Here is a 55,554-nt window from a genome sequence, read left to right as displayed (position 1 = left end):
CCCGCACCGACGATCCGCAGATCGCGTTCCGCGTCCGCCGCGGAGATCCGCTCCGCCGGGTCCTTGCGCAGCAGCCCCTCGATGACCGGCGCCAGCGCACCGGCCCGCCGCGGCGGCGGCAGCTCCTCGTCGACCACGGCGCGCAGCGTGGAGAGCGGGGTGTCCTGGCGGAACGGCGAGTAGCCCTCGACGGCCGCGTACAGCAGCACACCCAGCGACCACAGGTCCGACTCCGGACCAGGCGTGCGCCCCAACGCCCGTTCGGGAGCCAGGAATTCGGGGGAGCCGATCACCTCGCCCGTGATGGTGAGCGCGGAACTGCCCTCGACCGTCGCGATACCGAAGTCCGTCAGGACCACCCGGCCGTCGTTGGCCAGCAGCACGTTCCCCGGCTTCACGTCGCGGTGCAGGACCCCCGCCTCGTGCGCGGCCCGCAGCGCGCCCAGGATGTCGGCGCCGATGTGGGCGGCGCGCTGCGGGGACATCGGACCCTCCGCGTCGAGCACGTCCGCGAGCGAGAGCCCGCGCACCAGCTCCATCACGATCCAGGGACGGCCGTCCTGGGTCGCCACGTCGTAGACGGTGACGACGCCGCGGTTCGAGATCCGCGCCGCGGCCCAGGCCTCGCGCTCCAGGCGCGCGTACATCCGCTCCACGTCCCGCTGCGGCAGCCCCGCCGGAGCGCGGACCTCCTTGACGGCGACCTCGCGGTGCAGCACCTCGTCGCGCGCCCGCCACACCGTGCCCATACCGCCCTCCCCGAGCGGTCCGAGCAGCCGGTAGCGGCCGGCGATCAGAGGCTGAGCCCCCGCGGAACCTCCTGTGGCGCCCGGCACTTCACTCATGGGCGAACCCCCCATCCGCAGCCGAGCCAATCCGTACCAAACTAGCTCAACCAAGCGCAGTTGCCGCCCCCTTGAGCGCCAATCCGCATCCGAGCGCGAAGACCACGAAGGCGCTCGTGAACGGGGCGGCGCGTACGGCGACGGCTGTGAGACGCCAGGTGCGGGGGTGACGGTTCCGCCCGGATTCGACCCGTTCGATGATTCGTACGCGTATACGTCCGCGCGGGAGCGGGCGCAGGCCCGTGCGAGCGCACAGATGCGCTCGGCGCCGGATGCGCGTCCGACGGGTGAGCGATTTCCGGGCGGGCACTCGATCACCGTGGACGCCCGGCCCCGGCTCGGGGAAGAGATCGTTACGGTCACCGGACACCCCACGCCGCTCAGTGGCGAAGATCACCAAGTGCGGTCGGCGGGAGTGGGGACCCCAGGCCACCCGGCCTGCTCGTGGGCGCGGAACCCCTGGTCGCGAAGGGCTTCCAGCTCCGGCCGCCGCCCTCGCGGCGACCGCCGAACCCGACGGCGGATCACCCGCACCCGCCGACCGTCCGCTCGTTCAACTCGCCCTGGAATCGGACATATTCGGGGAGTAGTCGTCAACCCCCTTATCGGGCAGGTGAATCATGCGACCGGGATACACGAGTGTCATGGCGGGGCGATAGGGTTAACCTGCCCGGGCCGGGTGCCCTCGTACGGGTGGGGAGTGACATGGAACAGATAACAGTGCGCAGCAGGGCGCGAGTCCCTGCCATCACGTGCGGGAGCAGCGCGACCAGCTCGCGCCTCGACCGCCATCTCGCGGTGCTCGGCGGTCCCGCCGTGCCCCAGCGCGAGGTGGCCGAGGCGACCTCGCTGATGCGCGAGCTCACGTCGCGTGAGGTGCCGCGCGAGCGGACGACCCGGGGCGCCCGCGTGCGCCGCGTCTCGCTGTTCGCGCCGCTGCGCAGGCTCACCCGCTCGCTCTTCGGCGGCCACTGAGCCGGCGAGCGGTCCGCCACGGGCCCGTAGGCCCGTGACCCCGGCCCGCGCTCAGGCGACCACACCGTCCCGGCGCAGCACTGCGATCTCGGCGTCCGACTTCCCCACGGCACGCAGCAGCGCCTCGGTGTGCTCCCCGAGCGCGGGCACATCCCCGCACACGGGCTCCGTCCCCGGCAGTGTGATGGGCGGCAGCAGCGCCCCCAACGGCCCCACCGGGGAGCCCACTTCACGCCAGCGGCCCCGCGCCGCCAGCTGCGGATGCGCCGCGACCTCCGCCACATCCCGCAGCCGCGCACAGGCGATCCCCGCCGCGTCCAGCCGCTCCAGCGCCTCGTCGGCCGTCATCTTCCCCAGCGCCCCGGCCACCAGGGCGTCCGTGTCCGCGCGCCGTGCGGTCCGCGCCGCGTTCGTCGCGTACGCCGGATCCGTGCCCAACTCCGGGCGCAGCAGCACCAGTTCGGCCAGCCGTCGCCACTCCCGATCGTTCTGCACCGACAAGAGCACCCGCGCGCCGTCCGCCGTCGGATAGGCGTCGTACGGCGCGATGACGGCGTGGGCGAGCCCGGTGCGCGCCGGGGGAGTGCCCCCGTGCATCGTGTGGTGCAGCGGGTGGCCCATCCACTCCACGAGCGCTTCGAGCATCGAGATCTCCACCGGGCCGCCGCGGCCCGTCGTCGCCCGGCGCAGCAGCGCGGCCAGCACCCCGGAGAACGCGTACATCGCGGCGGCGATGTCGGCCGCCGGGATCCCCGACTTGACCGGCTGCTCCGGCGTCCCGGTCACCGACACCAGACCGGCCTCGCACTGCACGAGCATGTCGTACGCGCGCCGGTCCGCGTACGGGCCGCCGGCGCCGTAACCCGAGATGTCCACCGCGACCAGGCGGGGATGGGCCGCGCACAACGTTGCCGCGTCCAGGCCGAGGCGGGCCGCGGCACCCTGCGCGAGGTTCTGCACGAACACGTCGGACTCGGCGATGAGCTGCCGTACGACCTCGAGTCCGCGCGGGTCCTTGAGGTCCACCGCCAGGGATTCCTTGCCGCGGTTGGCCCAGACGAAGTGCGAGGCCAGACCGCGCGCCGCGGTGTCGTAACCGCGCGCGAAGTCGCCGCCGTCCGGGCGCTCCACCTTGATGACGCGCGCGCCCAGGTCGGCGAGCTGCCGGGTGGCGAAGGGCGCCGCGACGGCCTGCTCGACGGCGACGACCGTAATGCCTTCGAGGGGGAGGGGCGCGGCGGCCGGGGCGGATGGAGAGGTGGAGGTGACGGTGGGTTCGGGGCGAAAGGCGGATTCGGGGCGGGAGGCGGATTCGGGGAGGTGAGCCATGACCATGGGCCGATCCTCGACCCCGCGTCCGCTCCTTGTCACCCCGTGATCCGTTCCGGACCTCCGCCTTGGCCGCGCGGTGCCCCGCCATAGGGTTGGCCCGTGTCCGAGACCGCTGCCGCCACGCTGCTCCCCGTCGACGTCACCCTCGGGGCCGTCCTCGCCGTCCTGCTCGTCGTGGCCGTCGCGGTCGCCGCGTACGCCCGGCTCTCGGCGGACGGCGGCCGGGGCAGGGCACGCGAGATCGCGGTGGCCGGAGTGCGCGCCACGGCCCAACTCGCCGCCGTCTCGCTCCTGATCGGCTGGGTGGTGGAGGCCGTCCCGCTGCTGCTGTGCTTCCTGCTCCTGATGTACGCGGTGGCGGTACGCACCGCGGGGCGCCGTATCACCGCCAACGCCACCTGGTGGTGGGCCGCCGCACCCATCGCGGCCGGTGTCCTCCCCGTCGTCCTGGCGCTGCTGCTCACCGGACTCGTGCCGCTCCGTGGCATCACGCTGATCCCGGTCACGGGCATCCTCATCGGCGGCGCGCTCACCGCCACGGTGCTCGGCGGCCGGCGCGCGCTCGACGAACTCCACACCCGGCGCGGCGAGGTGGAGGCCGGTCTGGCGCTCGGTCTGTCCGACGCGGAGGCCCGCCTGGAGATCGCCCGCCCGGCCGCGTCGGACGCGCTGCTGCCCGGCCTCGACCAGACGCGTACGGTCGGCCTCGTGACGCTGCCGGGCGCGTTCGTCGGCATGCTGCTCGGCGGCGCCTCCCCGGTGCAGGCCGGGGCGGTGCAGCTGTTCGTCCTGGTGGCGCTGCTCGCCGTGCAGGCGGTGGCGGTCGCGGTGGTCCTGGAGCTGGTGGCGCGGGGGCGGATCCACCGCGACGGCATCGAGGAAGGGGCCGCTCGGGCGGGGTGACGCGGGAGGGCTCGGGCGGGGTGACGCGGAGGCCCGTTACGAGCGTGACCGCCCACCGGCCGGCGCCTGCCGCGAACCGCCGGCCGGCCGGCCTCAGAGCAGGGCGAACTGGCCGCCGGGGCCTTCCTCGTGGTGGTCGAGGACGGAGGCGGGGCGGCGCGCCGCGTCGGGCACCGGCAGCACGCCCGCCTTGCGCAGCGCCTTGGCGCCGATCGGGTCGGCCTCGGCGGAGGCGGTCAACTCGTCCTGACGCGGCCTGAGTTCGGCGAGCAGGGCGAGCACGGTGATGAGTTCGAGCAGCTCGGAGGTGCGCTCCTGGGGCCAGGCGCGCGGGCCGAGCGCGGCGAGCGTGCCGGGCTCGGCGGTCTGCGTGCGCCGCGCGAACCACGACTCGAGCACCCGCACCCCGCTGACATGGAAGTCCCACGCCTCCGGCGGCACGGGCGCGATCCGGCCCTCGCCGAGGTGCAGGGTCTCCTCGTCGCGGTCGTAGAGCAGTTCGGCCGGGCGGGGCGGCAGCGCGGCGCGGACGTACGGGCGCCGCCCGCCCGGGAGTTTGGGGCGCTCCCCGGTCCGCAGATGCAGCCAGAGCAGCCGATGTCCGAGCTCCACGCCGTGGGCCCAGATGTCCGGGTCGGCGGGCAGCGGGACGCGCACGCCCTCGGCGCCGACGCGGCCGCTCGCAAGGGACCAGGTCAGCAGGTGCTCGGGCAGCACCTCACGCCCGTAGTGCCTTCCCAGGAACTCGGTCAGCCCGGGCGCGAGGTTGGGCTCGCTGCCGCCGGGCCTGCGGTACAGCGGCAGGATGCGGCCGGGGCGTCCCGCGGGCGAACGGCCTTCGGGGATCAGGGAGGTGGCGAGCAGAGCGGGACCGCTGCCTTCGGGGACGTACCCCAGCTCGACGAGGAACAGCTGCTCGGGCCCGGCCACGCGCCACACCTCGGGGCGCGCGCTGTCGATCAGCCGGTGATCGGCGATCAGCCACTGCTCGTCGAAGGGGCCGTGCAGCACCTTGACGAGCTCGGGGCAGGGTCCGGAGTCGTGGGCGAGCGGTGCGGTACGGGTCCGCTGCCCGGGGAGCTGGGCGACGCTGGTGCGCAGGGTGCGCGACCGTGTACTCCGGAACAGCGCCTCACGCCCGGCACCCTCGGCCCGCATCAACGCGTCCCAACGCACCTTCAGCGACGCCGCCTCGGGCGCGACCGGCCACTCCCGCCCGATCCGCAACGGCGCAACCCCCCACGGCATGAGCTCCCGAACTAGCGGCGCTTCATCTTGCGTCACGCCCAGCATCGTACCCATGGGGGGAGAACGGGGGTTCGGGGTCGGCGGCGGCTCGACCTGGGTGGGGGCTTGGGTTCGGGTCGGGGCACCGATGCACGCAAGAACTCAATGCGCATCAAGCGTCACCGTGAACGAGAATCTGTCCCCCCGGTACAGGATCCGGGCCACGTCCAGCGCGGAGCCGGACTCGTCGAAGGTCACCCCCGTGTAGTGCAGGATCGGGCTGAGCAGCGGTACCTCCAGAAGGCGGGCCGTTTCCGGGTCCGCGAGGCGGGCCTCCACCGTGTCCGTGATGCGGCTGATCCGGATGCCCACCCCGTCCCGCAGCACCTTCGTCATCGGCCAGCGCACCAGATCGTCCGGATCGATCCGCTCGGCCAGGTCGGGCCGGACGAAATTGCGTGCGTGGTTCGTCGGCTCGCCCGTCGTCTCGTCGCTGCGCAGCCGGTGATACGTGGCCACCTCGGTGAAGTCCGGGAAGAACGCGGCCAGTTCGGCATCCACCGGCGCCTTGCCGTGGTCGAGCAGCCGGGTCGCCATCCCCGACTGCTGCGCCACGATCGCGTCCACCGAACCGAGCAGCCTGACCGGCGCACTGCGCTGCGCGCTCGGCTCGATGAACGTGCCGCGCCGCCGGTGCCGGCTGATCAGCCCCTCGTCCTCCAGCTCCTTGAGCGCCTGCCGCATCGTCAGGACGCTCACGCCGTAGTGCAGCGCGAGCTGTTCCTCGGTGGGCAGCCGCAGCGGTGCCTCGGGGGAGCGGCCCAGTATCGAGGCGCGCAGGGACTGCGAGACCTGATACCAGAGCGGCAGCTTGCGGTTCAGGACGATCGAGTCCGGTGCGAAAGCGGTCACTGGCTACTCCGATCCGATCCGGTCGCGGCTGGGTCATTGCCGGGCACGAGGCGGCGCCGGCACGGGACTTACGCCCTGAAGTGCCGTTCGAGACCCTGCCACACATCGTCGTAGGACGTCTGCAGATGGTCCGCGTCCCGCGCCTGCTCCGTCAGCGTCACCGGCCACCGCGTCTCGAACATGAACGCGAGCCCGTCGTCGATCTTCTGCGGCTTCAGCTCCGCGGCCGAGGCCTTCTCGAAGGTCTCCCGGTCGGGCCCGTGCGCGGACATCATGTTGTGCAGCGAGCCGCCGCCCGGCACGAAACCCCCTGGGCCCGCAGTCTTCGCGTCGTACGCGCCCTCGATCAGGCCCATGTACTCGCTCATCACGTTCCGGTGGAAGTACGGCGGCCGGAAGGTGTCCTCACCGACCAGCCAGCGCGGGGCGAAGACGACGAAGTCGACGCCCGCGAGCCCGGGGGTGTCGGTGGGCGAGGTCAGCACGGTGAAGATCGACGGGTCCGGGTGGTCGTAGGAGATCGTGCCGATCACGTTGAAACGGCGCAGGTCGTACACGTACGGGACATGGTTGCCGTGCCAGGCGACCACATCGAGCGGCGAGTGGTCGTACGTGGCCCTCCAGAGGTTGCCGCAGTACTTGTTGAGCACCTCGACCGGGCCCTCGACGTCCTCGTACGCGGCGGTCGGCGCCTGGAAGTCCCGTGCGTTGGCAAGCCCGTTGGCGCCGATCGGGCCGAGGTCGGGCAGCTGGAACGGCGCCCCGTAGTTCTCGCAGACGTACCCCCGTACCGCATCGGCGAGCGGCTCCACACGGAAGCGCACCCCGCGCGGGATCAGCGCCACATGACCGGGCTCGGCGTGCAGCAGGCCGAATTCGGTGCGGATCAGGAGCCCGCCCTGCTCGGGGACGATCAGCAGCTCGCCGTCCGCGCTGCTGAACACCCGCCGCTCCATGGGGGAGTTGGCGTGGTACAGATGCACCGCCATGCCGGTGCGCTGCGCCGCGTCGCCGTTGCCGCCGAGGGTCCACAGACCCGCGACGAAGTCCGTGCCCGGGGCCGGGGCCGGCAGCGGGTTCCAGCGCAGCCGGTTGGGGTCGGGGACGGTCTCGGTGAAGGGCGCGGTGCGGATCCCGCCGTTGTCCGTGCGCGTGAAGGCGGGGTGCGCGGCCGAGGGGTGGATGCGGTAGAGCCACGAGCGGCGGTTGTGCGCCCGCGGCTCGGTGAACGCGCTGCCGCTGAGCTGCTCCGCGTAGAGACCGAGCGGTGCGCGCTGCGGGGAGTTGCGGCCGACCGGCAGCGCACCCGGCACCGCCTCCGAGCTGTGCTCGTTGCCGAAGCCGGTGAGATACGTGAGCTCCTGGGCCGTCTTCCTCGCCTGCTCGATGCCGTTCATGGTGGCGCTCCCGGTGCCTGAAGGAATCCTATGGTCCACCGTAGGATTCCGGGCCGGGGTGCGTCAACGGGGCGGGCGGGCCGGGCGTGGGGATCTGCCGCGGAGGGCGGGACGGGCGCGGGGATCTGCCGCGGAGGGCGGCCGCGACGGGGATCGGCGGCCGGCGGAGAAAGTGCTGCCGCAGGGGGTCCGGAAAGATGAACAATCCTCTACTCTCTCGCGCATGTCATGGACCCGAAGGCTTCTCGCCGTCCTTGTCGCGCTGTGCGCGGCGTTCGCCGCGGCGCTCACCGCAGCCCCCGTCGCCGCGGCGCACGAGGAGCGCCCGGTGACGTTCCCGGACGGTTCGGGCAGCGTGCCCACGTACCGCGACGGGCCGCCCGACCTGCTGGTGTGCAAGGACGACCGCGCGGACTTCGAGCGCCGGATATCCGGCTTCCCGGCCGACCTGCGCGAGAAGAACCTCGATCTCTTCGCGCAGTGCCAGAAGGACGGGTTCCGGCACCTTCAGGAGGCGGTGGACGCCGTCGACGAGCCCGGCATGAACATCGCAATCCTGCCCGGCCTCTACGAGGAGGAGCCCTCGCAGCCGAAGCCCACCGGGGCCTGCGCCAACCTCAAGGCCAAGGACTCGCAGCTGGGCTACCAGATCCTGTCGTTCGCGCAGCAGAAGCAGTGCCCGCACAACCAGAACCTGGTCGCGATCCTCGGCAAGAAGGACCTGCAGATCGAGGGCACGGGCGCCTCGCGGCTCGACGTGGTGATCGACGCGAAGTACGGGAAGCTCAACGCGATCCGCGCCGACGAGAGCGACGGGATCTACTTCCGCAACTTCACCGCCCAGCGGACCACCTTCAACTCCCTCTACGTGCTCGCCGGCGACGGCTTCGTCATCGACAACGTCCTGACCCGCTGGAACGACGAGTACGGCTTCCTCACCTTCGCCAGCGACCACGGCCTCTACAAGAACTGCGAGTCGTACGGCAACGGCGACTCCGGCATCTACCCGGGCAGCGCCTCGAACATCAACGACGGCCGCGGCTACGACGTCCCGCGCTATTCCATCGAGATCACCGGCTGCCGCAGCCACCACAACATGGTCGGCTACAGCGGCACCGCGGGCGACTCGGTCTGGGTGCACGACAACGAGTTCGACCACAACATGGGCGGCGCCTCCATGGACTCCGCCTTCCCCGGCCACCCCGGACTGCCGCAGAACCACGCCAAGTTCGAGCGCAACGACATCCACGACAACAACGCGGACTACTACAAGTACATCGCCGACGGCACCTGCGCGAAGGACCCCGTCGACCGCGGCTACGAGGACGGGGTGGTCTGCCCGCAGATCTCCATGCCGCCCGGCACCGGCATCATCACCGCCGGCGGCAACTGGAACCTGTACGAGAACAACTGGGTCTACGGGCACGACCGTGCCGCCTTCTTCCTGAGCGCCGTCCCCGCGTTCATCCGCGGTGAGTCGGCCTGGTCGAAGCAGGCGGACACCTCGCACCACAACCGGTACGCGGGCAACAAGCTCGGCATCGACAAGCAGGGCAAGTCCCGGCCGAACGCCACCGACGTGTGGTGGGACGGGCAGGGCGAGGGCAACTGCTGGCAGGGCTCGGCCGGCGCGTCCACACCGCGCGCCCTGCCGGAGTGCGGCTCCGAGCGCGGCGATCTGTCGGGCGGCTCGGACCGGCTCGCGGGCGAACCCACCAAACTGGCCGCGCTGTTGGTGTGCGCCGACTACGACGCGCGGGCCGCGCGCCTGCCGGCCGGCTGCGACTGGTACGGCGCCACGGGCATCGAGCGCATCGAGGTGCAGGTCGCCCTCGGCATCGCGGTGGTCCTCGCCCTGGTGGGCGGGGTGCTGTGGTGGCGCCGGCTGCGCACGCACCGGTGGGCGACGGCGGCCTGCGCGGCGGGGCTCGTCGGGCTCGTCCTGGACGTGGCCGGCGCGACGAAGGGTCTCCAGTCCGGGTATCTGCCCGCCGTCGCCCTGGTGTTCATCGGCGCGTGGTGGGTCGGCGCGGGTGTGGTGCTGCGGCGCGAACGGCCGTGGTTCGGCTGGGTCACCGTGGCCCTCGGTGTGCTCACGCTGCTCGACGCCTTCGACAAGGCGGTGGTCATGCTGCCCTGGATCCCGCTCGGCCCGGCCTGGATCCGCGGGCTGCTCGGTGTCGTATGGGTGATCTGGGCCGTGGTGGTGGCGGCGAAGCGCGCGGGCGAGGCGCCCGCCGAGGAGCCGGCGGAAGAGGAGCAGCCGCCGCCCGCCGTGAACGAGGCGGAGGTGCCGGCGTGAGGAGGCCCGGGGGAGCGGCGCGTGAGGGCGAGCGGACCGAGCGGCGGGCCGTCCGGTCCGCCAAGCCTGCCCGGTCCGCCCGGTCCGCCCGGCGGGTGGTGCGCGCAGTCGCCGTGGCGCTGCTGCTCACCGGCGTGACCGCGGGCTGCACCGACCGCCCGACCACCCACCACAAGCCGGGCACCAGCCACAAGGAGGCGAGCGGCAGCACGGGCCGGCTGCTCGACACGAAGGACGAGGACGGCAACCGGTACCGGGAGGTCGCGGCCGAGGGCGCCCCGTCCGTCGAGGAGTTCGCCGCGCGTCCGGGCGACGACGGCTGGGAACTCGCCCTGACCGTACGCAACTTCCGCTTCACCCCGGACAGCGTGGGCGGCGCCGCGCTGCCCGGGCGCGGCTACGCACGCCTCTACGTGGACGGAAAGCCTGCCGGCCGGGTCTACGGGAAGCATCACCACATCCCCGAGATCTTCGTCCCGGACCGCAGCCACCGCCTGACCGTCCGCCTCTACGCGGACGACCACACGGTGTGGGCGGTCGGCGGCGCCCCCGTGGAACAGACGATCACGGTGAGCCACCCGGACGGACAGAGCACCCCGCCGGACGACGCCCCGGACGTCTCCCCGGACAAGCCCAGCAAGCCCGCCGAGCCCGCCGTCGACCGCACGCTGAAGATCACCATCGACGGCAAGCAGGTCGACCCCGCACCCGGACGCATCGAGGTGAAGAAGGGCGACCGCATCCGCCTGACGGTGACGAGCGACCGCGCCGACACGCTCCACGTACACGGCTACGACAAGGAAGCCGACCTCGCTGCGGGCCGCCCGGCCTCCCTGACCTTCACCGCCGACCGCACCGGCCTCTTCGAGGTCGAGACCCACGGCTCAGGCCTGCTCCTGACCCAACTCGTGGTCCGGTGAGGGGACTTGATCCCGTACGCAGCCCCCGCACCCGGGCACGCAGCCGTCACCCCGGGGCACGCGTCCCCTGCCCTGGGGCACGCATCCCCTGCCCCGTGGCACGCAGCCCCCACCCCAGGCACCCCCGACGGCCCGCTGTCACTCGCCCACGGCATCGGCTCCCAGCACGACCTCCCCCTCTCTCCCTTCTACGCGTACGCGGGCGCCTTCGCCGCCCTGTTCGTCTCCTTCCTCGCGCTCGGGCTGCTCTGGTCCACCTCACGCTTCCGCGGCGACCGCTCCGGTCTCGCGCTGCCCCGCGGGATCCAGCGCCTCGCCGACGCCCGCGCCACCCGCCTGGTCCTGCGCGGACTCGGCCTGGCCGCCGCCCTGTTCGTCCTCGCCCACCTCCTGTTCGGCCCCGACGACCCGGAGCGCAACCCGGCCCCCGGCGCGGTCCACGTCCTGTTCTGGGTCGGACTCGTCCCCGCCTCCCTCCTGTTGGGCCCCGTCTGGCGCCTGCTCAACCCGCTGCGCACCCTGCACGCGGCCGGCTGCCGCCTGCTCGGGCGCGACCCCGCCACAGCGAGGCACGCGCTGCCGCCCCGGCTCGGACTGTGGCCCGCCGCCGCGGGCCTGTTCGCCTACACCTGGCTCGAACTCGCCGCCACCGACCCGGCCTCCCGCACCGCGCTGCTCGCCTTCCTGCTCACGTACGCCCTCGTCCACCTCGCCGCCGCGGCTTGGTTCGGCGCGCGCTGGTTCACCCAGGGCGACGCCTTCGAGGCGTACTCCACCCTGTTCGCCCGCCTCTCACCGCTGGGCCGCCGCCGCGACGGACGCCTCGTGCTCCGCAACCCCTTCCACGGCCTCGACGCCACCCCGCCCGCCCCGGGTCTCGTCGCCACCGTCTGCGTCATGCTCGGCTCCACCGCCTACGACGGCTACTCGGACGCACCCTCCTGGATCACCACCCTTCAGACCTCCTCCCTGGGCCGCACCACCACGGCCACGCTCGGACTGCTCGGCGCCATCGCTCTGGTCGCCGTCCTCTACTCCCTGTGCGCGGCCGCCACCCGCGCCTTCGCCCGCCGCCCCGGACCCGCCCGCCCGACCGGCACCCCGACCCCCGGCCACCCCTCGCCCCCGCACCCGCGGGCGGCCTTCGCGCACTCGCTGGTCCCGATCGCCCTCGGCTACCTCATCGCCCACTACTTCACGCTCTTCGTGACGGAAGGACCACGCACCGTCATCCTGGCATCCGGCACTGACAATCCCGTCGCGCCCGCACCTCTCCTCGGCCCGGGCGGCCTCGCCGCCCTCCAGGTCATCGCGATCGTCACCGGTCACGTCCTCGGTGTCGTCGCCGCCCACGACCGGGCCGTACGCCTGCTGCCCCCGGCCAGGGCGGTCGCGGGCCAACTGCCCCTGTTCGCGCTGATGATCGCGTACACCCTGGGCGGCCTCGGCCTGCTGCTCGCATGAGCTCGCCGCAGGCCGCGCACGCACGGTGCACACCGGGCCGACCGTCCAGGCTCCGTACAGAAAAGGCCGCCCCTGCATCATGGACCCCGTGACCACGACGCCCTCCCTCAGTGACCAGTCGGCCGGCGCGCTGCGCCGCGTACCCGTGCAGGAGCGCAGTGCCGAACGGCTCGGCCGGATACTCGACGCGTGTGCCGCGCTGCTCGACGAGGTCGGCTACGACGGACTGACGACCCGCGCCGTGGCGGACCGCGCGGGCGTGCCGATCGGCTCGGTGTACCGCTTCTTCGGTAACAAGCGTGCGCTGGCCGACGCCCTCGCCCTGCGCAACCTGGACCTCTACGTGGAGCGCACCGCCGCCCGCATGGCCACGCTCCGGGCGCCCGACTGGCGCGCCGCCGTGAACGCCGCGCTGGACGAGTACCTGGCGATGAAGCGCACCGTGCCCGGCTTCGCCCTGGTCGACTTCGGGGTCCCCTCGGGCGGCGCGGACGCCAACCACCAGGTCGCGGACCGCCTCGGCGGCGTCCTCGCCGGACACCTCGGCAAGCCCCTGGACGACCGGGTGCGCCGCGCCCTGCTCGTGTCCGTGGAGGCCACCGACGCACTGCTCCAACTCGCCTTCCGCACCGACCCGTCGGGGGACCCCGACCTCATCGCGGAGACCCGCAAGCTGCTGCACGCGTACCTCGCGCCGACGTTCGACTGAGCGCCCACGCACCCTGACCGCCCACGCGCACTGCGCACCCACCCGCACCGCGCATCGCGCACACGCACTCGCCCCGCCCCCGCCCCGCCCCGGCCAACCCTCCGACCTCCGACCCCTCCCCGTCATGCATACCGGTCGGTATGCTCCCGGTGTACGCGCCACCGCATGCGACTGCCCGTACGACCCCTCGACCCCTTCATGCGCCACCCACCGCGACGCCCGGGAGGGCCCGTGTCCGTCCAGCGCGAAGCCCGCACCGCCCTGCGCATCTGCCCGCTCTGCGAGGCCACTTGCGGCCTGACCCTCACCGTCGAAGGCACCCGCGTCACCGGGGTGCGCGGTGACCGGGACGATGTGTTCAGCAAGGGGTTCATCTGCCCCAAGGGCGCCTCCTTCGGCGAGCTCGACGCCGACCCCGACCGGCTGCGCACCCCGCTCGTCCGCAAGGACGGACGGCTCCAAGAGGCAAGCTGGGACGAGGCGTTCGAGGTCGTCGCGCAGCGGCTGCGCCCGCTGATCGAGGCCCACGGATCCGACGCGCTCGGCGTCATGCTGGGCAACCCCAACGTGCACACCATGGCCGGCGGCCTCTATCCGCCCGTGCTGCTGACCACGCTCAAGATCCGCAAGCTGTTCACGGCCAGCACGCTCGACCAGATGCCCAAGCACGTCTCCAGCGGCCTGCTCTTCGGTGACGCCTTCGCCATCCCGGTGCCCGACCTCGACCGCACCGACCACCTGCTCCTGATCGGCGCCAACCCCCTGGAGTCCAACGGCAGTCTGTGCACGGCCGCCGACTTCCCCGGCAAGCTCAAGGAGCTCAAGAAGCGCGGCGGCACCCTGACCGTGGTCGACCCGCGCCGCACCCGTACCGCCCGGATGGCCACCCGGCACCTCGCGCCCCGCCCCGGCAGCGACGGGCTGCTGCTCGCGGCCCTCGCCACCACGCTCTTCGAGGAGGGCCTGGTCGAGCTGGGCGAGCTCGGAGCGTACGTGGACGGGGTCGCCCAAGTCGGCGCAGCGCTGCGGCGGTTCACCCCGGAGGCCGTCACCGAGGCGTGCGACCTGCCGGCCGAGGAGATCCGTGCCGTCGCCCGGGAACTGGCGGGAGCACAGAGCGCCGCCGTCTACGGCCGGATCGGCGCGAGCACCGTGGAGTTCGGCACGGTCACCAGCTGGCTCGTCGATGTGCTCAACATCCTGACCGGCAACCTCGACCGCCCCGGCGGCGCGCTCTTCCCCCTCTCCGCCACGGACAAGGCACCCCGTCCCGCCGCCCCCGGCAAGGGCTTCGCGCTCGGCCGCTGGAGGAGCCGGGTCTCCGGATACCCGGAGGCCAAGGGGGAGTTGCCGGCCGCCGCACTCGCCGAGGAGATCGACACCCCGGGCGAGGACCGCATCCGGGCCGTGCTCACCATCGCCGCCAACCCCGTCCTGTCCGCCCCGGACGGCAACCGCCTCGACCAGGCGCTCGAGAGCCTGGACTTCATGGTCAGCGTGGACCCGTATCTCAACGAGACCTCGCGCCATGCCGACGTGGTGCTGCCCCCGCCGCCGCCCGCCCAGAGCGGCCACTTCGACTTCGCCTTCAACGCGCTCGCCGTCCGCAACCAGGTCCGCTACACCCGCGCCGCCGTCCCCCTGGAGGACGGCCTGATGCAGGAGAGCGAGATCCTCTCGCGCCTCATCCTGGCCGCCACCGGGATGCACGGACTGCCGGCCGAGACCGTGGACCACATGGTCATCGAACGCTCCCTCGGCAAGGCCGTGGCCGACCCGCAGTCGCAGGTGCACGGCCGCGACCCGAAGGAACTCGCCGGACGGCTCACCGGCGACAGCACCGTCGAGCAGCGCCTCGACCTGATGCTCCGCCTCGGCCCGTACGGCGACGGCTTCGGCGCCCACCCCGAGGGCCTCACCCTCGCCAAGCTCCTCGCCCACCCGCACGGCATCGATCTCGGCCCGCTCCAGCCGCGCATCCCGCAGCTCCTGAAGACCCGCAGCGGCAAGGTCGAGCTGCTGCCCGAGCCGATCGCGGGGCAGCTCCCCGCGCTCGCGGCCACCCTCGACCGCCCGCACGACAGCCTGGTCCTCATCGGCCGCCGCCATCTGCGCTCCAACAACAGCTGGATGCACAACGTCCCCGCGCTCCAGGGCGGCTCCAACCGCTGCACCCTCCAGATCCACCCCGAGGACGCCCGGCGCCTGGGCCTGGCCGACGGCGCGCTCGCCCGCGTGAAGGGCGACGGCGGCGAGATCGAGACCCCCGTGGAGATCACCGACACCGTCCGCAGGGGAGTGGTGAGCCTCCCGCACGGCTGGGGACACGACCGCCCCGGCACCCGTATGTCCGTCGCACACGAAACCCCGGGCGCCAACTACAACCAGCTCCTCGACGGCACCCGCCTCGACGCGCTCTCGGGAACGGCCGTGCAGAACGGGGTGCCGGTGCAGGTCGCACCCGCCGCAGCCGCCCCACTCGTGCGCACAACCCTGTGACCTGGAGTTTTGCGCTTATTGCTCACGCGTCAACATCTTGTTAACGCGAGTTCGCGGCACCTAACGTCATCCGGACCGCCGACAGTGACGGCACCCGGACCGCCGGCAGAGACGGCAGTTCCCACCGCCTCCTGGCGGCCGTCGCACCGCCTCCGGTGGAAGTTCAAGGGCGAACGTTAGGTGTCCATATGCTGACCATCCTCGGCTTCGCCATGATCGCGACCTTCCTGGTCCTGATCATGATGAAGAAGATGTCGCCGATCGCGGCGCTGGTCCTGATCCCCGCGCTGTTCTGCGTCTTCGTCGGAAAGGGAGCCCATCTCGGGGACTACGTCCTCGAAGGCGTCACCAGCCTCGCCCCCACCGCGGCGATGCTGATGTTCGCGATCGTCTACTTCGGCGTGATGATCGACGTGGGTCTCTTCGACCCGATCGTCCGCGGCATCCTGCGCTTCTGCAAGGCAGACCCGATGCGCATCGTCGTCGGCACGGCCGTGCTCGCCGCGATCGTCTCGCTGGACGGCGACGGCTCCACCACGTTCATGATCACGGTCTCCGCGATGTACCCGCTGTACAAGCGGCTCGGCATGAGCCTCGTGGTGATGACCGGTGTCGCCGCCACCGCCAACGGCGTGATGAACACGCTGCCCTGGGGCGGTCCGACGGCCCGCGCGGCCACCGCGCTCAAGCTCGACGCCTCCGAGATCTTCGTGCCGATGATCCCCGCGCTCGCGGTCGGTCTGCTCGCGGTCTTCGCGCTCTCGTACGTGCTCGGCCTGCGCGAGCGCAAGCGGCTCGGTGTGCTGACCCTCGACGAGGTCCTGGAGCAGGAGTCCGAGACCGAGACCGTGCTCGTCGGCGCCGGTGGCGAAGGCGGTAAGGAAGCAGGCAACAACGTCTCGCTCAAGAAGCCCGCGGGCGGCGCCGGTTCGGGCACGGACGCCGAGCCCGCCGAAGCCGAAGGCGAGGACGAGGGCTTCCAGGGGCTCGACCCGAACCGCCCCACCCTGCGCCCCAAGCTCTACTGGTTCAACGCGGGTCTGACCGTCGCGCTGCTCGCCGCCATGATCATGGAGCTGCTGCCGATCCCGGTCCTGTTCCTGCTCGGCGCGGCCCTCGCCCTCACGGTCAACTTCCCGCACATGCCCGACCAGAAGGCCCGGATCGCCGCCCACGCGGACAACGTGCTCAACGTCTCCGGCATGGTCTTCGCCGCTGCCGTGTTCACCGGTGTCCTCCAGGGCACGGGCATGGTCGACTCGATGGCCAAGTGGCTCGTGGACACCATCCCGGACGCCATGGGCCCGCAGATGGCGCTGGTCACCGGACTGCTCAGCCTCCCGCTGACGTACTTCATGTCCAATGACGGCTTCTACTTCGGCGTCCTGCCGGTGCTCGCCGAGGCCGGCGCCGCCCACGGTGTCTCGCCCCTGGAGATCGCCCGCGCCTCGCTGGCCGGCCAGGCCCTGCACATGTCCAGCCCGCTGGTGCCCGCGGTGTACGTGCTCGTCGGCATGGCCAAGGTGGAGTTCGGCGACCACACCCGCTTCACCGTGAAATGGGCGGCGCTCACCTCCCTGGTGGTGCTGTTCTCCGGCATCCTCTTCGGGATCATCTGACCCGATGGCCGATTCCCGATGGCCCGGCAGGGGCTGGCTGCTGCGTCTCGTCATCGCCTTCGGCTTCGCGCAGGCGGCGGTGTCGATGGCGCGGCCGGCCGTCTCCTACCGGGCCCTCGGTCTTGGTGCCGACGAGCGTGCGATCGGTGTGATCGCGGGGATCTACGCCCTGCTGCCGCTGTTCGCCGCCGTACCGCTGGGGCGTCGTACCGACCACGGCCGGTGCGCGCCCCTGCTGCCCGTAGGCGTCGTGCTCATAGCGGGCGGCTGCGCCCTCAGCGGTACGGCCAACTCGCTGACCGCGATGGCGGCGTGGAGCGGAGTCATGGGACTCGGCCACCTCGCCTTCGTCATCGGCGCCCAGTCGATCGTCGCCCGCCAGTCGGCGCCCGCCGAACAGGACCGCAACTTCGGTCACTTCACCATCGGCGCCTCGCTCGGCCAGCTGATCGGCCCGATCGCCGCGGGTGCGCTGGTGACCGGGGGCGCGCACGGCGACGCGATGGCCCGTACGAGCGCGATCGCCCTGCTCGTCTCGGCGGGCGTGGCAGCGCTCTCCTTCGTCTCGCTCTGGCGTATCGAGCACGCCGAGCCGTCGGCGAAGAAGACGGCCGCGCGGAAGGTCCCCGTCCATCGCATCCTGCGCACGCGCGGCGTCCCGGCCGGCATCCTCATCAGCCTGGCCGTGCTCTCGGCCACCGACATCCTCACCGCCTACCTGCCGGTGATCGGCGAACACCGCGGCATCGCCCCCTCCGTCATCGGCCTGCTGCTCAGCCTGCGCGCGGCCGCCACCATCGCCTGCCGTCTGGTGATGACCCCGATGATCCGGCTCGTCGGCCGCACCGCCCTGCTCGTCTCCACCTGCCTCGTCGCCGGACTGCTCTGCGCGGGCATCGCCCTGCCCGTGCCGGTCTGGGCCCTGGCCGTGATGCTCGCCGTGCTCGGCTTCTGCCTCGGGGTCGGACAGCCGTTGTCGATGACCACGGTCGTCCAGGCCGCCCCGGCCGAGGCCCGCTCCACCGCCCTCGCCCTGCGCCTGACCGGCAACCGCCTGGGCCAGGTCGCCACCCCGGCCTCCGCCGGACTGATCGCGGGCGCGGCCGGAATCGGCGCCCCCTTTGTGATGCTTGGCGTGCTTCTGGCCGGTGCGGCCGTCCTCGGCCTGAGGCGTCCGGCGCCATCCCTTTCCCCGGCCGCTTCAACTAACGTCACAGGCCGGGACGTCCGGACCCCCCTGGCGCGGGAAAACTAACAGCGCTAGTTTGAGGCCCTGTGCGCCGTCGAGGTGCGCACGGCCGCCGTACGGAGAGGTCGTACGCGCGGTCCGGACGCGACCCGTACGCGGGGTGCGTACGCCGGAGTTCGTCAGGGAGGTCGAGGCATGAAGCCGCACGAGGGGCTCTACATCAACGGCGCGTGGACGCCCGCCGCGTCCGCGGAGACCATCGAGGTGGTCAACCCGGCCGACGAGCAGGTGATCGGCCATGTCGCGGCCGCGGGTCGCGAGGACGTGGACGCGGCGGTACGGGCCGCCCGCGCCGCCCTGCCGGCCTGGGCCGCGACCCCGCCCGCCGAGCGCGCCGCCAGGCTCACCGCCCTGCGCGACGCGCTCGCCGCACGCCACGAGGAGATCGCCGAGACCGTCACCGCGGAACTGGGCGCACCGCTCGGCTTCGCCAAGATGGTGCACGCGGGCCTGCCGATCGCGGTGGCCGGCACCTACGCCGAACTGGCGGCCACGTACGCCTTCGAGGAGAAGATCGGGAATTCGACCGTGCTGCACGAGCCGGTCGGCGTCGTGGGCGCGATCACGCCCTGGAACTACCCGCTGCACCAGATCGTCGCCAAGGTGGCCCCCGCGCTCGCCGCCGGCTGCACCCTCGTTCTCAAGCCCGCCGAGGACACCCCGCTCACCGCGCAGCTCTTCGCGGACGCCGTGCACGAAGCGGGCGTGCCCGCCGGTGTGTTCAACCTGGTGACGGGTCTCGGGCCGGTCGCCGGACAGGCCCTCGCCGAGCACCCCGAGGTCGACCTGGTCTCCTTCACCGGCTCCACCGCCGTCGGCAAGCAGATCGGCGCCACCGCGGGCGCCGCGGTCAAGCGCGTGGCTCTGGAGCTCGGCGGCAAGTCCGCCAACGTGATCCTGCCGAGCGCCGACCTGGCCAAGGCCGTCAACGTCGGTGTGGCCAACGTGATGTCCAACTCCGGCCAGACGTGCAGCGCCTGGACCCGGATGCTGGTGCACACCGACCAGTACGACGAGGCCGTGCAGCTCGCCGCCGCGGCCGCCGCCAAGTATGTGGCCGGCGACCCGCACGACGAGTCCAGCCGCCTCGGCCCGGTGGTCAACGCCAAGCAGCAGGCACGCGTACGGGGTTACATCACCCGCGGCATCGAGGAGGGCGCCCGGCTCGTGGCCGGCGGCCCCGAGTCCCCGCACCCCACCGGTTACTACGTCAGCCCCACGATCTTCGCCGATGTGCGCCCCGAGATGACCATCGCCCAGGAGGAGATCTTCGGCCCGGTCATCTCGCTCATCCGCTACGAGGACGAGGAGGACGCGCTCCGGATCGCCAACGGCACGGTCTACGGGCTCGCGGGCGCGGTGTGGGCGGCCGACAACGAGGAGGCCGCGGCCTTCGCGCGCCGGATGGACACCGGACAGGTGGACATCAACGGCGGCAAGTTCAACCCCCTTGCCCCGTTCGGCGGTTACAAGCAGTCGGGGGTCGGCCGCGAGCTGGGGCCGCACGGTCTGACCGAGTATCTGCAGACCAAGTCCCTGCAGTTCTGAGACAGTCCCCGCCCGCCCGGGGGCCGAGCCCCTTCTCAGGCTATCGGCCCCCACTGACAACGCCCCACCTACGCACGCCTGCGTCGGCCTACGCACGCATAGGCCGACCTGCGCCGACCTGCGCCCGCCTGCGTCGGCCTACGCCCGTCTCGCCTGCCCTCGCCCGCCAACCCCTGGAGTACGCACCGTGGTCCGCGCCGCCGTTCTGCCCGCCGTCGGCTCCCCGCTGGAGCTCGTCGAGATCGATCTGCCCGAGCCGGGCCCCGGGCAGGTGCGCGTGAAGCTCGCCGCCGCCGGGGTCTGCCACTCGGACCTCTCGCTGTCCAACGGCACCATGCGCGTGCCCACGCCCTGCGTCCTCGGCCACGAGGGCGCGGGCACGGTGCTCGCCGTGGGCGAAGGCGTGGACCACGTGTCCGTCGGGGACGGTGTGGTCCTGAACTGGGCGCCCTCCTGCGGCAGTTGCCACCACTGCGCCATCGGCGAGGTGTGGCTCTGCGCCTCCGCGCTGAGCGGCGCGGCGAACGTCTACGCCCGTACGGCCGACGGAAAGGACCTGCACCCGGGCCTGAACGTCGCCGCGTTCGCCGAGGAGACCGTCGTCGCCGCGAACTGCGTGCTGCCCGTGCCGGACGGCGTCCCGCTCACGGACGCGGCGCTGCTCGGCTGCGCCGTCCTCACGGGATACGGAGCCGTGCACCACTCGGCACGCGTACGGGAGGGCGAGTCGGTGGCCGTCTACGGCGTCGGCGGCGTCGGTCTCGCCACGCTCCAGTCGGCCCGTATCGCCGGAGCGGGCCCGGTCATCGCGGTCGACGTCACGCCGGAGAAGGAGGAGCTGGCCCGCGCGGCCGGCGCCACCGAATTCGTGCTCGCCTCCGACACCACGGCCAACGAGATCCGCAAGCTGACCGAGGGACGCGGCGTGGACGTCGCGGTCGAGTGCGTGGGCCGCGCGAGCACCATCCGTACGGCCTGGGACTCCACGCGCCGCGGCGGCCGCACCACGGTCGTCGGCATCGGCGGCAAGGACCAGCAAGTGACCTTCAGCGCCCTGGAGTTGTTCCACTGGGGCCGCACCCTGGCCGGCTGCGTCTACGGCAACTGCGACCCGGCCGCCGACCTCCCGGTGCTCGCCGAGCACATCCGCGCGGGCCGCCTGGACCTGTCCGCCCTGGTCACCGAGCACATCGGCCTCGACGGCATCCCGGCCGCGTTCGAGAACATGATCGCGGGCAAGGGCGGCCGGGCGCTGGTCGTCTTCTAGCGTCTCCCAGCCCGGCCCGCTCCCGCCCGCAGCACCGCTACGCGCGCCGGGAGTCCGCCGGGTCCACGGCATCGGGAGCCGGGTCCACCACAGGCCCCGGCTCCTCCGCCGTGGCCACCACCCGCGTACGCCCCTTCGAGCGCGAAACCCCCACCCCCGCAAGGCAGATCACGCCGCCCAGGAGCGTCAGCCAGCCCGGCACCTCGTCGAGCGCGAGCCACGACATCAGGACCACGATCGCGGGCACGGCGTACGTGGTCGCGCCCATCTTTCCTGCGGTCGTACGGGCCAGGGCGTACGCCCAGGTGGTGAAGGCGAGCGCGGTCGGGAAGACGCCCAGGTAGAGCATGTTGAGCGTGGCGGAGGCCGGGGCGTCGCCGAGTTCGGAGAGCAGCACCCCGCTGAACGGCAGGCAGGCCACCGCGCCGATCAGACAGCCGAAGGTCGTCACCTGGAGAGGGCTCGCGTGCTTCAGCGCGGGCTTCTGGGCCACCACGCCGCCCGCGTACGAGACGGCGGCGAGCAGGCAGAGGAGCACGCCGAGCACCGACGCGTTCCCCTCGCCGGACATCGACAGACCGACCACCGCCGCACCCGCGAACGACACCGCCATCCCGGCAAGCAGCCGCTTCGGCAGGCCCTCCTTGAGCAGCCAGCCGGCGAGCAGGGCCATCACCAGGGGCCCGACGTTGACGACGAGGGCCGCCGTGCCCGCGTCCACCTTCTGCTCGCCCCAGTTGAGCACCACCATGTAGAGGCCGAACCAGAGCAGGCCGGAGATCAGGATGCCCGGCCAGGCGGCCTTCGGGGGCAGGCCCTCGCGGCGTATCAGCAGGAAGGCGCCCAGGGTCAGCGCACCCGCGAGCAGCCGCCCCAGGGCCAGCGCGCCCGGCGAGTACGCCTCGCCCGCGCTGCGGATGGAGACGAAGGCCGAGGCCCAGAGCACGACCGTGACACCGGCGGCGGCGAGCGCGAGGAGTTCGGAGCGGCGGGACACGGGAGGTGCGGAGGTCGTCATGCGACGGACCTTACGCGCGGGACCCCTCGCCGCCCACCGAATTGACGGCTGCCGTCAATCGACGCCAGGCACCCCGGCACAGGCGCAGGCCAGGACGCGGTTCACAGGGCGCGGAACTGCTGCTCCAAACCGTCCAGGAGCGCCGTCAGACCCGTCTCGAAGGCCCGCTCGTCCACCTTCTCCTGGCGCTCGGCGAGCAGATGGGCCTGGCCGAGGTGCGGGTAGTCCGCGGGGTCGTACGCCGTCTCGTCGTCCACGAAACCGCCGGCGAACGACCCCAGGGCCGAGCCCATGATGAAGTACCGCATCAGCGCGCCGATCGACGTGGCCTGCGCGGGCGGCCAGCCCGCCGCCGTCATCGCGCCGAACACCGCGTCCGCCACCTTCAGGCCCGAGGGCCTGCGGCCGGGGCCGCGCGCGAGCACCGGGACGATGTGCGGATGGTCGCGCAGCGCGGCCCGGTAGGAGACCGCCCAGGCGTGCAGCGCGTCCCGCCACGGCCGCCCGTCCTCGAACATCGACAGGTCGACCTGGGCGCTCACCGCGTCCGCGACCGCCTCGAGGATCTGGTCCTTCGTGCGGAAGTGGTTGTAGAGCGAGGGCCCGCTCACCCCGAGCTCCGCCGCGAGGCGCCGCGTGGAGACGGCCGCGAGCCCCTCGGCGTCGACCAGCGCGCACGCGGTCTCGACGATGCGGTCGGTGCTCAGGAGGGGCTTGCGCGGTCGGGCCATGCGGCACATAGTAGGGCCCTGACGCGAAAAACTAGCAGTGATAATTAACGGACCGGGGTGGGTGCCGATGAACCTGGAACTCAGTGACGAGCAGCGGGCCGTACAGGACCTGGCCCGTGACTTCACCGCCCGCGAGATCACCCCGCACGTCACGGAGTGGGACCGCGCCGAACAGGTCGACCGCGGGATCGTGAAGAAGCTCGGCGAGGTCGGCTTCCTCGGGCTCACGATCGACGAGCGCTACGGCGGCAGCGGCGGCGACCACCTCGCGTACTGCCTGGTCACCGAGGAGCTCGGGCGCGGGGACTCCTCGGTGCGCGGCATCGTCTCCGTCTCGCTCGGCCTCGTCGCCAAGACGATCGCCGCCTGGGGGAACGAGGAGCAGAAGCAGCAGTGGCTGCCCGGCCTCACCTCCGGCTCCTTCGTCGGCAGCTTCGGCCTCACCGAGCCCGGGACCGGTTCGGACGCGGGCAACCTCTCCACCAAGGCCGTACGGGACGGCGACGCGTACGTCGTCAACGGCACCAAGATGTTCATCACGAACGGCACCTGGGCCGATGTCGTGCTGCTCTTCGCGCGCACCAACGACGAGCCCGGCCACAAGGGCGTCTCCGCCTTCCTGACCCCGACGGACACTCCTGGTCTCACCCGCCGGGAGATCCACGGCAAGCTCGGTCTGCGCGGTCAGGCCACCGCGGAGCTGGTCCTCGAGGGCGTCCGCGTGCCGGCCTCGGCGATGCTCGGCCCCGAGGGCAAGGGCTTCTCCGTCGCGATGTCCGCGCTCGCCAAGGGCCGGATGTCGGTCGCGGCCGGCTGCGTGGGGATCGCCCAGGCCGCGCTGGACGCGGCGGTGAAGTACGCGGGGGAGCGGGAGCAGTTCGGCACCTCCATCGCCCGCCACCAGCTCGTCCAGGAGCTGATCAGCGACATCGCCGTGGACGTGGACGCGGCGCGGCTGCTGACCTGGCGGGTCGCCGATCTGATCGACCGCGGGCAGCCCTTCGCCACCGAGTCCTCCAAGGCGAAGCTCTTCGCCTCCGAGGCGGCGGTGCGCGCAGCCAACAACTGCCTCCAGGTCTTCGGCGGTTACGGCTACATCGACGAGTACCCGGCCGGGAAGCTGCTGCGCGACGCCCGCGTGATGACCCTCTACGAGGGCACCTCGCAGATACAGAAGCTGCTCATCGGGCGGGCGCTCACGGGAGTTTCGGCGTTCTGAGTACCGATTGAGTAGGTGTACGGATGTGGCGCGGGTCACCCGCGCCGCATGCTGTCCCGCATGACTGACGCACCCGTGAAACAGCAGACCACCACCGGCTTCTACGGGATGGCCATCGCTTCGTTCGCCATCGCCCTCGGCTCGGTGGGCATCGCGCTCCTCTATATGGACGTCGACGTATGGATCCGCGCGTTCATGGCCATCGCGGTCCTCTACCTGACGACCTCCGCGATCACGCTCTCCAAGGTCGTCCGCGACCGGCAGGAGGCCGAGCAGATCGTCAGCCGGGTGGACCAGGCCCGGATGGAGAAGATCCTCGCCGAGCATGACCCGTTCCGTACGTCTTGAGCGGCTTGTCGGCCCCACCTCGGCCCCCGCGCACTAAGCGCTTGCTCACCGGTCGGGGTATGGTGTTCGCCCGTGACTGGAAGGGGCGAAGGATGACCGCGACCGAGGAGATCCTGGACGAGGTGCCCTGGAGCGGCGTCAGTCCCGACGCCGCCCGGCGGCTCATGGTCGCCGCGGTCGAGGCGTTCGCCGAGCGGGGCTATCACGCGACCACGACCCGCGACATCGCGGGCCGCGCCGGCATGAGCCCCGCCGCGCTCTACATCCACTACAAGACCAAGGAAGAGCTGCTCCACAAGATCAGCACGATCGGCCACGCGAAGGCGGTGGCGATCCTCCAGTCCGCGGCCGACGCGGAGGGGACGCCCGCCGAGCGCCTGGAGCAGGCGGTACGCCACTTCGTGGTCTGGCACGCCGGGCACCACACCACGGCCCGCGTGGTGCAGTACGAGCTGGACGCGCTGGACGCCGAGCATCGCGCCGAGGTCGTGCAGCTGCGCCGGCAGTGCGACGCTGCGGTGCGGCGGATCCTGACGGACGGCGTGAAGGCCGGCGACTTCGAGGTGCCGGACATCCCGGGTGCGACCCTCGCGGTGCTCTCGCTCTGCATCGACGTGGCGCGCTGGTTCAACGTCGCCGGGCGCCGCACGCCCGACGAGGTCGGCGCCTCGTACGCCGACCTCGTCCTGCGGATGGTGGGGGCACGGCCCCGCTCGTAGGGCCCGGGCCCGCCGTGCCCCACGGGGCTGTGATCGCCGTGCCCCGGGGGTCTAGAAGTAGAACCGCGACACGGCCTCCGCGACGCAGGCCGGCTTGTCGGCGCCTTCGCGTACGACGGTCACCTGCGAGGTGAGCTGCACGCCGCCGTCGGAGGTGTCGGCGACCTCCTTGACCACCACGGAGGCGCGCACGCGCGAGCCCACGGGCACGGGCGAGACGAAACGCACCTTGTTGGTGCCGTAGTTGACGCCCATCTTCACGTTCTCGATGCGCATCACCATCGGTACGAGCGTGGGCAGCAGCGAGAGCGTCAGATAGCCGTGCGCGATGGTCGTGCCGAACGGGCCCGCGGCCGCCTTCTCGGCGTCGACGTGGATCCACTGGTGGTCCCCGGTGGCCTCCGCGAACAGGTCGATCCGCTTCTGGTCGACCTCCAGCCACTCGGTTCCGTCCAGCTGCTCGCCGATCGCCGTACGCAGCTCCTCGGCCGACTTGAAAATCCTGGGCTCTGCCATGTGTGTCCCTGTCTCCCATGGGTTGCTAAGCGCTTGCTCAGCATGGTCGCCCGCCCTCGCCCCTGTCAACGGACCTGCGACGACCTCTCGGGAAGGAGCTGCGAGGTCTGGGCCGGGGCGTCCGGGTTAGGGTCCTGACGTGCCGCAGATCCCCGAGAAGATCCACGAACTCACCGTCGGCCAGCTGTCCGCGCGCAGCGGAGCGGCCGTGTCGGCCCTGCACTTCTACGAGTCCAAGGGCCTGATCACGAGCCGCCGCACCTCCGGCAACCAGCGCCGCTACAGCCGCGACGCGCTGCGCCGGGTGGCCTTCGTGCGCGCGGCACAGCGCGTCGGCATCCCGCTCGCCACCATCCGCGACGCCCTCGCCGAACTGCCCGAGGAACGCACCCCGACCCGCGAGGACTGGGCCCGCCTCTCCCAGGCCTGGCGCAAGGAGCTGGACGCACGCATCACCCAGCTGGGCCGGCTCCGCGACCACCTCACGGACTGCATCGGCTGCGGCTGCCTCTCCCTGGAGACCTGCGTGCTCTCCAACCCGGACGACGTCTTCGGCGAGCGGCTCACGGGGTCGCGTCTGCTGGCGGAGAAGAAGACCTCGTAGCGCACGGAAGGGGCGGGCCGCCGCGGCCCGCCCCTCCTGTCACACCCTGCGCCTCACTCGAACTCCGTACCGCCCTTTCGGGTCAGATACGCCGGGCTCACGGCCTTGGCGATCGCCCGGCCGCCCACCACGTCGCTGCGCCGCTCCTTCGCGGGCCGCACCACGACCCCCTCCCGGAGATGCAGCTCGCGCCCGGACACGGTCTCGCGGCCCGAGGCGTACGAGAACACCAACTCCTCGTCGTACGGCCCCTCGTAGAGCCGCGGCACCAGCGGCAGCCGCTCCTCCAGGAGCTCGGTCAGCTCCGCCGGGTCCAGCCAGCGCACCTGCCGGTCCACCTCCACCGAGGCGTCGAACACCGCGTAGCCGAGCGAGGCGCGGCGTCCGTCGGCGCCGTACGACAGGTCCTGCACGCCGGCCCCGTAGACCTCACCGAACAGGCCGACCCTGCGGGCGCCGAGCCGTTCGGCGAGCCAGGCCGCGACCGCCGCCACGCCGTGCCCGCGCACCGCCCGCCAGTACAGGTTCCGCGGGTCCTCCTGCAACGCGAGGTACTTGGCGCCGAACCCCTTGGACGAGACCTGGACGCGGCCGGTCTCCGCGAAGTACGTGAGCAGGCAGGCCGTGCCGTGCAGCTTCTCGGTGAGGAACACCGGCTCGCCGGGCTCGAAGATGCCCGGATAGCGCTGGAGGTTCTCGATGTCGACCCATGGCAACAGCTCCGGCGCCGGTTCGACGTCACCGCTCATGGTGGTCGGCACCTCCGGCACCCACTTCGTGATGCCCAACTGCTCCGCGAAGTCCGTGCCTTCGGCGGCGGCCTGCGCGAGGTCCACCTCCGCGATGGCGCGCGGCCGGCAGACCAGGCCCTGTGACAGCTCGCCGCGCAGCCGGATCGCCTTCACGCGGTTGGCCCTGGCGCCCGCGAGGCGTCCCGTCAGACCGAGCTCCTCGATCAGCTCGTCCGGGAGCACCGCCTGTTCCGGGATGTACAGGGCGTGATCGCCGGTGCGGTAGGCACCCTTGGCGACGACGGCCCGGTACAGGCCCACCTGGGCCAGCTCCAGGGCGTCGGCGCCCGGATGCTCGTGGACGGTCAGCTCTTCGGCGGTGACGCGCAGCGTCGACATGAACGGGACTCCTCGTACGCTCAGTTCGGTCTCATCGCGTCCAAGTGTCCGCAGGTCAAATGCGTGGAGCGAGGGGATTTCCCTCTGGTAGCGTCGCGCGCCCGCCGGGCCGCCTGTCGCAGCCGGCTCACGAGGCCAGGGCGCGGCGCACCAACTCCGCGTTGTCCACCGCCCGTCGCCCCTCCGGCAGGACCAGCGTGTCCTCCAGGCCGACCCGGGTCGACAGACCGCGCTCCAGGGCGAGCCGGAGCACCGGCCAGGCTCCGCCCTCCTCGCCGTGCAGCAGCACCGGACGGCCGTGCGCCGTGCCGATCTCGTCGAGCAGCACCGCCGCCGTGGCCCGGCTCGTGTCGGCGGAGTGGTCCGTCACCTCGGCGAGGACCCGCAACACCTGTGCGGACAGCGGGGACTTGAGGAAGCGCGCGGGCCCGTCGGTGCCGGACCACAGCCCGGCCTCCACTCCCACGCCGCGCTCGAGCAGCGCGGCGGCGACCTCCTCCGCACCCTCCTCGTGCCAGTTGACCGAGGCGTGGTCGGGCAGCACCGTCCAGGAGCGGATCCGCTCGACGCGCCGGGCGGGGTCGGGCTCGGCCCACGCGCCCGTGGTCACCCCGACCGGCACGCCCACCACGGAACGTATGGCTTGAATCGCCGCTGCAACCGCACCGGGTGAGAGTGTGTCCTGTCCGCAGGGGGACTTGGGATGTACATGCACATCGCAGGCCCCGGCGGTCACCGCGCGCGCCGCCGACCGCGCCATGTCCTCGGGGGACATCGGGACCGCCGCGCCGTCGGCCGTACCGCGGGAGCCGTTGAGACAGACCTGGAGCCACACCATGCAGTCGATGGTGCCAGCCGCCACTGACACCGGGGCCCGGCACCGACAGGGGGGAGCACAGAGCCATGGGCATCGTCATCTGCTCACTGAAGTTCGACGCCGCGCAGGACGGACCGCAGAAGATCAGCTACGGCAAGGACGGGTACCACCTCGTGCGCTTCGGCTACGGGAGCGAGCAGGAGTCGTACGACCCCTGGGGCATGCACACACCTGTGCAGTGCGGGGCGTTCCCGGACTCGGGCTCCGGGATCATCGTGCCGAGCCACGACGGCTGGGGCGTGCTGTCCGCGCTCGTGCAGTGGGAGGCGGACGACGAGGCGAAGGAGTACCGGGCCCGGTTCGTGCGCCATCCGCTGACGGACGCGTACGACTCGACGGCGACCACCGACTCCGCCGCCACCGGGGGCGGTCAGTACCGCTCCTACATGTGGCAGATGTTCGTGCACAAGGGGACGCCGCTCGGCCTGAAGATCTCCGCGCGCGGGACGGGGGACAGCAAGCTCGCGGTGCCTTTGAAGCACGCCCAGTTCAAGCTCGCCATCCATACGGATGTGCTCACACCCTGATCCCCGCCCCACCGGATGCCCGGTCGTGCCCGCCGGACCTCACGCCGAGGCCGCGGCCAGCGCCGCCGCCGTCGCGAGGAAACCGGGGCGCCGGCCGCGCGCCCGGATCCGCGTGAGCGCCTCGGTGCTGAGCACCGGGCGCGGCACCACGATGCCGCAGTGCTCGCAGAGCGGTCCGGCGAACGGTTCGTGCGAGAGCTCCTGCTTCCAGACGATGTCCGTCGACTCGCACACCGGGCAGACCTCGCCGGGCTCGCGTTCGAGCGCGGATATCAGGCGCCGCAGCACCACGCCGAGGGGTGCGGCCGGGTAGACCGCCGGGTCCTCGCACCAGGCGATCCCGTGGCCGCCCCAGGTGAGCCGGTGCCAGTCGTCGAACATGCCGGGACGGCGCAGACCGTCGTGCTTCTCGCGCCTGCGCCGGGCGGCGAAGTCGGCCTCGTAGGCGAGCCAGACGGCCCGTGCCTCTTCGAGTTCGTCGAGCGCGGCCACCAGCCGCGCCGGATCGGGAGAGCGGTCCTCCGGGCCGAAACCGGCCCGGGTGCAGAGGTGGTCCCAGGTCGCCCGGTGGCCGTACGGGGCGAACCGCTCGAGGCACTTGCGCAGTGAATAACGGCGCAGCGCCAGGTCGTTGTGCGGGTCGCGCACCTGTCTCGCGAGGCTACGGAAACCGGCCATCGCCATGCACCTCCGTCACTGGTTCTCGGACGTCGCGGCTTGGACGTATCGGGTCGCGATTCGGCTCCATCGAATTTCCGATGGCAGCCATCACTGCTGTCGGCGGGGCGGATGTGGGCTGCGGGTGTGGTGAAGTGGAAAAGGTGACGCATGTTCACCTTCTGTCGGCTCCCTACCGTCGGTAACCTCCGATCACCCCACTCGCGGGCTGCTTGAGTTCCCTCCAGGAGGAGCAGGTATGCGACAGCGCATCCCCCGGTTCAGAGTTCGCAGCAGATCCCCGGAACCCGCCCGTGCCGCAGGCGTACTCGCCGCCGCCGTCGCCCTCGCGGCCGGGCTGCTCGCCCCGCTCCCGCAGGCCGCGGCGGACCCGGCGCGGGCCGTCGCGGACCGGACGCAGGCCGCGGCCGCCACGGCGGACCCCTGCGGCGGCCAGTGCAGCGACATCCTGCCGCCCGGCACGAACGGCTCCGCGACCCTCGTGGAGATCCTCGGCCACCGCCTCTTCGGTACGAAACCCGCGCACAGCGACGACCAGTTGAAGCCGTACGACGCCCTGTCCGCCGGCTACGGGTCCCTGACCGACGCGACCCTGGACACCTACTTCCGCAGCGCGTCCTTCGGCGTCCCCGCCGGCCAGGTCGCCTCCGTCACGCGCCCGCGGCCCGACGTCACCATCACGCGCGACAAGCAGCACGGCGTCCCGCACATCAAGGGCAGCACGCGCTACGGCACCGAGTTCGGCGCGGGCTATGCCGCCGGCCAGGACCGGCTGTGGCTGATCGACCTGTTCCGCCACATCGGCCGCGGCGAGCTCACCCCCTTCGCGGGCGGCGCACCCGCCAACCAGGGCCTGGAGCAGAGCTTCTGGCCGCAGGCCCCGTACACCGAGGAGGACCTCCAGAAGCAGGTCGACTACATCCTCAACAAGCAAGGCGCGCGCGGAAAGCAGGCCATGGAGGACGCGCAGGCCTATGTGGACGGCCTCAACGCCTACCGGGTCCAGGCCAAGAAGGGCCGGTACTTCCCCGGCGAGTACGTCCTGACCGGCAAGGTCGACGCGATCACCAACATCGGTGAGATCAAGCCGTTCAAGGTGACCGACCTCATCGCGCTCGCCTCCGTGGTCGGCGGGCTCTTCGGCGGAGGCGGCGGGGGAGAGGTCGAGTCCGCGCTCTCGCTGCTCGCCGCACAGAAGAAGTACGGGGTCGAGGAGGGCACGAAGGTCTGGGAGTCCTTCCGCCAGCGCAACGATCCGGAGACCGTCCAGACGGTCCACGACGGCAGCAGCTTCCCGTACGCGGAGAAGCCCGCGAAGCCCCGCGGCGCCGCGATGCCCGACCCGGGCTCGGTCGAGCGCGAGCCGCTGATCTTCGACCGCACGGGGGCCGCCGCGCAGCAGACCCCCGCGAAGGACCCCGTCAAGGCGCCCGCCAAGCTGCGCAAGCTACAGGGGATGCACGACGAAGGGGTGCTGCCCGAGGACCTGTTCACCGCGAAGAAGGGCATGTCGAACGCGCTGCTCGTCTCCGGCCGGCACACCGCGAGCGGCAACCCGGTGGCCGTGTTCGGCCCGCAGACCGGCTACTTCGCGCCCCAGCTCCTGATGATGCAGGAGCTCGACGGCCCCGGCATCAAGGCCCGCGGGGTCTCCTTCGCCGGCGTCGGCATGTACATCCAGCTCGGCCGCGGCCTCGACTACTCCTGGTCGGCCACCTCGGCGGGCCAGGACATCACCGACACCTACGCGGTCGAACTCTGCGAACCCGGCGGCGCCGCGCCCACCAAGCAGTCCACGCACTACCGCCACAAGGGCGCGTGCGTGCCCATGGAGAAGCTGGAGAAGACCAACGCCTGGAAGCCCTCGCTCGCGGACTCCACGGCGGCCGGTTCGTACCGCATGCAGGTCTTCCGCACCAAGTGGGGCATCGTCACGCACCGCGCGACCGTGGACGGCAAGCCCGTCGCGTACACCTCGCTGCGCTCCACCTACCGCCACGAGGCCGACTCGATCATCGGCTTCCAGATGTTCAACGATCCGGGATACGTGAAGGACGCCGCGTCCTTCCAGAAGGCCGCCGACCACATCGGCTACGCCTTCAACTGGTTCTACGCCGACTCCCGCGACATCGCGTACTACAACAGCGGCTCCAACCCCGTGCGCGCCGAGGGCGTCGACGCCTCCTTCCCGGTGCGTGCCGAGGACGCGTACGCCTGGAAGGACTTCGAACCCGAGGGCAACACCGCCGCGTACACGCCGATGAGCGAGCACCCGCAGTCGGTGAACCAGGACTACTACATCTCCTGGAACAACAAGCAGGCCGACGACTACGGCGCCGCCGACTTCAGCTTCGGATCCGTGCACCGCGGCGACCTGCTCGACGACCGCGTCCGGGAGCTGATCGGGGACGGCAAGGTCACCCGTGCCTCGCTCACCCAGGCGATGGCGGAGGCCGCGGTCGCGGACCTGCGCGGCGAACAGGTCCTCCCCGAACTCCTGAAGGTGCTGCGCTCCCAGCCCGTCACCGACCCGCAACTGGCCACCGCCGTGCAGCAGTTGGAGGCCTGGAAGAAGGCGGGAACGCTGCGCAACCAGACCGCCGCTGGGTCGAAGACGTACGCCCACGCGGACGCCGTCCGGATCATGGACGCGTGGTGGCCGCTCCTGGTCGAGGCGGCCTTCAAGCCGGGGCTGGGCGACGAGCTGTACACCGCGCTCACCGGTCAGCTCGGGGTCGACGAAGCACCTTCGGCGGCACACGGCCCGACCGGGGCGCACGCGGGTTCGGCCTTCCAGCGCGGCTGGTGGGGCTATGTCGACAAGGATCTGCGCACGATCCTCGGCCAGGACGTCAAGGGCCCCCTCGCCCGCACGTACTGCGGCGGCGGCGAACTGGCCGCCTGCCGCGACGCGTTGCTCGCCACCCTCGCCCAGGCCGCCGCGAAACCGGCGACCGAGGTGTACCCCGGCGACGAGCACTGCAAGGCCGGCGACCAGTGGTGCGCGGACGCGATCGTGCACCGCGCGGTCGGCGGCATCACGCACCAGCCGATCCAGTGGCAGAACCGGCCGACGTACCAGCAGGTGGTGGAGTTCCCGTCCCGGCGGTGAGGTCTCTTCGGGGTCGGTCATGACCGACCTCCGTCCCCGGGCCCCGGCGCGGCTCTGCGGACAGCATCGCGCCGGGACCCGGGTGCGGCCAGCCTTCCGCCGCTACCGGTGCGCCACCGGTGGGCCGGACGCTTCCGCCGCTACCGGTGCCTCACCGGTAGGTCGGACACGTCCGCCGCTACCGGTGCCTCACCGGTAGGTCGGACACGTCCGCCGCTACCGGTGCCTCACCGGTAGGTCGGACACGTCCGCCGCGCCACCGGCACCTCACCGATACGCCAGATACTTCCGCCGTACGGCACGGAAGGCCGCCAGCTCCTCCTGCCAGCCGCCGACCACCTCGTCCACACCGGCCCCGGCGTCGATCATCGTGCGGACCTGCGTGGAGCCGGTGAGTTTGTCGATCCAGTTGTCCGGCCGCCAGGCGAAGCCGCTCCAGGAGCGCTTGGCCGTGATCAGCAGGCCGATGCCCGTGCGGATGGGATCGAAGGCCTCCCGGTCCTGCACATGCACCTGCACCCCGCCGACCGTCTTGCCCTGGAATTTCGAGAAGGTCGGCGTGAAGTACGCCTCGCGGAAGTCGACCCCGGCGAGGTCCAGCGCATTGGCCGCCTCAGCCCACTTCCGGTTGATCCCCTCGGCACCGAGCAGTTCGAACGGGCGCGTGGTGCCGCGCCCCTCGGACAGGTTGGTGCCTTCGAAGAGACACGTCCCCGCATAGACAAGGGCCGTCTCGGGCGTGGGCATGTTCGGGCTCGGCGGCACCCACGGCAGCCCGGACTCGTCGTAGAACTCCTCCCGCCGCCACCCGGACATGAGCACGGTCTCCAGCGGCACGGGGGCGGTGAGGAACTCTCCGTTGAACAGCCGCGCCAGCTCGGCCACCGTCATGCCGTGCGCCTGCGAGATCGGCTCGCGTCCGACGAAGGTCGCGAACTCCTTGTGCAGGACCGGCCCTTCGGCCGACCGCCCCGTCACCGGGTTCGGACGGTCGAGCACGACGAAGCGCTTGCCGGCGAGCCGTGCCGCGACCATGCAGTCGTAGAGCGTCCAGATGTACGTGTAGAACCGCGCGCCCACGTCCTGGATGTCGAAGACGACCGTGTCGACCCGCGAGGCAGTGAAGATGTCGGCGAGTGCCTGCCCGCTCTTCTGGTACGTGTCGTACACGGGCAGACCGGTCGCGGGATCCTCGTAGTACCCCTCGGAACCGCCGGCCTGCGCCGTGCCGCGGAAGCCGTGCTCGGGCCCGAAGACGGCGACGAGGTCGACGCGGTCGTCGGCGTGCATCACGTCCACGATGTGGCGGACATCGCGGGTGATGCCGGTGGGGTTGGTGACGACGCCGACGCGTTCGCCGTCGAGCAGGGCGTATCCCTCGGCCTGGAGCCGCTCGAATCCGGTGCGGAGCTTGCCGCCGGGACGCGGCGGGCGGCGGTCGTCCGCGAGGACGGCCGGTGCGGCGGCGCCCAGTGCGGTGGCGGCGGTTGCGGTGGTGGCTGCGGCGAGCAGCGCCCGTCTGGACGGGTGGGTCATGTGACCTCCAGGGGTGCGGGTGCGGTGGTATGCGCTTGCGGCGGGCCTTCCCCTCCGCACCCGTGTCCGAAACCGCGTCCGGCACGCCGCCGGCCCGCGCATCGATCGGGGTGGGGGAGATCAAAGCCTTCCCAGCGACATACCGACTGGTTAGTCTGCCGAGTGACGGACCACGGCGCCCGACTCCGGACGGAGACACCCGCATGACCTTCACGCAGCAAACGGCAGTTGTGACCGGAGCCGGCGGCGGCATCGGCGCCGCCCTCGCGAGAAGGTTCGCCGCCGAAGGCGCCAAGGTCGTCGTCAACGACATCGACGAGACGAAGGCCAAGGCGGTCGCCGCCGAGATCGGCGGTATCGCGGTGGCCGGCGACGCCTCCGCGATCATCGAGGAGGCCCGCGACGCCCTCGACGGCACCGTGGACATCTACTGCGCCAACGCCGGTCTCGCGAGCGGCGGCACCGAGGCCGCCGACGAGCAGGTCTGGGCCCGCGCCTGGGACGTCAACGTGATGGCGCACGTCCGCGCCGCCCACGCCCTGCTCCCCGGCTGGCTGGAGCGCGGCGAGGGCCGGTTCGTCTCTACCGTCTCGGCCGCCGGCCTGCTCACGATGGTCGGCGCCGCCCCGTACAGCGTCACCAAGCACGGCGCGTACGCCTTCGCCGAATGGCTCTCGCTCACCTACCGCCACCGCGGGATCAAGGTGCACGCGATCTGCCCGCAGGGCGTGCGCACCGACATGCTCACGGCCGCCGGGTCCGCCGGCGAACTGGTGCTCGCGCCCACCGCGATCGAGCCCGAGGACGTGGCCGACGCGCTGATCCAGGGGATCGAGGAGGACCGCTTCCTGATCCTGCCGCACCCGGAGGTCGCCGAGTACTACCGTGTGCGGGCCGCCGAGCCCGACCGCTGGCTCGCCGGCATGAACCACCTTCAGCAGAAGTGGGAGGCCCACACCAAGTGACGGACCACGTGACGGAACACCGGACGGACCGACGGTCCTACGCCGACAAGCCCTGGCTGGCGCTCCTCAGCGAGGCCCAGCGCGCCCCCATGTCCCCGCCGCCGTCCGTGGTCCACAGCTTCCGCGCCGCCGCCGTGAAGGCCCCCGACCGTACGGCGCTCGCGTACTTCGACGGCCGGCTCAGCTACGCCGAGGTCGACGCGCTCTCCGACTCGGTGGCCGGACACCTCGCCGCACGCGGCCTCGCCGAGGGCGACCGGGTCGCCCTGATGCTCCAGAACACCCCGCACTTCGTGCTCGCCCTGCTCGGCGCCTGGAAGGCCGGCGCGACCGTCGTCCCGGTCAACCCCATGTACAAGACGGGCGAGGTGCGGCATGTGCTCGCCGATGCCGGGGTCACCGCGCTGATCTGCTCGGACCGCGCCTGGGAGGCGTATCTGCGCGAGGCGGCGGCCGGTTCGGCGGTACGGATCGTCCTCACCGCCTGCGAACTGGACCTGCAAACGCGGGGCGACCAGCGGGTGCTCGACTTCGAGCGCCTGCCCGTGGCGGCCGACGCCGAGGACCTGATCGAGGTGGCGCGCCGGGGGCTGCACGCCCCGCACCTGCCCCAACGGGCCGCCGACGACCTGGCGTTGATCAGCTACACCTCCGGCACCAGCGGGCAGCCCAAGGGCGCCATGAACCTGCACGGCAACATCACGTACAACGCCGAGCGCCAGCGCACCGGCCAGGGCATAGCCGAGGGCTCCGCGTACTTCGCGCTGGCCCCGCTGTTCCACATCACCGGCATGGTCTGCCAGCTCGCCGCCTGCGCCGCCAACGCGGGCACGCTCGTGCTCGCCTACCGCTTCCACCCGGGCGTGGTCCTCGACGCCTTCGCCGAGCACCGGCCGGCGTACACGGTCGGCCCGTCCACCGCCTTCATGGCGCTCGGCGCCCAACCCGGCGCCACCCGCGAGCACTTCGCGTCCTTCGAGGTCATCTCCTCGGGCGGTGCGCCCGTGCCGCCCGCGCTCGTCGAGAAGTTCCGCGCGGACTTCGGCCCGTACATCCGCAACGGCTACGGCCTCACCGAGTGCACCGCACCCTGCGCCTCCGTGCCCCCGCAGCACGAAGCCCCGGTCGACCCCGCATCCGGCACCCTGTCCGTGGGCGTCCCCGGACCCGACACCATCGTGCGGATCGTGGACGAGGCGGGCGCGGAGGTGCCCTTCGGCGAGCAGGGCGAGATCGTGGTGGCCGGGCCGCAGGTCGTGCCCGGCTACTGGGGCCGTCCGGAGGCCACCGCCGAGTCCTTCCCGGGCGGCGAGCTGCGCACCGGCGACATCGGCTTCATGGACGCCGAGGGCTGGCTCTACGTCGTGGACCGCAAGAAGGACATGATCAACGCGTCCGGGTTCAAGGTCTGGCCGCGCGAGGTCGAGGACGTGCTCTACACCCACCCCGCGATCCGCGAGGCCGCCGTGGTCGGCGTGCCGGACAGCTACCGGGGCGAGAGCGTCAAGGCGTACGTCAGTCTGCGGCCCGGCGCCGACACCGACCCGGCCGAGCTCGTCGCGTACAGCAAGGAGAGACTGGCCGCGTACAAGTACCCGCGCGCGGTGGAGATCCTGCCGGAGCTGCCCAAGACCACGAGTGGGAAGATCCTGCGGAGGGAACTGCGCGACCGTGCGCGGTGACACGACGGTGGACGCGGACTCCACGGCGTCCACGACGCCGGAGGCGGCGTCCACGACGGGCGGGCCGGGCAGGCGCACGGCCCGCGGGCGGAGAAGGAGCGGAAGGCAGGTGGCGACAGTGCCAAGGACGACGGGCGCGAACGGTGCGGCGGCGGAGCACAGCACCACACCCGTCCCGCAGCGGCTGCTTGCCGCCGCCACCCGGCTCTTCGCGGAGCAGGGCTACGACCGCACCTCGGTGCAGGAGATCGTGGAGGCGGCCGGCGTCACCAAGGGCGCGCTGTACCACTACTTCGGGTCCAAGGACGATCTGCTGCACGAGATCTACGCCCGGGTGCTGCGGCTCCAGCAGGAGCGGCTCGACGCGTACGCGGAGGCAGACGAGCCGGTCGAGAAGCGGCTGCGCGACGCGGCCGCCGACGTGGTGGTCACCACGATCGACAACCTCGACGACGCGCAGATCTTCTTCCGCTCCATGCACCACCTGAGCCCGGAGAAGAACAAGCAGGTGCGGGCCGAGCGCCGCCGCTACCACGAGCGCTTCCGCGCTCTGGTGGAGGAGGGCCAGGAGTCCGGGGTCTTCTCCTCGGCGACCCCCGCCGACCTGGTGGTCGACTACCACTTCGGGTCCATCCACCACCTGTCGACCTGGTACCGGCCGGACGGACCGCTGACCCCGCAGCAGCTCGCCGACCACCTGGCCGATCTGCTGCTGCGGGCGCTCAGGCCCTGACGCGGGTCCCGGGGCTCAGGTCCCGGGGAGTCAGAGTCCCGGGGACTCAGCCCAGCGGGACGACCTTGCGGCCCCAGGTCTCGTTCGTCAGGACGCCGAACGAGGTGTACCAAGCGGCGGCCGCGCAGATCAGGCCGAGGAAGCCGCCCGTGTGCGCGAGGGCGGTGGACTCGGCCAGGTCGCCCAGCGCCAGGAACAGGAACGTCAGGCTGAGCGTCACGAAGACGACCTTGTGCGCCATGTCGAGCTTCATCGCGGCGACCGTCATGTACAGCGTGAACACGAACCACGCGATCAGGTACAGGCCGGTCGCCAGGTGCGCGTCGGCGGCGGGCAGCCCCGGCACGACGAACTTCACGTAACCCGCGAAGGACATCCAGAACGCGCCGTACGAGATGAACGCCGTGGTGGCGAAGGTGTTGCCGCGGCGGAACTCGAAGAGACCGGCGACGAACTGCGCCAGACCGCCGTAGAACAGCGCGAGCGGCAGCACGACCGCGCTGAGGGCCGCGTTCGAGATCAGCCCCGAGTTGAACATGCTCAGCACGAACGTGGTCAGCGCGAAGGCGGCGAGCCCGAGCGGACCGGGGTTCGCGAGCCGGGCAGTGGAGGCGGCCGGCGCGGGGGCCTCGGCGCGGAACGGAGCGGCAGGGGAAGCGGGGGCTTCGAGAAGAGCGCTGGACATGGCGTGGGGACACTTTCACTCGACGACCTTCCAACGCTATGGGCGCCGTGGGCCCCGCCCCGGACGCGAAGGACCCCGCCTCCCCGGGCTTGAGTCACCGGGAAGACGGGGCGAAGGTCCCGCGCGGACGCAGAGGTCAGAGGTACTTCTTGAGCTCCCGGCGGGCCAGCGAGCGCTGGTGCACCTCGTCCGGACCGTCCGCGAGCATCAGCGTCCGCGCCCCCGCGTACAGCTCGGCCAGCGGGAAGTCCTGGCTCACACCGCCCGCGCCGTGCAGCTGGATCGCCCGGTCGATGATGTCCACGACCGTACGCGGCGTCGCGATCTTGATGGCCTGGATCTCGGTGTGCGCGCCCTTGTTGCCGACGGTGTCCATCAGCCAGGCGGTCTTCAGGACGAGCAGCCGCAGCTGCTCCACGGCGACCCGGGCGTCCGCGATCCAGTTGTGCACGACGCCCTGCTGGGCGAGCGGCTTGCCGAAGGCCTCGCGGGACACCGCGCGGCGGCACATCAGCTCGATCGCCGCCTCGGCCATGCCGATCAGGCGCATGCAGTGGTGGATACGGCCCGGGCCGAGGCGCGCCTGGGCGATGGCGAAGCCGCCGCCCTCCTCGCCGATCAGGTTGCTTGCCGGTACGCGCACGTTGTCGAAGACCACCTCGGCGTGCCCGCCGTGCCAGTGGTCCTCGTATCCGAAGACCTGCATGGCGCGCTTCACGGTGAGGCCCGGGGTGTCGCGCGGGACCAGGATCATCGACTGCTGACGGCGGATGTCCGCGTTGTCCGGGTCCGTCTTGCCCATCACGATGAAGATCTGGCAGGCCGGGTTCATGGCCCCGGAGATGTACCACTTGCGGCCGTTGATGACGTACTCGTCACCGTCGCGCTCGATCCGGGTCTCGATGTTGGTGGCGTCCGAGGAGGCCACCGCGGGCTCGGTCATCGCGAACGCCGAGCGGATCTCACCGGCGAGCAGCGGCTCCAGCCACTGCTTCTTCTGCTCGTCGCTGCCGAACTGGAACAGCACCTCCATGTTGCCCGTGTCCGGCGCGGCGCAGTTCAGCGCGGTGGGCGCCAAGTGCGGGGCGCGGCCGGTGATTTCGGCCAGCGGCGCGTACTGGAGGTTCGTCAGGCCCGCGCCGTACTCGGCGTCCGGCAGGAAGAGGTTCCACAGGCCCTGGCGCTTGGCCTCGGCCTTGACCTCCTCGACCACCGGCGGCACGTCCCACGGGGAGTCCTGCCCCGCGGTCTGCTCGTGCATCACCTGCTGCGCCGGGTACACGTGCTCGTCCATGAACGCGAGCAGCTTGGCACGCAGTTCCTCGGTACGGGCGTCGAATGCGAAGTCCATGCGGAATCAGCCTTCCTGAAGGGTGGTCAGGCCGTGCTCGATGAAGACGGGGACGAGTTCGCCGATCCGGTCGAAGCCGGAGCCGACGGTCTGGCCGAGGGTGTAGCGGTAGTGGATGCCCTCGAGGATCACCGCGAGCTTGAACCAGGCGAACGCGGTGTACCAGGACACGGCCGACACATCGCGGCCCGAGCGCTCGGCGTACCGCTCGATCAGCTCCTGCGGCGAGGGATGGCCGACGGCCGACGCGGTGGTGGAGATGGGGGAGTCGGGCAGCTCAAGGCGCACGCTGTACATGACCAGCAGCCCGAGGTCGGTGAGCGGGTCGCCGAGCGTCGACATCTCCCAGTCGAGCACGGCCTTGATCCGGTCGTCCTCGCCGAGCAGCACGTTGTCCAGCCGGTAGTCGCCGTGGATCACGGTCGGCGCGGGCGAGACCGGCAGGGCGCGGCCGAGCGCGGCGTGCAGCTCGTCGATCCCGGCGAGGTCGCGGTTGCGCGAGGCGTCCAGCTGCTTGCCCCAGCGCCGCAGCTGGCGGTCGAGGAAGCCGTCGGGGCGCCCGAAGTCGCCGAGGCCGACCGCGTCCGGATCCACGGCGTGCAGATCGACCAGCGTGTCCACCAGAGAGAACACGGCCGCGCGGGTCCGCTCGGGACCGAGCGGAGCCAGCTCCTCGGCGGTCCGGTACGGTGTGCCGGCCACGAACTCCATCACGTAGAACGGCGCACCGACCACCTCCTCGTCCTCGCACAGGAGCAGCGGCTTGGGCACCGGCACCGTCGTCGGGTGCAGCGCCTCGATCACCCGGTGCTCGCGCTTCATGTCGTGCGCGGTGGCGAGGACGTGGCCGAGCGGCGGACGGCGCACGACCCAGCGCGAGGTGCCGTCGGTGATGTCGTACGTGAGGTTCGACCGGCCGCCTTCGATGTGCCGCCCCTGCAGCGGACCCTGGACGAGACCGGGCACCTCCTGGTCGAGTCGGTCGCGCAGCCGGTCCAGATCGAGACCTGGCAGCTGGTCTGAGCTCATGCGTCGCTCCTCGTGGTGGACTGGCAAGAATGATGCCGACCAGTCGGTATGTAGTCCAGTGCATGGGCGTCACGTGATCGGTCTCTCGTGGCCGAGCGCCCGGTCCGTCCCGTTTCGGCCCGTCGTTTCGTGCGGGGTGCCGCGGACGTGACAGCAGCGTGCCTCAGCTGGGACGGGGTGCGCCTCGGGTGGGACGGGGTGCGCCTCGGGTGGGACGGGGCGCGTCTCAGGCGTGACAGGAGACCATCCGCCCGCCGTTCATCACCGCCATGTCCCCGAACACGGCGACCGGATCGAGCGGGGACCCGGGAGGCCTGCCGTCGAGCTCGGCGTAGGCGCGGTGCAGGTTCGCCACGAACCGCTCGCTCTCCGGCCATGCGGCGAACTCCCCGAGATCGGTCGCCTGCGCGGCCTCAAGAGGGGTGCGCCCGGCCTCGTACGCCTCCTCGGCCCTCTCGCCGAGGAAGCGGAAGTAGCGCTCGGCCCGTTCGTACGCGGACGGATCCGTCACCGGCCCGTGCCCTGGCACCACGGTCTCGGCCCCGAGCTCCCGCAGCACGTCGAGGGCCCGCAGCGACCCGCTGAGCGAGCCCATCGGCAGGAACGGCGTGCCGCCCTCGAAGATCAGGTCCCCGGTGAACACGATCCGCTGCCGCGGCAGCCACACGATCGAGTCCCCGGTCGTGTGCGCCACCCCGGGATGGATCAGCACCACCTCGCACCCGGCCGTGTGCAGGGTCATCCGGCGGCTGTACGTGAGCGAGGCGGGCGTGATCGCGATCGTGCCGAAGTCCGTCTGCGGCCACAGGAGATGGAGCTGGTGCCCGGCCGCCAGCGCCTCGGCCCGGCACTGCTCGTGCGCGACGACGACCGCCCCGGGCGCGAACACCCCGTTGCCGTACGTGTGGTCGCCGTGGTGGTGCGTGTTCACGACGTGGCCCGGCAGCGGCGCCCCGTCGGCGAGCAGCGCCTCCCGAAGCTCGCGCGCGCGGCGCTCGGTGGCGGCGGTGTCCACGAGCAGGGAGCTCTCCCCGTCGCTCACCCACCCCGCGTTGTTCAGGCACCACCCGCCGTCGGGCTGGATGTACGCGCTGACGTCCGGCGTGAGCCGCTCGACATACGGCTGCCCTGCGCTCATGGCCCCGTCCCCCGGGTTCCCGTGCGCGGTCTTCGCACGGTCTCAACTGGTCGGTGCGATCCTGCCAGTTGGGGGCGGTGCCGGGCAGGCGCGACGTGGGGCGGCGGCCGGAAAACCGGATGCCGCAGGCGTGACGCGGGTGCTGTCCTTCTCGGGATGACTTCTTCCGCCGCGCCCTCGCCCTCCCGTCCCCGTCCGCCCTCGCCCTCCGACCCCTGCCTGCCGCCGCCTCCCCAGCCGTACCGCTGGACCCTCTCGTCGTACGCGGGCGGCCGGCCGGACCGCATCGGCGCCCTGCCCGAGCCGCCGCCCCACGTGGGGGACGGGAGCGTGAGCCAGTGGTACCTGGAGGCGCTGACCGAGTGCACCGCGAAGGTGCTTGCCCGGGCGGGCGGAGCCGATCTGTGCTTCCTCGGGCGGTCCCTCGACGGGATGTACGACCTGCTGACGGGTGCGCTGGAGGGGGCTGGCTGGGAGGGGCGGGTCGGGCGGTTGCCGGTGTCGTGCATGGACGACGCGCGCTGGACCGCCGCCCAGCGGCTGCGTTTCCGCGGCCACCTCGCCGCCGCGGGGCTTTCGCCGCACGCGCTGGCCCGCCGCAGGCGTCCGGTGGCGCTGGTGGACGTGGTGTACGAGGGGCGCAGCTTCACCACGCTGCACCGGCAGCTCGCCGAGTGGATCGACGAGTGCCGCGAGCCCTGGCCGGTCATCCGGCGCAAGCTCCGGTACGTGGGGGTCACGGCGCGCGGCAAGTCGAGCCCGCATCACGAGCGGTGGCAGCAGGGGCTCGACTGGGTGGGCACGCTGCCCGCGCGGCACGTGGTCAATGTGTCGCTGCCTCCCGGCGTATGGAGCGAACTGGCCGACTGCGAGCCGAAGCTGACCCGTTCGTTCCCGGCCGAGCGGTGGTTCGACGAGGAGGCGTGCACCGGGGTCACGCGCCACGCGGAACTGGCCCCCGCCCTGACCCGCGCCCGCGCATTGGTCGCCGCCGGCCGCACCCGCGAGACTCGGGCCGCCCTGGTCCGCCTGATGGCCCGGGACCCGGGCTTCGCCGAACGTGAAGTGCGGGCGCTCGCGGGCGCGTTGAAAGGGTGACCGGCAGCCTGCGAGGGGCGGGGCCGACTCAGCGCACGATCGCCACCGCGAACACGGTGAGGAGCAGCGCGCACGCCACGGCTCCCCAGGCCGTACGGGCCGTCAGGACCGCGGGCCGCGGGACGCTCAGGTCCCGCATCCGCCGATGGGCGAGGGCCACGAACGCCAGCCAGACCAGGAGCGATGCCGCCACCGCGAGCAGGCCGAGGGGCGAAGGCCCGCCCTGGAGCGCCTGTTTGCCCGCGAGTACGGCGGCCACCGTGCAGGACAAGGTGGTGCGGCGCCACGCGAGACGGGTCCGCTCGGGCTGGAGCCCGGGGTCGCGGACCGGCTGCGGACCTGACGTCACCGGTCCGCCCAGCCGAACAGCACCACCACGACCATGATCAGCGCGACCACGCCGACCGCGAGGCTCAGGACCGCGGGGAAGCGGGTCACCGGCAGGTCCTCGCCCCGGCGCATCGCCAACTCGCAGCGCACCCAGTGGTTCACGGCCCGCAGCGAGCACAGGGCGCCCACGGCGAGCAGCGTCAGGGAGAGGCCGATGCGCCAGGCCCAGCGCAGGTCCGGCAGGAACTGGTCCACCGCGAAGCCGCCGCCGATCAGCGCGAGCGCGGTCCGCACCCAGGCGAGGAACGTGCGCTCGTTGGCCAGCGAGAAGCGGTAGTCGGGGGTCTCGCCCTCGTCCCGTACGCGGGCAGGAGCGAACCACAGCCGCAGCGACGTCAGGATCCCGTTCACGTGCGGCAGCCTATCCCCGGACGATCACCGGCCCCCGGCCGCTACGCCCAGATCTCCCGCAGGGCCACTACGCGCGGAACTCCCGCAGCCGCCGGTACGCGTCCAGCCCGTCCGGAGTCCACGGCCACGCGCCGAGCCGCTCCTCCAGTTCCTCCTCTGTGAGGAAGGCGTGCCAGTCGATCTCGGACTCCTGCGGTGATACGGGCAGTTCGCAGCGCACCTCGTACACCGTGGACCACCAGCTCCAGCCGTCGCCCGCGCCGTCCTCGTACAGGAACTTGAACAGCCGTGTCGGCTGCGGCAGGCCCGAGACGCCCAGCTCCTCCTCGGCCTCGCGCAGCGCCGCCACGTCGTAGGACTCACCCGCACCCACGACCCCGCCCACGAACATGTCGTAGAAGGACGGGAAGACCGCCTTCGTGGGCGTCCTGCGATGGACGAAGGTGCGGCCATCGGCGTCGCGCACCAGGACGAACACGCAGCGGTGGGTCAGGCGCTCGCGGTACGCCAGCGAGCGCGGAGCCTGCCGGACGACCCGGTCCTGCCCGTCCACGATGTCGATGATCTCTTCGCGGCTCGCGCCAGGCGTCTCCTCGCCGATTGCGCCAGACCCCGCTTCGCCGCCGGCGCCCGCCGTCTCGTCGCTGCTCATACCGGACATCCAACAGGAGCGCGGCTAGCCGCCTTTCACCACCCCCGCGAGCACCGGCTCGCGCGCGACCGTGCCCGCCGGCATCGACGGGTGCCTGCACAGGAACACGATCCCCGTGACGACCGCCAGGAGTCCCGCCGCCTGCCAGGTCAGCGCCGGTGCGTCGGTGCGCAGCCGGTCGCCGAGGAAACCGACCCCGCAGGCGATCCCCGCGAGCGGCTGTGCGGCGGTGAGCGCGGGCAGGGAGCTGCGCAGCGGCGCCATCTCGAAGGCGCTCTGGACGAGGAGGAGACCCGCGAGACCGAGGACGAGCACGCCGTACGGCTGCCAGGCGGTGAGCAGGCCCAGCGCGCCCCGGTCCCCGGACACGAGCTGGCCGCTGACCCGGGTGAGCGCGTCCTGCAACCCGTACAGGAGACCGCCCGCCGCACCGAGCAGCGCCGGGCCGATGCCGAGCCGGAAGCGGCGGGCGACGGCGGTCAGGGCGAGCGCGCAGGCCAGCACCGCGCCGATCACCAGCCAGTGCCGCATCGGTGCCACCGTCGCGTCCGAACCCTGCGGACGGCCGGCGAGGAGAAAGCCGGCCACCCCGCCGGCAAGGAGCAGCAGCCCGCCCCAGCCCTGCCGCCCCAGCGGCTGCCGGGTCCGCACCCGCACCAGGGCCATGGCGAACAGCAGATGGGTGGCGAGCAGCGGTGCGACCAGGGACATCTCACCCTGGGACAGGGCGAGCGCGCCGAGCCCGGTGCCGCCCGACATCAGGGCGATCCCGGCCAGCCAGCGCGGCATGCGGACGAGGTCGAGCAGGAGGCGCGGGGACAGGAAGTCGCCGAGCGGTGCGGTGCGGGCGGCGCTCTGCTGCAGCACGAAGCCGAAACCGAGACAGCAGGCCGCGCCGAGCGCGAGCAGTAAGACGGGCAGCGTCACGAAGGGGACCTCAAAAGCGGTCGTACGTGGGGGACTTGGGCGACGATAGCCCGATGCGTCCCTTGATCGCCTCTCCCCGGAGCCGGGTGTGGGCCGTCGCACACCGGCGCACACAGTTGACGGACGCCCGCCGCGAACCGAGGATCTGACCGACCAGTAGCTTTGCCGGGTCGCGGCAGGACGGTGCCGTCGGCCGACCACGGCCGAGGCGTGACAGAAACGGACGGCGACGATGGCGTACGACGCAGATGTGATCGTGATCGGGGCGGGCCTGGCCGGTCTGGTGGCCACCGCGGAACTCGTCGACGCCGGCCGCAAGGTGATCCTGCTCGACCAGGAGCCGGAGCAGTCCCTCGGCGGCCAGGCGCACTGGTCCTTCGGCGGCCTCTTCTTCGTGGACTCGCCCGAGCAGCGCCGGCTGCGCATCAAGGACAGCCGCGACCTCGCGCTCCAGGACTGGATGGGCACCGCGGGCTTCGACCGCGAAGAGGACCACTGGCCGCGCAAGTGGGCCGAGGCGTACGTGGACTTCGCGGCCGGCGAGAAGCGCTCCTGGCTGCACGCGCAGGGCGTGCGCTTCTTCCCGGTGGTCGGCTGGGCCGAGCGCGGCGGCTACGACGCGACCGGCCACGGCAACTCGGTGCCGCGCTTCCACATCACCTGGGGCACGGGCCCCGGCCTGGTCGCACCCTTCGAGCGCCGCGTGCGCGAGGGCGTGGCACGCGGCCTGGTCCAGCTCAAGTTCCGGCACCGCGTCACCGGCCTCGCCCGCAGCGCCGGTTCGGTGGACACCGTCAGCGGCGAGATCCTCGAACCGTCCTCGATCGAGCGCGGCCAGGAGTCGAGCCGTACCGCCACTGGCTCCTTCGAGCTCAAGGCCCAGGCGGTGATCGTCACTTCGGGCGGCATCGGCGGCAACCACGACCTCGTCCGCAAGGCCTGGCCCGCCCGGCTCGGCAAGGCGCCCGCGAAGATGCTCTCCGGCGTCCCGGCCCACGTCGACGGCCTGATGCTCGGCATCGCCGAACAGGCCGGCGGCCGCCTCATCAACGGCGACCGCATGTGGCACTACACCGAGGGCATCGAGAACTGGAACCCGATCTGGCAGCGGCACGGCATCCGCATCCTGCCGGGACCGTCCTCGCTGTGGCTGGACGCGCGCGGCAAGCGGCTGCCCGTCCCGCTGTTCCCCGGCTTCGACACGCTCGGCACCCTCGAGCACATCATGCACAGCGGCCACGACTACACCTGGTTCGTGCTCAACCAGCGCATCATCGGCAAGGAGTTCACGCTCTCCGGCTCCGAGCAGAACCCGGACCTGACGGGCAAGTCCGTGCGCGGGGTCATCGACCGGGCGCGCGCCGACGTGCCGGGCCCCGTCAAGGCGTTCATGGACCACGGAGTCGACTTCGTCATCGAGGACGACCTCTCCGCGCTGGTCCGCGGCATGAACGCCCTCACCAAGGAAGCCCTGATCGACGAGGACGAGCTGCGCCGCGAGATCACCGCGCGCGACCGCGAGATCGTCAACCCGTTCACCAAGGACCTGCAGATCACGGCGATCCGCGGCTCGCGCAACTTCCTCGGCGACAAGCTGATCCGCACCGTCGCCCCGCACCGCATCCTCGACCCGAAGGCGGGCCCGCTGGTCGCCGTCCGCCTCAACATCCTGACCCGTAAGTCGCTCGGGGGCCTGGAGACGGACCTGACCTCCCGGGTCCTCACGGCCGGCGGCGAACCGCTGCCGGGGGTGTACGCGGCGGGCGAGGCGGCCGGCTTCGGCGGCGGCGGCGTGCACGGCTACCGCTCCCTGGAGGGCACGTTCCTCGGCGGCTGCATCTTCTCGGGTCGCGCGGCGGGTCGCGCGGCGGCGAAGGCCGTCGGCTAGTCCTTCGTCTCACCGTTGTACGGGTACGGGTACGGGTGGTCGACCAGCTCGACCACCCGGAACCGCTCGGCCACGACCAGGGTCTCGTCGGTGACCCGGAACGCCGGGTCGCCGAGGTCGGCCAAGACCTCGGGGCTGTGCCAGAACCGCTCGTGCGCGGCCCGCCACTCGGCCACCGTCCGGTAACCCTCGCCCTCGTCGACCGCGTGCCGCAGATCCACTTCGGCGAGCGGCAGGACCCGTACGTCCGTGGTCTCCACGACCGCCACGACGAGCCCGCCGGAGTCGAGCAGCGCATCGCGCTGCCCCACGGCCGGCAGCTTCTCGTCCGGGTCGTACAGACCGGTGGTGGAGGTCTTCGCACCGGAGAGCACCGCGGCGACCAGCTGATCGCGCAGCGGGCCCGGGAAGGCCAGTTCGAAGGGGCCGAGCGCCGCGGGGTCATCCGTCATGCCGGTCGGCGTAGGCAGAGCCGGGCGGGGCGGGCAGGAGGGGGTCGGCTCGGGCAAGAGGTGACGAAACCCTGACGGCGGCCCGTGGCCTCTTCACTCCCCGCACCCGGAGTGCTCGAATCGAGGGGTGAACTCCCCATCCCCCCAAGACGAACCGGCGGACGGCCGGGGCAGCCCCGTCGGGCGCCGGGTCGTGCTCGGCATGCTCGGCCTGGGCGTCGCCGGCATCGCGGCCGCACCCGTCCTCCAGCGCGGCGTCGAGGCCGTGGCCGCCAAGGACCCCACGGGCCTGACCGGCGTCCTGCCCGCGGGCGGCGGCTTCCGCTACTACTCCGTGGTGTCCTCCGTACCGCGCAAGAACGAGGACACCTACCGGCTCACCGTCGACGGACTCGTCGACCGCAAGGCCACGTACACCCTCGACGAGCTGCGCGCGCTGCCGCAGCGGCGGATCGTGCGCGACGTCCAGTGCGTCACGGGCTGGCGTGTGCCCGACACCCCCTTCCAGGGTGTGGTCCTCTCCACGCTTCTGGACGCCGCGGGGGTGCGGCCCGAGGGGCGGGCCGTGCGCTTCGAGTGCTTCGACGGCGCGTACAGCGAGAGCCTCACCCTGCGGCAGGCCCGCCGGGGGGACGTGCTGGTCGCGCACCGCATGCGGGACGAGGACCTGTCGCACGCGCACGGCGGCCCGGTCCGCCTCTACGTCGCGCCCATGTACTTCTACAAGTCGGCCAAGTGGCTCTCCCGGATCACCGTCACCGACAAGGTCATCCCCGGTTACTGGGAGGAGCGAGGTTATGCCGTCGACGCCTGGGTCGGCCGGTCCAACGGCCGCGACGACGCCCCCACCGTCTGAACTGCCCGCGCGGGTACGGAGGTTCAGCCGCGGCGAGCGCCGGATCCACCGGGCCACCGCGGTCCTGATGACCGTCTGCCTCGTCTCGGCGGCCTGCCTCTACCTGCCGCAGCTGGCCCAACTGGTCGGCCGCCGCCACCTGATGGTGACCGTCCACGAGTGGTCGGGCATCCTGCTGCCGGCGCCCTTCCTGGCCGGCCTGGCCTCGCGCGCCTTCCGCGCGGACCTGCGCCGCCTCAACCGGTTCGGCGCGCACGACAAGGAGTGGTGGCGAGCCGCGCTGCGCCGCGAGAAGGGGCCGCGCCCGGCCGGGAAGTTCAACGCCGGACAGAAGTCCTACGCGGCGTGGATCGCCGGCGCGACCCTCGTCATGCTCGGCACGGGCCTGCCGATGTGGTTCACCGGACTCGCACCCCTGACCTGGCGTACGGGCGCGACCTTCGTGCACGACTGGCTCGCCGTGGCCGTCACGATCGTCCTGGCCGGCCACATCGCGAAGGCCCTCGCGGACCCCGAGTCGCGGCGCGGACTGCGGACGGGCTGGGTGGACCGCACCTGGGCGGAGCGGGAGCATCCCCTGTGGCGCATCAAGTGACCAACGCCTGCGGCGAATCGACCGCCGCTCAAGTGACCGGCGCCTGCGGCGAATCGGCCCCCGGGACCCGCACCCCGAACCACTGCTCGGCCCCGAACTCCTCGAACCGCTCCACCTCATGGAAGCCCAGCTTCTGCGCCAGGCGCATCGAGGGGCCGTTGGCGGACTGGGTGCACAGGACGACGGGTTCACCGGGGAGCACCTCGGTGCACCAGTCGAGTACGGCCGCGCAGGCCTCGGCCGCGTAGCCGCGCCCCCAGGCCCCCGGCAGGAACATGTAACCGAGCTCGGCCTCCAGGGCGTCCGGCGTGAGGTGTCCCGGTCGTCCGGCCTCGCGCCGGTCGACGGTGACCGTGCCGATCATCGCTCCGTCGAGCTCAGCCACGAACAGCCCCGGACGCCGGCCCGGGACCTCGGGCACCACGCGCTCCAGTTCGGCCCGCGGCTGCGCGCCACCGAGGTACGCCCGCACCTCCGGCGAGGCGAACAGCTCGATGAACCCCGCACGATCACGGGCCTCCGCCTCGCGCAGGACGAGCCGTTCGGTGACGATCGGGGCGGGCGGCCAGGGGACGGGTCCGAGTTCAGCCATGGGCGGCAACGTATCGGATACGAGGGTGAGTTGATCACCCGGTCGAGCGGTCGGGCACTTGGCGGTCAGAGCGCGCGCAAGCCGGCCAGGGCCTGCGCCGCCACCTCTTCCGGCGCCGGTGTCACATCCACCACGACCCCCGCCTCGTCCGCGCCGAGCTCCTCCAGCGTGGCGAACTGCGAGTCGATCAGGGACGCGGGCATGAAGTGCCCCTCGCGGGCCGACTGCCGCTCCGTGATCAGCTCGCGCGAGCCGGTCAGATGGACGAGGACTAGATCCGGCGCCGCTGCCCGCAGCCGGTCGCGGTAGACCCGCTTCAGCGCGGAACAGCTCACGACGCCGCCGCGCCCCGCCCGCGAGGCCGCCCACGCACCGATCGCGTCCAGCCACGGCCACCGGTCCTCGTCGGTGAGCGGCGTGCCCGAGCGCATCTTCTCGATGTTGGCAGGGGAGTGGAACTCGTCGGCCTCCGCGTACGGCACCCCGAGCTCCTCGGCCAGCAGCTGCCCGACCGTGGACTTGCCCGTCCCGGTCACGCCCATGACCACCACGACCCGCTCGGATCCCACGGCCGTCCCCCTCGTCTCCGCCAGTGCGTGCGACTGCGTTCCGTACCCGCGTTCCCGCACGTCGCGTCCATGATGCCGGACGGCCCGAGCGGGCATGGGGCCGTGGAGCAAGGCCCGTGGAACACGGCCTGAGGGGAGTACGCCCCCTGGCCCTCTCAGTCCAGGAAGTCCCCGTCCACGTACACCCACGCCCCGTCCACCCGCTCGAAGCGGCTGCGCTCGTGCAGCTCACCCAGCACCCCGGCGTCGATGTAACGGGCGCGGAAGGTCACCGTGCCCGTGCCGTGGAAGGCCGTACCCTCACTCGTGGCCTCGATCTCCAGGCCCGTCCAGCGCAGGCCCGGCGAGAAGTCCACACCGGGCGGCCGGGTGTCCGGGTGCCAGGTCCGCAGCAGATACGGCTCGTCCCGCACCACGAAGGCCGCGTACCGGGACCGCATCAGCTCCTCGGGGGCCGCCGCCTTCTCCGCCCCGGAGTGGAGGCGGCCGCAGCACTCCCCGTAGGGGTTGCCCCGGCCGCACGGGCAGGGGGACGCGGCGGTGACCGGCGGAGCGGGAGTGCGCTGGGCAGCGGGCTGCTGGGCCCGGCGCTTGGGGCGTCGTGACATGGGCGCCATTGTCCCCCGCGGCCCGCGCGGACCGGTCCGCGCACCCTCCCGCAGTCCCGTGCGGCGTACATCTATCTCCCGGAGATCTACACCAGGCGGAGGGAACGGAGTCGTTCTCTACACCCAACGCAGTACACGGGTCCAGCCCCAGGGGCTGAGCGATCCGCCGGATCCGGCACCGACGATAGAGAGGTACACCGGACAGAACTTCCTGCTTCTCCGCATCTGCCCGGTCTTCGTCCTGCCCGTATCTCGACGGAAGCTTGGTCTCAGGTGGCTACGTTCCTTTATCGACTCGGCCGAGGCGCGTTCCGGCGCCGCGGTCTGGTCGCCCTTCTGTGGGTGGCCATACTCGTGGGCATCGGCGGCGCCTCCTCGGTCGCGCCGGCCGCGCCCGAAGACTCCTTCTCCATGCCCGGCACCGAGTCCCAGAAGGCCTTCGACCTGCTGGCGGAACGCTTCCCGGGCCAGGCCTCCGACGGTGCCACCGCCCGCGTGGTGATCAAGGCGCCCGAGGGCGCGACGCTCACCGAAGGCCCCGGCAAGGCGCACGTCGACGCCCTCGTCAAGGACCTCGGCGACAACCCGCAGGTCAAGCAGGTCGCCAGCCCCTTCGATGCGGGTGCCGTCAGCAAGGACGGCTCGACCGCGTACGCCTCCGTGTCGTACAAGGTCAACGCCCAGGAGCTGACCGACGAGGCGCGTGAGGCCCTCACCAAGGCCACCGACGACGCCCGCAGCGACGGCTTCACCATCGAGACCGGCGGCGACGCCGTGATGGCCGAGCCCGAGATGGGCGGCACCGCCGAGCTGATCGGCATGGGCGTCGCGCTCGTCGTGCTCGTGCTGACCTTCGGCTCCCTCGTCGCGGCCGGTATGCCGCTGCTCTCCGCGATCATCGGCGTCGGCATCGGCGTCTCCGGTATCGCCGCGCTCGGTTCCGCGCTCGGCCTGTCCGCCACCACCGGCACGCTCGCCACGATGATCGGCCTCGCGGTCGCCATCGACTACGCGCTGTTCATCATCGCCCGCTTCCGCGCCGAGATCGCCGAGGGCCGCAAGCCCGACGAGGCCGCCGGCCGCGCCGTGGGCACCGCCGGCTCCGCCGTGGTGTTCGCCGGCCTCACCGTGATCGTCGCCCTCGCGGGCCTGTCGGTCGTCAACATCCCGATCCTCACGAAGATGGGCCTGGCCGCCGCGGCCACCGTCGCCGTCGCCGTGATGATCGCGCTCACCCTGACCCCGGCCCTGCTCGCCTTCGCCGGCAAGCGCGCCCTGAGCCGCAAGGACCGCAAGGCCCTCAAGAGCGGCACCGAGCCGAAGAACGCCGGCAAGGCCAAGCTCGGCACCCGCTGGGCCCACTTCGTGCTGCGCCGCCCGGTGACCGTCCTGCTCACCGCGGTGCTCGGCCTCGGCGTCGTCGCCGTGCCGGTCTCCAGCCTCGAACTCGGCCTGCCGGACGAGGGCAGCTCCGCGCCCGACTCCACGCAGCGCAAGGCCTACGACATCCTGTCGGACTCCTTCGGCGCCGGATTCAACGGCCCGCTGAACGTCGTGTTCGACGGCAAGGGCGTCGACAACCCCAAGGCCGCAGCCGACGAGCTCGGCAAGAAGATCGCCGAGCAGGAGGACGTCGCCGCCGTCACCCCGGCCGTGTTCAACAAGGCCGGCGACACGGCCACCATGACCGTGGTCCCGAAGACCGCGCCGGCCGACCCGGCCACCGAGACCCTGGTCCACGACCTGCGCGACCTCGCCGGCGACGTCCGGGCCGAGACCGGCGGCGCGATGCTGGTCACCGGCACCACCGCCCTGAACATCGACTTCTCGCAGACGCTCAACGACGCCCTGCTGCCGTACCTCGGCCTCATCGTCGGTCTGGCGTTCATCCTGCTGATGCTGGTGTTCCGCTCGGTCCTCGTCCCGCTCAAGGCCGCGCTCGGCTTCCTGCTCTCGGTGCTCGCCGCACTGGGCGCGGTGGTCGCGGTCTTCCAGTGGGGCTGGCTCGCCGACATCTTCGGCGTGGACCAGCCGGGTCCGATCATGTCGATGATGCCGATCTTCATGATCGGTGTGGTCTTCGGTCTCGCCATGGACTACGAGGTGTTCCTCGTGACGCGGATGCGTGAGGCGTACGTGCACGGCGCGTCGCCCGCCGAGGCCATCACCACCGGCTTCACCCTGGGCGGCCGCGTGGTCGCGGCGGCCGCGATCATCATGATCAGCGTCTTCTCCGGCTTCATCCTGGAGACCGACGACATGGTCAAGATGATGGGCTTCGGCCTCGCGATCGCGGTCCTCTTCGACGCCTTCGTGGTCCGTATGGCGATCGTGCCCGCGGTCCTGGCGCTGCTCGGCCACAAGGCCTGGTGGCTGCCGAAGTGGCTGAACAAGATCCTGCCCAACGTGGACGTCGAGGGCGAGAAGCTGCACAAGCAGCTCGGCGACACCCCGGTGCCCGCGCAGGAGCAGCGCGAGCCCGAGCCCGCGGGGGTCTGACCCGCGCGGTCCGTGCGCCTGACACACGGTGGCCCGGTCCCGGACGTTCCTTCGTCCGGGACCGGGCCACCGGCCGTTGCGGGACGCTTCGTCCGGGGCCAGGCCACCGGCCGTTCCCGCGCCAGGCCCTCCGCAGCCGCCTCCCGGCTTCGCCGCGCCGTCCCCCGTACGGGCGCATACCGTGACAGAGACGGACACCCCCGAGCAGGAGGCAGAACCATGCCCGCACCAGAGCTGGGCGCGCCGTGCTGGGTCGACGCGATGTTCCCGGATCTCGACGCCGCCAAGTCCTTCTACGGTGAGCTCTTCGGCTGGACCTACGCCGAGGGCTCCGCGGAGTTCGGCGGCTACACCCAGGCGCTCTCCGACGGCAAGGCCGTGGCCGCGGTCGTCCCGCAGATGCCCGGCATGGAGGACCAGCCGGCGGCGTGGAGCCTGTACCTCGCGACCCCCGACCTCGAAGCCACCGCCGAGAAGATCAAGGCCAACGGCGGCACCGTCGTGATGGACCCCATGCAGGTCGGCGAGTTCGGCTCGATGCTCGTCGCCCAGGACCCCGGCGGCGTGTTCTTCAGCGTGTGGCAGGCCGGTGCGCACGAGGGCTTCGAGAAGGTCAACGCACCGGGCGCCTTCTGCTGGGCCGAGGTCACCACCCGCGACCCCGCCGCGGCGGACGCGTTCTTCCCCGCCGTCTTCGGCTACAACGCCCAGAAGATGCCCGACGACGCCATCGACTTCATGGTGTGGGACCTGGGCGCCGATCCGGTGCTCGGGCGCTTCAAGATGGGGGACGACTTCCCGCCGGAGGTCCCCTCGTACGTCAACGTCTACTTCGTCGTCGAGGACTGCGACGCGGCCGTCGACACCGTCAAGCGCCTGGGCGGCCAGGTCCACTTCGGTCCGACGGACAGCCCGTTCGGCCGCTTCGCGATCGTCATGGACCCGCAGGGCGCGGCGTTCTCGGTGATCGACGTGGCCACCAACGAGGGGGACATGCCCGAGATGGGCTGAGGTCCCGGGGCCCCCGTGGGGTGCGGCCACACTGCGGGCGCACCCCACGGCTCGTCCCGGGCCGACGAGATCCGCCCGTACCCGGCGACGAACCGCCCGGCACGATGCATCATGCTTGCCACAGCGAGCCCGCCGATCAAGGCACGAGGGACCGAACCGGCAAGGGGTGTCACGGGTGAACCGATACGAGCGCCACGGCGAACTGCTGCGCCTGCTCGCCGAGCAGCGTCAGCTCGACGTCGAGACGGCCGCGAAGGACCTGGACGTCTCCGCGGCCACGATCCGCCGCGACCTCGACCAACTGGCCGAGCAGGGCCTGCTCATCCGCACCCGCGGCGGCGCGATGCCCAACGACGTCACCTACGACCTGCCGCTGCGCTACCGCTACGCGCGCGACTCGGCCGAGAAGGAACGCATCGGCCGGGCCGCCGCCGCCCTCGCCGAGCGCGGCATGGTCGTCGGCATCAACGGCGGTACGACCACCACCGAAGTGGCCCGCGCCCTCGCGACCCGCCCCGACCTCCTGGAGCGCGAGCCCTCAGAGGGCCCCGCCCTCACGCTGGTCACCAACGCGCTCAACATCGGCCATGAACTCGCGGTCCGCACCCACCTCAAGGTCGTCACCACGGGCGGCGTCGCCATGGCACAGTCGTACGAACTCGTGGGCCCGCTCGCGGGGTTGATCCTCAAGGAGATCCGCCTCGACATCGCCTTCATCGGCGTGGACGCCCTCGACCCCGAGCGCGGCGCGAGCGCCCGCAGCGAACACGAGGCCAGCATCAACGCGTTGCTCGCCGCACAGGCCGACCGCCTGGTGGTCGTCGCCGACTCCACCAAGCTCGGCATCCAGGCCTTCGCCCGCATCTGCCCGCCCCAGGCCATCGACACGGTGGTCACCGACGACCGCGCACCGGAGAAGGTGAAGGCCTTCGAGGAGCGGGGCATGAAGGTCATCCAGGCCTGACGCGCGGCGGCAGGCGTACGGGCCCGTCTCCTCCCCCGGGGAAGACGGGCCCGCAGCCGTGTGCCGTGGATGTCAGCGCGTCGTCGGCAGGTGCTTGTAGCAGTAGCTGTCGCCGCCGACGGAGTTCAGCAGGGCGTTGCCGGTCTTCTTGCCGACCACGCCGTCGTACGGCTTGACCTTGAAGTCCTCCTGGAACCTCTTCACCCAGGCCTTCGTGTAACTGCCGTACTTGGCGTCCTCCTCCAGGACCTCGCCGTAGTTGAGGTTGATGATCCGCTGCACGCACCACACCCCGCTGCCGGACGAGCCGTGGTTCAGGGTGGGCGCGCCCGGGCG

Annotated in this window: 52 protein-coding genes (2 of these 52 cut by a window edge); 27 read left to right on the top strand and 25 right to left on the bottom strand. The window is 72.0% G+C overall.

The features are described from left to right. On the bottom strand, positions 1 to 845 hold the beginning of the coding sequence (locus BLT97_RS11560; protein ID WP_245769253.1) for a serine/threonine-protein kinase. The gene continues 880 nt to the left of window position 1, outside the view; only the first 845 of its 1,725 coding nucleotides appear in the window; it begins with the start codon at positions 843 to 845; its stop codon lies off the left edge, out of view. Positions 846 to 1,550: 705 nt separating this feature from the next. Here BLT97_RS11560 and BLT97_RS11555 point away from each other — a divergent pair. Then, positions 1,551 to 1,820, top strand: a complete 270-nt coding sequence (locus tag BLT97_RS11555) for a hypothetical protein (protein ID WP_093608850.1) — start codon at positions 1,551 to 1,553, stop codon at positions 1,818 to 1,820. Positions 1,821 to 1,871: 51 nt separating this feature from the next. Here BLT97_RS11555 and BLT97_RS11550 read toward each other — a convergent pair whose 3' ends face one another. Continuing rightward, positions 1,872 to 3,155 carry a CaiB/BaiF CoA transferase family protein gene (locus BLT97_RS11550; protein ID WP_245769252.1) on the bottom strand — a complete coding sequence of 428 codons (1,284 nt, stop codon included), beginning with the start codon at positions 3,153 to 3,155 and terminating at the stop codon, positions 1,872 to 1,874. Between the two features lie 96 nt (positions 3,156 to 3,251). On the opposite strand from BLT97_RS11550, the gene BLT97_RS11545 reads away from it, so the two are divergent. Further along, entirely contained in the window at positions 3,252 to 4,055 is an 804-nt protein-coding gene (locus tag BLT97_RS11545; RefSeq protein WP_176953726.1) for an ABC transporter permease, read from the top strand. 93 nt (positions 4,056 to 4,148) lie between these two features. Here the strand turns inward: BLT97_RS11545 and BLT97_RS11540 are convergent, their stop codons facing one another. From BLT97_RS11540 to hmgA, 3 genes are all read right to left on the bottom strand, one after another. Next, positions 4,149 to 5,348 carry a type ISP restriction/modification enzyme gene (locus tag BLT97_RS11540; RefSeq protein WP_176953738.1) on the bottom strand — a complete coding sequence of 400 codons (1,200 nt, stop codon included), beginning with the start codon at positions 5,346 to 5,348 and terminating at the stop codon, positions 4,149 to 4,151. Positions 5,349 to 5,444: 96 nt separating this feature from the next. Continuing rightward, positions 5,445 to 6,194, bottom strand: coding sequence for a GntR family transcriptional regulator (locus tag BLT97_RS11535; RefSeq protein WP_093608848.1), 750 nt, complete (start codon positions 6,192 to 6,194; stop codon positions 5,445 to 5,447). Positions 6,195 to 6,262: 68 nt separating this feature from the next. Continuing rightward, a complete protein-coding gene (gene hmgA / locus BLT97_RS11530; protein WP_093608846.1) occupies positions 6,263 to 7,591 on the bottom strand; it encodes a homogentisate 1,2-dioxygenase in 1,329 nt (442 codons plus the stop codon). Positions 7,592 to 7,814: 223 nt separating this feature from the next. Here hmgA and BLT97_RS11525 point away from each other — a divergent pair, with 223 nt between their 5' ends. The 9 genes from BLT97_RS11525 (at position 7,815) to BLT97_RS11485 (ending at position 21,168) form a co-directional block, all read left to right on the top strand. Then, positions 7,815 to 9,893 carry a right-handed parallel beta-helix repeat-containing protein gene (locus BLT97_RS11525; protein WP_093608844.1) on the top strand — a complete coding sequence of 693 codons (2,079 nt, stop codon included), beginning with the start codon at positions 7,815 to 7,817 and terminating at the stop codon, positions 9,891 to 9,893. Next, positions 9,890 to 10,813, top strand: coding sequence for a cupredoxin domain-containing protein (locus BLT97_RS11520; protein WP_342742719.1), 924 nt, complete (start codon positions 9,890 to 9,892; stop codon positions 10,811 to 10,813). Before BLT97_RS11525 ends, BLT97_RS11520 begins: the two co-directional genes overlap by 4 nt. Positions 10,814 to 10,948: 135 nt before the next feature. Then, on the top strand, positions 10,949 to 12,277 hold the full coding sequence (locus BLT97_RS11515; protein WP_093609054.1) for a hypothetical protein: 1,329 nt from the start codon (positions 10,949 to 10,951) through the stop codon (positions 12,275 to 12,277). A gap of 79 nt (positions 12,278 to 12,356) precedes the next feature. Next, positions 12,357 to 12,986: a TetR/AcrR family transcriptional regulator gene (locus BLT97_RS11510; protein WP_093608840.1), complete on the top strand. Its 630-nt coding sequence runs from the start codon at positions 12,357 to 12,359 to the stop codon at positions 12,984 to 12,986. A 198-nt stretch (positions 12,987 to 13,184) separates the two neighbouring features. Beyond that, complete coding sequence (locus BLT97_RS11505) at positions 13,185 to 15,485, top strand: molybdopterin-dependent oxidoreductase (protein ID WP_093608838.1); 2,301 nt, start codon at positions 13,185 to 13,187, stop codon at positions 15,483 to 15,485. A 188-nt stretch (positions 15,486 to 15,673) separates the two neighbouring features. After that, positions 15,674 to 17,104 carry a CitMHS family transporter gene (locus BLT97_RS11500; protein ID WP_093608836.1) on the top strand — a complete coding sequence of 477 codons (1,431 nt, stop codon included), beginning with the start codon at positions 15,674 to 15,676 and terminating at the stop codon, positions 17,102 to 17,104. A gap of 4 nt (positions 17,105 to 17,108) precedes the next feature. Beyond that, the gene (locus BLT97_RS11495) at positions 17,109 to 18,359 is read left to right on the top strand and encodes an MFS transporter (protein ID WP_093608834.1); all 1,251 of its coding nucleotides are present in this window, start codon (positions 17,109 to 17,111) and stop codon (positions 18,357 to 18,359) included. Positions 18,360 to 18,488: 129 nt separating this feature from the next. Beyond that, positions 18,489 to 19,901, top strand: coding sequence for an aldehyde dehydrogenase family protein (locus BLT97_RS11490; RefSeq protein WP_093608832.1), 1,413 nt, complete (start codon positions 18,489 to 18,491; stop codon positions 19,899 to 19,901). 187 nt (positions 19,902 to 20,088) lie between these two features. Further along, entirely contained in the window at positions 20,089 to 21,168 is a 1,080-nt protein-coding gene (locus BLT97_RS11485; protein ID WP_093608830.1) for a Zn-dependent alcohol dehydrogenase, read from the top strand. 37 nt (positions 21,169 to 21,205) lie between these two features. Here the strand turns inward: BLT97_RS11485 and BLT97_RS11480 are convergent, their stop codons facing one another. Together BLT97_RS11480 and BLT97_RS11475 are read right to left on the bottom strand one after the other, a co-directional pair. Further along, complete coding sequence (locus BLT97_RS11480) at positions 21,206 to 22,186, bottom strand: DMT family transporter (protein ID WP_093608828.1); 981 nt, start codon at positions 22,184 to 22,186, stop codon at positions 21,206 to 21,208. Between the two features lie 101 nt (positions 22,187 to 22,287). Further along, the gene (locus tag BLT97_RS11475; RefSeq protein ID WP_093608826.1) at positions 22,288 to 22,917 is read right to left on the bottom strand and encodes a TetR/AcrR family transcriptional regulator; all 630 of its coding nucleotides are present in this window, start codon (positions 22,915 to 22,917) and stop codon (positions 22,288 to 22,290) included. Between the two features lie 67 nt (positions 22,918 to 22,984). Between BLT97_RS11475 and BLT97_RS11470 the strand changes: the two genes are divergently transcribed. The 3 genes from BLT97_RS11470 (at position 22,985) to BLT97_RS11460 (ending at position 25,203) form a co-directional block, all read left to right on the top strand. Continuing rightward, entirely contained in the window at positions 22,985 to 24,136 is a 1,152-nt protein-coding gene (locus tag BLT97_RS11470; protein WP_093608824.1) for an acyl-CoA dehydrogenase family protein, read from the top strand. Between the two features lie 60 nt (positions 24,137 to 24,196). Beyond that, entirely contained in the window at positions 24,197 to 24,484 is a 288-nt protein-coding gene (locus BLT97_RS11465) for a YiaA/YiaB family inner membrane protein (protein WP_093609052.1), read from the top strand. Between the two features lie 92 nt (positions 24,485 to 24,576). Continuing rightward, a complete protein-coding gene (locus BLT97_RS11460) occupies positions 24,577 to 25,203 on the top strand; it encodes a TetR/AcrR family transcriptional regulator (protein ID WP_093608822.1) in 627 nt (208 codons plus the stop codon). 51 nt (positions 25,204 to 25,254) lie between these two features. Here the strand turns inward: BLT97_RS11460 and BLT97_RS11455 are convergent, their stop codons facing one another. After that, a complete protein-coding gene (locus tag BLT97_RS11455) occupies positions 25,255 to 25,719 on the bottom strand; it encodes a MaoC family dehydratase (RefSeq protein WP_093608820.1) in 465 nt (154 codons plus the stop codon). A gap of 139 nt (positions 25,720 to 25,858) precedes the next feature. Here BLT97_RS11455 and soxR point away from each other — a divergent pair, with 139 nt between their 5' ends. After that, complete coding sequence (gene soxR, locus BLT97_RS11450; protein WP_093608818.1) at positions 25,859 to 26,323, top strand: redox-sensitive transcriptional activator SoxR; 465 nt, start codon at positions 25,859 to 25,861, stop codon at positions 26,321 to 26,323. 53 nt (positions 26,324 to 26,376) lie between these two features. Here the strand turns inward: soxR and BLT97_RS11445 are convergent, their stop codons facing one another. Further along, positions 26,377 to 27,453: an RNA ligase (ATP) gene (locus tag BLT97_RS11445; protein WP_093608816.1), complete on the bottom strand. Its 1,077-nt coding sequence runs from the start codon at positions 27,451 to 27,453 to the stop codon at positions 26,377 to 26,379. Between the two features lie 127 nt (positions 27,454 to 27,580). Further along, a complete protein-coding gene (locus BLT97_RS11440; RefSeq protein WP_093608814.1) occupies positions 27,581 to 28,291 on the bottom strand; it encodes a 3-keto-5-aminohexanoate cleavage protein in 711 nt (236 codons plus the stop codon). 65 nt (positions 28,292 to 28,356) lie between these two features. On the opposite strand from BLT97_RS11440, the gene BLT97_RS11435 reads away from it, so the two are divergent. Continuing rightward, positions 28,357 to 28,857: a hypothetical protein gene (locus tag BLT97_RS11435; RefSeq protein WP_093608812.1), complete on the top strand. Its 501-nt coding sequence runs from the start codon at positions 28,357 to 28,359 to the stop codon at positions 28,855 to 28,857. Between the two features lie 39 nt (positions 28,858 to 28,896). Here the strand turns inward: BLT97_RS11435 and BLT97_RS11430 are convergent, their stop codons facing one another. Beyond that, the gene (locus BLT97_RS11430; RefSeq protein ID WP_093608810.1) at positions 28,897 to 29,535 is read right to left on the bottom strand and encodes a hypothetical protein; all 639 of its coding nucleotides are present in this window, start codon (positions 29,533 to 29,535) and stop codon (positions 28,897 to 28,899) included. 238 nt (positions 29,536 to 29,773) lie between these two features. Between BLT97_RS11430 and BLT97_RS11425 the strand changes: the two genes are divergently transcribed. Continuing rightward, the gene (locus tag BLT97_RS11425) at positions 29,774 to 32,647 is read left to right on the top strand and encodes a penicillin acylase family protein (protein ID WP_093608808.1); all 2,874 of its coding nucleotides are present in this window, start codon (positions 29,774 to 29,776) and stop codon (positions 32,645 to 32,647) included. Positions 32,648 to 32,914: 267 nt separating this feature from the next. Here the strand turns inward: BLT97_RS11425 and BLT97_RS11420 are convergent, their stop codons facing one another. Beyond that, positions 32,915 to 34,183 carry an exo-beta-N-acetylmuramidase NamZ family protein gene (locus tag BLT97_RS11420; protein WP_093608806.1) on the bottom strand — a complete coding sequence of 423 codons (1,269 nt, stop codon included), beginning with the start codon at positions 34,181 to 34,183 and terminating at the stop codon, positions 32,915 to 32,917. A 203-nt stretch (positions 34,184 to 34,386) separates the two neighbouring features. On the opposite strand from BLT97_RS11420, the gene BLT97_RS11415 reads away from it, so the two are divergent. The 3 genes from BLT97_RS11415 to BLT97_RS11405 all read left to right on the top strand — a co-directional run bounded on the left by BLT97_RS11415 (position 34,387) and on the right by BLT97_RS11405 (position 37,563). After that, positions 34,387 to 35,148: an SDR family oxidoreductase gene (locus tag BLT97_RS11415; RefSeq protein WP_093608804.1), complete on the top strand. Its 762-nt coding sequence runs from the start codon at positions 34,387 to 34,389 to the stop codon at positions 35,146 to 35,148. A gap of 89 nt (positions 35,149 to 35,237) precedes the next feature. Then, complete coding sequence (locus tag BLT97_RS11410) at positions 35,238 to 36,830, top strand: class I adenylate-forming enzyme family protein (RefSeq protein WP_093609050.1); 1,593 nt, start codon at positions 35,238 to 35,240, stop codon at positions 36,828 to 36,830. Between the two features lie 118 nt (positions 36,831 to 36,948). Beyond that, entirely contained in the window at positions 36,949 to 37,563 is a 615-nt protein-coding gene (locus tag BLT97_RS11405) for a TetR/AcrR family transcriptional regulator (protein ID WP_093608802.1), read from the top strand. A 46-nt stretch (positions 37,564 to 37,609) separates the two neighbouring features. Here BLT97_RS11405 and BLT97_RS11400 read toward each other — a convergent pair whose 3' ends face one another. From BLT97_RS11400 to BLT97_RS11385, 4 genes are all read right to left on the bottom strand, one after another. Continuing rightward, the gene (locus BLT97_RS11400; RefSeq protein ID WP_093608800.1) at positions 37,610 to 38,248 is read right to left on the bottom strand and encodes an acetate uptake transporter; all 639 of its coding nucleotides are present in this window, start codon (positions 38,246 to 38,248) and stop codon (positions 37,610 to 37,612) included. Positions 38,249 to 38,384: 136 nt separating this feature from the next. Then, a complete protein-coding gene (locus tag BLT97_RS11395; RefSeq protein ID WP_093608798.1) occupies positions 38,385 to 39,599 on the bottom strand; it encodes an acyl-CoA dehydrogenase in 1,215 nt (404 codons plus the stop codon). A 6-nt stretch (positions 39,600 to 39,605) separates the two neighbouring features. Beyond that, positions 39,606 to 40,628 (bottom strand): phosphotransferase family protein, encoded by a 1,023-nt coding sequence (locus BLT97_RS11390; protein WP_093608796.1) that lies wholly within the window; start codon positions 40,626 to 40,628, stop codon positions 39,606 to 39,608. A 226-nt stretch (positions 40,629 to 40,854) separates the two neighbouring features. After that, positions 40,855 to 41,766, bottom strand: coding sequence for an MBL fold metallo-hydrolase (locus BLT97_RS11385; RefSeq protein ID WP_093608794.1), 912 nt, complete (start codon positions 41,764 to 41,766; stop codon positions 40,855 to 40,857). Positions 41,767 to 41,922: 156 nt separating this feature from the next. Here BLT97_RS11385 and BLT97_RS11380 point away from each other — a divergent pair, with 156 nt between their 5' ends. Continuing rightward, the gene (locus tag BLT97_RS11380) at positions 41,923 to 42,864 is read left to right on the top strand and encodes a hypothetical protein (protein WP_143041325.1); all 942 of its coding nucleotides are present in this window, start codon (positions 41,923 to 41,925) and stop codon (positions 42,862 to 42,864) included. 28 nt (positions 42,865 to 42,892) lie between these two features. Here BLT97_RS11380 and BLT97_RS11375 read toward each other — a convergent pair whose 3' ends face one another. The 4 genes from BLT97_RS11375 to BLT97_RS11360 form a co-directional block, all read right to left on the bottom strand. After that, positions 42,893 to 43,213 (bottom strand): DUF202 domain-containing protein, encoded by a 321-nt coding sequence (locus BLT97_RS11375; protein WP_093608790.1) that lies wholly within the window; start codon positions 43,211 to 43,213, stop codon positions 42,893 to 42,895. After that, positions 43,210 to 43,605 carry a YidH family protein gene (locus tag BLT97_RS11370; RefSeq protein WP_093608788.1) on the bottom strand — a complete coding sequence of 132 codons (396 nt, stop codon included), beginning with the start codon at positions 43,603 to 43,605 and terminating at the stop codon, positions 43,210 to 43,212. Before BLT97_RS11370 ends, BLT97_RS11375 begins: the two co-directional genes overlap by 4 nt. A gap of 67 nt (positions 43,606 to 43,672) precedes the next feature. Further along, positions 43,673 to 44,266, bottom strand: coding sequence for an NUDIX hydrolase (locus BLT97_RS11365; protein ID WP_425442679.1), 594 nt, complete (start codon positions 44,264 to 44,266; stop codon positions 43,673 to 43,675). A gap of 15 nt (positions 44,267 to 44,281) precedes the next feature. Next, positions 44,282 to 45,184: a DMT family transporter gene (locus BLT97_RS11360; RefSeq protein ID WP_093608784.1), complete on the bottom strand. Its 903-nt coding sequence runs from the start codon at positions 45,182 to 45,184 to the stop codon at positions 44,282 to 44,284. 232 nt (positions 45,185 to 45,416) lie between these two features. On the opposite strand from BLT97_RS11360, the gene BLT97_RS11355 reads away from it, so the two are divergent. Continuing rightward, the gene (locus tag BLT97_RS11355) at positions 45,417 to 47,072 is read left to right on the top strand and encodes an FAD-binding dehydrogenase (RefSeq protein ID WP_093608782.1); all 1,656 of its coding nucleotides are present in this window, start codon (positions 45,417 to 45,419) and stop codon (positions 47,070 to 47,072) included. On the opposite strand, the gene BLT97_RS11350 is transcribed toward BLT97_RS11355, so the two are convergent. Continuing rightward, positions 47,069 to 47,524: an ASCH domain-containing protein gene (locus tag BLT97_RS11350; RefSeq protein ID WP_093608780.1), complete on the bottom strand. Its 456-nt coding sequence runs from the start codon at positions 47,522 to 47,524 to the stop codon at positions 47,069 to 47,071. The two genes, BLT97_RS11355 and BLT97_RS11350, sit on opposite strands and share 4 nt — an antisense overlap. 202 nt (positions 47,525 to 47,726) lie before the next feature. Between BLT97_RS11350 and BLT97_RS11345 the strand changes: the two genes are divergently transcribed. Together BLT97_RS11345 and BLT97_RS11340 are read left to right on the top strand one after the other, a co-directional pair. Next, a complete protein-coding gene (locus BLT97_RS11345) occupies positions 47,727 to 48,380 on the top strand; it encodes a molybdopterin-dependent oxidoreductase (RefSeq protein WP_093609048.1) in 654 nt (217 codons plus the stop codon). Beyond that, positions 48,322 to 48,975: a cytochrome b/b6 domain-containing protein gene (locus BLT97_RS11340; protein ID WP_093608778.1), complete on the top strand. Its 654-nt coding sequence runs from the start codon at positions 48,322 to 48,324 to the stop codon at positions 48,973 to 48,975. Before BLT97_RS11345 ends, BLT97_RS11340 begins: the two co-directional genes overlap by 59 nt. Before the next feature lie 28 nt (positions 48,976 to 49,003). On the opposite strand, the gene BLT97_RS11335 is transcribed toward BLT97_RS11340, so the two are convergent. The 3 genes from BLT97_RS11335 to BLT97_RS11325 all read right to left on the bottom strand — a co-directional run bounded on the left by BLT97_RS11335 (position 49,004) and on the right by BLT97_RS11325 (position 50,744). Further along, a complete protein-coding gene (locus tag BLT97_RS11335; RefSeq protein ID WP_093608776.1) occupies positions 49,004 to 49,567 on the bottom strand; it encodes a GNAT family N-acetyltransferase in 564 nt (187 codons plus the stop codon). Between the two features lie 65 nt (positions 49,568 to 49,632). Then, the gene (locus BLT97_RS11330; RefSeq protein WP_425442685.1) at positions 49,633 to 50,109 is read right to left on the bottom strand and encodes a gluconokinase; all 477 of its coding nucleotides are present in this window, start codon (positions 50,107 to 50,109) and stop codon (positions 49,633 to 49,635) included. A 182-nt stretch (positions 50,110 to 50,291) separates the two neighbouring features. Then, a complete protein-coding gene (locus BLT97_RS11325; protein ID WP_093608772.1) occupies positions 50,292 to 50,744 on the bottom strand; it encodes a YchJ family protein in 453 nt (150 codons plus the stop codon). A gap of 273 nt (positions 50,745 to 51,017) precedes the next feature. Between BLT97_RS11325 and BLT97_RS11320 the strand changes: the two genes are divergently transcribed. From BLT97_RS11320 to BLT97_RS11310, 3 genes are all read left to right on the top strand, one after another. Next, positions 51,018 to 53,243 (top strand): MMPL family transporter, encoded by a 2,226-nt coding sequence (locus BLT97_RS11320; RefSeq protein ID WP_093608770.1) that lies wholly within the window; start codon positions 51,018 to 51,020, stop codon positions 53,241 to 53,243. Between the two features lie 219 nt (positions 53,244 to 53,462). Next, positions 53,463 to 54,254 (top strand): VOC family protein, encoded by a 792-nt coding sequence (locus BLT97_RS11315; RefSeq protein ID WP_093608768.1) that lies wholly within the window; start codon positions 53,463 to 53,465, stop codon positions 54,252 to 54,254. A gap of 175 nt (positions 54,255 to 54,429) precedes the next feature. After that, on the top strand, positions 54,430 to 55,218 hold the full coding sequence (locus BLT97_RS11310) for a DeoR/GlpR family DNA-binding transcription regulator (RefSeq protein WP_093608766.1): 789 nt from the start codon (positions 54,430 to 54,432) through the stop codon (positions 55,216 to 55,218). Between the two features lie 72 nt (positions 55,219 to 55,290). Here the strand turns inward: BLT97_RS11310 and BLT97_RS11305 are convergent, their stop codons facing one another. Next, a protein-coding gene (locus tag BLT97_RS11305) for a peptidoglycan-binding domain-containing protein (RefSeq protein ID WP_093608764.1) crosses the window boundary here: on the bottom strand, positions 55,291 to 55,554 show its 3' portion. Its footprint extends 90 nt past the window's final position; only the last 264 of its 354 coding nucleotides appear in the window; the start codon falls outside the window, past its right edge — the gene reads right to left on this strand; it ends in the stop codon at positions 55,291 to 55,293.

This window comes from Streptomyces indicus, assembly GCF_900100315.1.
Taxonomy (GTDB): Bacteria; Actinomycetota; Actinomycetes; order Streptomycetales; family Streptomycetaceae; genus Streptomyces; species Streptomyces indicus.
This window is presented reverse-complemented; position numbering and strand designations above follow the sequence as displayed.

What these genes read in the sequence shown, in the direction of transcription:
- BLT97_RS11555 (WP_093608850.1), top strand. Translation starts at nt 1,551, where the DNA reads ATGGAACAGATAACAGTGCGCAGCAGGGCGCGAGTCCCTGCCATCACG.
- BLT97_RS11550 (WP_245769252.1), bottom strand. Translation starts at nt 3,155, where the DNA reads ATGGTCATGGCTCACCTCCCCGAATCCGCCTCCCGCCCCGAATCCGCC.
- BLT97_RS11540 (WP_176953738.1), bottom strand. Translation starts at nt 5,348, where the DNA reads ATGCTGGGCGTGACGCAAGATGAAGCGCCGCTAGTTCGGGAGCTCATG.
- hmgA (WP_093608846.1), bottom strand. Translation starts at nt 7,591, where the DNA reads ATGAACGGCATCGAGCAGGCGAGGAAGACGGCCCAGGAGCTCACGTAT.
- BLT97_RS11525 (WP_093608844.1), top strand. Translation starts at nt 7,815, where the DNA reads ATGTCATGGACCCGAAGGCTTCTCGCCGTCCTTGTCGCGCTGTGCGCG.
- BLT97_RS11510 (WP_093608840.1), top strand. Translation starts at nt 12,357, where the DNA reads ATGGACCCCGTGACCACGACGCCCTCCCTCAGTGACCAGTCGGCCGGC.
- BLT97_RS11505 (WP_093608838.1), top strand. Translation starts at nt 13,185, where the DNA reads ATGCGCCACCCACCGCGACGCCCGGGAGGGCCCGTGTCCGTCCAGCGC.
- BLT97_RS11500 (WP_093608836.1), top strand. Translation starts at nt 15,674, where the DNA reads ATGCTGACCATCCTCGGCTTCGCCATGATCGCGACCTTCCTGGTCCTG.
- BLT97_RS11495 (WP_093608834.1), top strand. Translation starts at nt 17,109, where the DNA reads ATGGCCGATTCCCGATGGCCCGGCAGGGGCTGGCTGCTGCGTCTCGTC.
- BLT97_RS11490 (WP_093608832.1), top strand. Translation starts at nt 18,489, where the DNA reads ATGAAGCCGCACGAGGGGCTCTACATCAACGGCGCGTGGACGCCCGCC.
- BLT97_RS11480 (WP_093608828.1), bottom strand. Translation starts at nt 22,186, where the DNA reads ATGACGACCTCCGCACCTCCCGTGTCCCGCCGCTCCGAACTCCTCGCG.
- BLT97_RS11475 (WP_093608826.1), bottom strand. Translation starts at nt 22,917, where the DNA reads ATGGCCCGACCGCGCAAGCCCCTCCTGAGCACCGACCGCATCGTCGAG.
- BLT97_RS11470 (WP_093608824.1), top strand. Translation starts at nt 22,985, where the DNA reads ATGAACCTGGAACTCAGTGACGAGCAGCGGGCCGTACAGGACCTGGCC.
- BLT97_RS11465 (WP_093609052.1), top strand. Translation starts at nt 24,197, where the DNA reads ATGACTGACGCACCCGTGAAACAGCAGACCACCACCGGCTTCTACGGG.
- BLT97_RS11460 (WP_093608822.1), top strand. Translation starts at nt 24,577, where the DNA reads ATGACCGCGACCGAGGAGATCCTGGACGAGGTGCCCTGGAGCGGCGTC.
- BLT97_RS11455 (WP_093608820.1), bottom strand. Translation starts at nt 25,719, where the DNA reads ATGGCAGAGCCCAGGATTTTCAAGTCGGCCGAGGAGCTGCGTACGGCG.
- BLT97_RS11445 (WP_093608816.1), bottom strand. Translation starts at nt 27,453, where the DNA reads ATGTCGACGCTGCGCGTCACCGCCGAAGAGCTGACCGTCCACGAGCAT.
- BLT97_RS11440 (WP_093608814.1), bottom strand. Translation starts at nt 28,291, where the DNA reads ATGGTGTGGCTCCAGGTCTGTCTCAACGGCTCCCGCGGTACGGCCGAC.
- BLT97_RS11435 (WP_093608812.1), top strand. Translation starts at nt 28,357, where the DNA reads ATGGGCATCGTCATCTGCTCACTGAAGTTCGACGCCGCGCAGGACGGA.
- BLT97_RS11430 (WP_093608810.1), bottom strand. Translation starts at nt 29,535, where the DNA reads ATGGCCGGTTTCCGTAGCCTCGCGAGACAGGTGCGCGACCCGCACAAC.
- BLT97_RS11425 (WP_093608808.1), top strand. Translation starts at nt 29,774, where the DNA reads ATGCGACAGCGCATCCCCCGGTTCAGAGTTCGCAGCAGATCCCCGGAA.
- BLT97_RS11420 (WP_093608806.1), bottom strand. Translation starts at nt 34,183, where the DNA reads ATGACCCACCCGTCCAGACGGGCGCTGCTCGCCGCAGCCACCACCGCA.
- BLT97_RS11415 (WP_093608804.1), top strand. Translation starts at nt 34,387, where the DNA reads ATGACCTTCACGCAGCAAACGGCAGTTGTGACCGGAGCCGGCGGCGGC.
- BLT97_RS11410 (WP_093609050.1), top strand. Translation starts at nt 35,238, where the DNA reads ATGTCCCCGCCGCCGTCCGTGGTCCACAGCTTCCGCGCCGCCGCCGTG.
- BLT97_RS11400 (WP_093608800.1), bottom strand. Translation starts at nt 38,248, where the DNA reads ATGTCCAGCGCTCTTCTCGAAGCCCCCGCTTCCCCTGCCGCTCCGTTC.
- BLT97_RS11395 (WP_093608798.1), bottom strand. Translation starts at nt 39,599, where the DNA reads ATGGACTTCGCATTCGACGCCCGTACCGAGGAACTGCGTGCCAAGCTG.
- BLT97_RS11390 (WP_093608796.1), bottom strand. Translation starts at nt 40,628, where the DNA reads ATGAGCTCAGACCAGCTGCCAGGTCTCGATCTGGACCGGCTGCGCGAC.
- BLT97_RS11385 (WP_093608794.1), bottom strand. Translation starts at nt 41,766, where the DNA reads ATGAGCGCAGGGCAGCCGTATGTCGAGCGGCTCACGCCGGACGTCAGC.
- BLT97_RS11380 (WP_143041325.1), top strand. Translation starts at nt 41,923, where the DNA reads ATGACTTCTTCCGCCGCGCCCTCGCCCTCCCGTCCCCGTCCGCCCTCG.
- BLT97_RS11365 (WP_425442679.1), bottom strand. Translation starts at nt 44,266, where the DNA reads ATGTCCGGTATGAGCAGCGACGAGACGGCGGGCGCCGGCGGCGAAGCG.
- BLT97_RS11355 (WP_093608782.1), top strand. Translation starts at nt 45,417, where the DNA reads ATGGCGTACGACGCAGATGTGATCGTGATCGGGGCGGGCCTGGCCGGT.
- BLT97_RS11350 (WP_093608780.1), bottom strand. Translation starts at nt 47,524, where the DNA reads ATGACGGATGACCCCGCGGCGCTCGGCCCCTTCGAACTGGCCTTCCCG.
- BLT97_RS11345 (WP_093609048.1), top strand. Translation starts at nt 47,727, where the DNA reads ATGCTCGGCCTGGGCGTCGCCGGCATCGCGGCCGCACCCGTCCTCCAG.
- BLT97_RS11340 (WP_093608778.1), top strand. Translation starts at nt 48,322, where the DNA reads ATGCCGTCGACGCCTGGGTCGGCCGGTCCAACGGCCGCGACGACGCCC.
- BLT97_RS11335 (WP_093608776.1), bottom strand. Translation starts at nt 49,567, where the DNA reads ATGGCTGAACTCGGACCCGTCCCCTGGCCGCCCGCCCCGATCGTCACC.
- BLT97_RS11330 (WP_425442685.1), bottom strand. Translation starts at nt 50,109, where the DNA reads ATGGGCGTGACCGGGACGGGCAAGTCCACGGTCGGGCAGCTGCTGGCC.
- BLT97_RS11325 (WP_093608772.1), bottom strand. Translation starts at nt 50,744, where the DNA reads ATGTCACGACGCCCCAAGCGCCGGGCCCAGCAGCCCGCTGCCCAGCGC.
- BLT97_RS11315 (WP_093608768.1), top strand. Translation starts at nt 53,463, where the DNA reads ATGCCCGCACCAGAGCTGGGCGCGCCGTGCTGGGTCGACGCGATGTTC.